We start from the raw sequence: 49279 nt of genomic DNA, 5'->3' as shown, positions 1-49279 counted from the left end.
GCGTTGCGTCGAATTGAACCACATGCTCCACCGCTTGTGCGGGCCCCCGTCAATTCCTTTGAGTTTCAGCCTTGCGACCGTACTCCCCAGGCGGAATGCTTAATGCGTTAGCTTCGGCACAGCAGGGATCGATACCCGCCACACCAAGCATTCATCGTTTAGGGCCAGGACTACCGGGGTATCTAATCCCGTTTGCTACCCTGGCTTTCGCTCCTCAGCGTCAATGCCGGTCCAGGATGCCGCCTTCGCCACCGGTGTTCCTCCAGATATCTACGCATTTCACCGCTACACCTGGAATTCCGCATCCCTCTCCCGGATTCAAGCCTGCCAGTATCGGACGCAGTTCCTCAGTTGAGCCAAGGGATTTCACGTTCGACTAAGCAAGCCGCCTACGAGCTCTTTACGCCCAGTAAATCCGAACAACGCTTGCCCCCCCCGTATTACCGCGGCTGCTGGCACGGAGTTAGCCGGGGCTTCCTTTAGCGGTACCGTCAGCCACCTGAGTTATTAACCCAGGTAGTATTCGTCCCACTCGACAGGAGTTTACGACCCGAAGGTTTTCGTCCTCCACGCGGCGTTGCGTCGTCAGGCTTTCGCCCATTGCGAACAATTCCCCACTGCTGCCTCCCGTAGGAGTCTGGGCCGTGTCTCAGTCCCAGTGTGGCCGTCCGCCCTCTCAGGCCGGCTACCGATTGTCGCCTTGGTGGGCCGTTACCCCGCCAACAAGCTAATCGGACGCGGGCCCCTCATCAAGCGCCAGGTCTTGCGATCCCCGGCTTTGATCACCACCTTTCCAAAGGCGGGATGTTATGCGGTATTAGCGTTCCTTTCGAAACGTTATCCCCCACTCGAAGATAGGTCACCCACGCGTTACTCACCCGTTTGCCACTCTACTTGCAGCCCGAAGGCTACTTTCGCGTTCGACTTGCATGTGTTAGGCACGCCGCCAGCGTTGATTCTGAGCCAGGATCAAACTCTCATGTTTTAAAACGGGTGCTACCTCGCCAGAAAAACTGACGAAGTAAGCAACTGAAAAAACACAAGCGCCTGTTGATATTGGCTCTTGCGTCGTTCATTCAGTCGTGAAGCGATCCACAACCATCGCACACCGGCCGGTAAACCAAACGACATGCGACAGAGGCATCAGCGCTTCAACTGATACTCGACGGGCTGTCTGATCTCGCCCCGCACCAAATGGCACGTGGCTCCATCAAACGTTAGTGCTTGCACGCTCTATCTAGTTTTCAAAGAACCCAGGAGCCGGGATAAACCCGACCGGGGCACAGTGCCCCTCCCCGATCACTGGGGAAACCGGATAAGGTTACTAGAAGGTCTCCGAAAGTGTCAACCTGGCAGGGCCGTAAACACTGGATTCTTGAGCCCTCGTGGACCAGACCAGGCCCTCTCTGCAGAACTCTCTAGGCCACACCTAGACCTACTTAACCACTAACCTCACGAAATGCCGACCGACTTGCAGGACGTAGTCACCAGGAACTGGTTTCCAATGCCGATCAAAAATTTTTTCACCATCAATTAACACCGCTCCACTAGAGATCTTTCGCGTTCCATTGCTGGCTGAGCTCGCAAGGGAGAGATCGACCATCATCCGGTTAAGTGGCTTCCAGTCACTATCGAGGTTGAAACTGAACTCGGGCATATCCGACGGCTGTTCACCGCGGGAGTGCACACGCTCAAATTCCGTGGCCGCCCCCTTCGCTTCAGCCGCTGAGTGAAAATCCGTTACGATTCGCTTGGCTAAATCCACCTTGGCGTCCTTCGGGTGCAAAATGCCGTCGTCTACACGTGCCTTGACCGACCCGATAGCTTCTAGTGAATCATCCGTAAGGAATTTATAGTAGGTCCACATCAATTCATCGGAGATCGACATCACCTTGCCGAACATTTCAACTGGTGGCTCAGTGATGCCGATGTAGTTCCCAGTCGACTTATTCATCTTCTCCGTACCATCGAGTCCTACTAGTAGTGGCACCGTCATCACGATCTGCGCCTCGAGATTGAACGACGGCATGATGTCTCGACCAACGTTGAGGTTGAACAACTGGTCCGTTCCGCCGAGTTCAACATCCGCTTTCAAGAAAATCGAATCGTAGGCCTGTGCGAGGGGGTACAGAAACTCGTGAATCGCGATTGGTTGGCCCTCGTCATAACGCTTCCGGAAATCACGACGTTCGAGCATTTGGGCAACGTTGTAGCGGGCGGTGAGCCGTATCCACTCTTCGCTGGAGAGGGCGCCGAGCCAGCGACTATTGAAATCCACGATCGTCTTTTCTGGATCCAGAAGCTTGAACACTTGGTTCTTATAGGTCTCAGCGTTTTCAGCAATTTGTTCCCGTGTTAGCGGCGGACGAGTCTTGGAACGCCCGGTAGGGTCACCAATAAGAGCAGTGAAGTCCCCAACTACGAAAATCACGCTGTGTCCACAATCCTGGAAATGTTTCATCTTCCGAATGAGTACCGTATGACCCAAATGGAGGTCTGGTGAGGTCGGGTCGAATCCAACTTTCACAACGAGTGGTCGGCTTTGCTGAGAAGCACGTTCAAGCTTGGTGCGCATGTCAGCAGCGCGAACCACATCCACACAGCCCTTCGTCAGGTATTTGATCTGTTCATCAAGCGTCATAAGCCCTGCTAATATACAACCAATCCAATGGCGAAAGAGCCAGAACCTGACCGCCTCAGTCGTCGATCGGTCATGAAGGCCATCATAGCCGCAGGCGTTGGTGGTGTTGCTGCCACAGGCACATATAGCTTCTTTTATGCACGTCGAAATCTTGAGATTACCCGAACGACTCTTCTTTCCTCGGGCCTTCCTGAAGCACTCTCGGGTTTACGCATCGGGCTTCTGACTGACCTACACCGAAGTCTCACTGTACCCCGTGAGGACATCGAGAAAGCTGTCACGGCAATGATGAAGGAACGGCCCGACCTCATTGTCCTTGGCGGTGACTATGTAACCTGGCGTGACCCTCAGTTTGTTGAAGATGTTGCGGACATACTAGCCCCACTGACAGCTCCCCATGGTGTGTTCGCTATTCTCGGCAATCACGATGACGAGCGCGCGATGCCTGCAGCGTTAACCGCTCAAGGGTTTGAGGTCCTCATGGATGCTCGAACTCGAATCACAGTAGCTAGTGAATCGCTAGATTTGGTTGGCTTGAGGTTTTGGACACGTCGGGCGACCGACGTGATCCCCCTATTAAGTTCCGCAACCCGGCCAGCCATTGTCCTCGCGCACGATCCACGTCGGGTTTTCGAGGCAGCTGCCCTTGACTTATCCGTCGTTTTATCCGGGCACACTCATGGTGGCCAGATCGTCATTCCTGGACTCGGAGCTATCGCGGCGAGAAAATTTCCAATCGCGTCAGGTGTATTCCACCAAAGGAACACAACGCTTTTTGTTAGCCGCGGTATCGGTACAGTCTATGTGCCGTTCCGCCTAAACTGTCCGCCTGAGGTGGCGATCCTGACTCTGGCGCGACGGCCTTATTTGTAACCTGACAGAAACTCGGGTTTCCACTCCTGCCGCTGTGCACCTTGGTTACTGACATTACGATTGGCAAGACTTGCTTAGCCGCACGGCTGAATTTGGCGATGAACGCTTCGGAGTGCCGATTCACCCCAAGGAAGGAATCCCAGCACCGTCAAGCACACCGGCAATCGCCTTTGGGTAGACCCGGTGCTCCTCCTCTAGGATGCGCGCAGCCAGCGTATCGAATGTGTCGTCGTCGCGTACAGGGACCGAAACCTGGGAAACGATTGGGCCAGCATCGAGGTCGGCAGTTACGAAGTGCACGGTCGCCCCTGTTACCTTGACCCCATGTTCCCAAGCCTGACGTTGTGCATCCAAGCCGGGGAACGCTGGTAGTAAAGAAGGATGAATGTTGAGAACCGCGTTTGGGAACGCGTCAAGAAAGACCGGAGTGAGTACCCTCATGAACCCCGCTAGGCATACGAGACCCACACCCCGCGCTTGGAGTTCTGACACGAGCATCCGATCGTAGGTCTCGCGGTCCCCATGAGAACGGTGATCAAGGTAGATGGCCTCAATTCCGGCATCGCGAGCGCGCCCGAGACCGTCAGCCTTAGCACGGTTCGAGATTACGACTCCAATTGTGGCATCAAGCTGTCTGTTAGAGATCGCATCGATAATCGCCTGCAGGTTACTCCCACGGCCAGAAATTAGCACGCCGAGACGTCGATTGAGAGCCTTCATCACGTTCGGTACGTCACCAACTGATCGCCCGAAACGATTTCCCCAATGACGCCAGCCTCCTTTTCACCCTGTTCAGCGAGCCGTTCTAGCACTGAGTCAACCTTCGTATGATCCACGATCGCAATAAGGCCGATCCCCATATTGAACGTACGGAACATTTCGTCGTCAGCAATCGCACCTGACTTTTGCAGCCAGCCAAAGAGCGGCGGTACAGCCCAGGTGTTCCTGTCAATAATCGCCGAGGTTCCGGTTGGCAACACGCGCGGAATGTTCTCCGTCATGCCGCCGCCCGTCACATGCGCTAGTCCTTTCAACATTCGGTCATCCAAAAGTGGACGAATCAAGCGTGAGTAGGACCGATGAGGACTCAGCAAAGCGTCACCCACCGTATGACCTAACTCATCGAGGAGTGAGTCCACATCAAGCTTGAGTTCATCAAAGACAATACGACGGGCAAGTGAGTACCCGTTGGTATGTAAACCTGATGACGGGAGGCCGACGAGACAGTCACCCCTTTTGATTGTTCGACCATCAAGTAATTGCTTCCGATCCACAACACCAACGATGAATCCGGCGAGATCGTATTCACCATCGTCGTAGAAGCCGGGCATCTCAGCAGTTTCACCGCCCAACAAGGCACAACCATTCTCGCGACAGGCAATCGCAATTCCTTCAACTACCATCGTTACCATGTCTGGTACGAGACGTCCTGTCGCCAAATAGTCAAGAAAGAATAAGGGTTCAGCCCCTTGCACGATAATGTCATTGACGCAGTGGTTGACCAGATCGATTCCGACCGTGTCATGACGGTCGGCTAGAAAAGCCACTTTAAGCTTCGTTCCAACGCCGTCAACACTAGATACAAGCACCGGCTCGCGCATTCCGGCAATATCCGGCCGAAACAGACCTCCAAACGCTCCAATGTCTGACAAGACATTAGTCGTGTAGGTCCCGCGAGCTAGACCGCGGATGCGCTTGACTGCCTCGTTTCCAGCATCAATGTCGACGCCTGACGCCTTGTAGTCAACCATTAGCTCATATCAGAAGCGCCGGTCGCCCAGTACGATTGAGACGAAGGCCAAATCAAACGGCACCAGGAGGCACTGTGGACGAGGGACACCAGAATGTGAAAACCGGGTCGCAGTGCTGCGAGACTGCAGACCTGAATGGCGCACAGAGTCGTCACGATTTGTTGGGTAACTTGAGCGCGAGTTGGAGATAAGCATCCTCATCTCGTGGAAATTCAACCGGATACTTGCCAGTGAAACAGGATGTGCAGTAATCCCCACGACGAGAACCGACAGCACTCAACAGTCCATCCAAGTCGAGATAGGCCAAACTGTCAGCTCCTAGAAAATCCTGAATTTCTGGCACGGTGTGTGTAGCACCGATTAGCTCAGAGCGGCGAGGAGTGTCTATACCGTAGTAGCAGGGCGAAATCGTGGGGGGACAACTAATGCGCATGTGAACTTCTCGCGCTCCCGCCGCACGAACCATCCCGACAATCTTACGGGCAGTCGTTCCCCGAACAATTGAATCATCGACAAGGACGACCCGTTTATCCGCAAGGATGCTCTTAACTGGATTTAGTTTTACCTTAACCTTGAAATCGCGGATTGCCTGTTGTGGGTGAATGAAGGTTCGACCAACATAATGGTTCCGAATCAAGCCCATCTTGAGAGGTATACCGGACTCCTCCGCAAATCCCAACGCAGCGCAGACGCCCGAGTCAGGGATCGGGACAATCACGTCGGCGTCAACACCAACCTCCCGAGCTAGCCGACGCCCAAGGTTCGTCCTCACCTGATTAACACTTTGGCCAAACACGTCACTGTCTGGCCGTGCGAAGTACACGTGTTCGAAAATGCAGTGCGCGGACTGGGCATCAGCAAAGGGTTTATACGATTGAGCACCATTCGAGTCGACCACTATTACCTCACCAGGCTCAACATCCCGCACATAAGTTGCGCCGATGAGATCCAGCGCACATGTCTCTGAGCAGACTACCGTTGCGCCGTCGAGCTGGCCAATAGCAAACGGGCGGAAACCGTGAGGGTCTCGTACCACAATCATCTTATCTTTCGTCAGCATCACAACGGAGAACGCGCCACGCACCTGAGAAATTGACTCAATGATCGCATCCTCAGCAGTCGGAGCTTGCGAGCGCGCATACAAATGCAGGATGACTTCCGTGTCGCTGTCAGTCTGAAAAATGGAGCCCCGGCGCACGAGGTCGTCTCGAAGCTCTTTCGCGTTAACGAGGTTCCCGTTGTGGCACAGTGAAATTTCGCCATGCGCGCAGTCAATGAGAAGCGGCTGGGCATTAATTAGCCGGCTATCGCCAGCCGTGGAATACCGTACGTGCCCGATTGCTGATGTTCCCTTAAGTGAAAGCAACGTGGACTCGTCGAATGCCTCAGACACATAGCCCATCGACCGCGACAGGAACAGACGGGCGCCATCGGCGGACGCAATCCCAGCACTTTCCTGACCACGATGCTGTAAAGCGTAGAGACCGAGATACGTTAGGTTTGCGGCTTCGGGACTCCCGAAGATGCCGAAGACGCCGCACTCGTCCCTAAACCCATCGCGGGTATTCATTCGGCTCATGTCGGTTGGAAACATCGCAATCTAATCCAAGTAACTGATTGAAAATAGTTAAGCTGCTCGATTAACGAAAAATCGCTCCATGCCTTGCCGCCACGCGGCTTCAGCGTCAGCAACCGGTAAGTCAAGCACCTTTCGACCGGCGAGCGAGATGGTGATCCGGTCACCTCCGGTCTGTCCCTGGGCTGCAATCGGGACATCTGCAGTCTCAACTTTCTTACGGACGATCCCAAAGTCACTTTCGGCGATCGACACAAGCACCCTTGATGGTGCCTCGCCGAACAAGATTGACGCTTCCGCAACATCAGCGCGTTCCTCACTTGCGTCATCAGGCATCATTAGGTCGGCCCCTGCACCGCCCGAATCGAAGCAACACTCGGCGAGCGCCACAGCAAGACCCCCATCCGAGCAATCGTGCGCTGACTGAATAAGACCGGCTGAGGCGAGCTCAACCAGAAGTTGCTGAAGCCTACGCTCGGAGTCTAATGACAGGGGGGCCAGTGAACCCGCAACTTGTCCACAGACCGTCTTGAGATACTCGCTCCCGCCCAATACCCCGGGACCACCTCCTAACAACAGGATCGCCAACTGGGATGACGGAAATACTCGACTGAGAACACTGGAAGCATTCTCGATCACCCCAACAACCCCGAGCACCGGCGTAGGATAGATTGCTTGTCCATCGGTTTCATTGTAGAAGCTTACGTTGCCACCAGTAATCGGCACCTCTAAGGCTCGACAGGCTTCGCCAATCCCCTCCACGGCGCGCGCAAACTGCCACATGATTTCTGGGCGCTCTGGATTTCCAAAGTTCAGGCAGTTGGTAGCTCCAATCGGCAAAGCACCCGCACAGGCAACGTTGCGGGCCGCCTCCGCGACGGCCAGCATTGCCCCTAGATGTGGGTCAAGATAGCAGTGTCGTCCGTTGCCGTCGACCGAGATTGCCAAGGCTCGATCCGTACCTTTCAGCCTTACAACACCCGCGCCCATGCCCGCAGGTGCAATCGTATTAGTGCGAACCATGTGATCGTACTGGCGGTAAACCCAATGCTTACTAGTCACGGCCAGCGAACCTAAAAGTTTCAGTAGCGCTGACTCTGCTGTCGGCAACACCGGCAACGCTTCGAGATCCAAGCGACGCACCTGTTCTAGATACCCCGGGATCTCAGTTGGGCGATTGTAGAGAGGTGCCTCATCGGCGAGCTCACCGTTCGGAATCTCGGCAACTACGGAGTCTCCCTCACGCACACGCAACTGGCCGTCATCTGTCACCACACCAATCGACACGGCATGCAGGTCCCACTTTTTAAAGATGCGCTCTACCTCGGTCTCCCGCCCGCGGCGGACGACCATAAGCATTCGCTCCTGTGACTCCGACAGCATGATTTCGTATGGTGTCATCCCGGATTCACGCTGTGGAACTCGGGTCACATCAATGTCAATACCGACGCCACCACGTGAACCCATTTCCGAAGTCGAACAGGTCAGACCGGCAGCACCCATGTCCTGAATCCCCACGAGCGCGTTGGTTTGCATCAGCTCAAGACATGCCTCGAGCAAAAGTTTTTCCATAAACGGATCACCCACCTGCACGGCGGGCCGCTTCTCCGATGACTGCTCATCAAATTCCGCCGAGGCCATCGTTGCGCCGTGAATGCCATCACGTCCGGTTTTGGCGCCAACGTAATACACCGAATTACCTACACCGGACGCTTCTCCCATGACGAGCTTACCGGCTTGAGCAAGGCCGAGACAGAAGACATTGACCAACGGATTGCCCTTATAGGTATCTTCGAACAAGATTTCGCCGCCCACCGTCGGAATGCCGATACTGTTGCCGTATCCCCCAATGCCAGCGACCACTCCCTCCAAGATGCCACGAGTTTTCACGTCATTGAGCGACCCGAAGCGTAGCGAATTGAGCAGTGCGATCGGGCGCGCTCCCATAGTGAAGATATCTCTGATGATGCCACCGACACCGGTTGCCGCCCCCTGATAGGGCTCGATAAACGAAGGGTGGTTATGAGATTCGATTTTAAAAACGGCGACAAGCCCGTCACCAACGTCCACGGCGCCTGCGTTCTCGCCAGGGCCCTGCACTACACGCGCTCCAGTCGTCGGCAGTGTCCGCAGGTGGATCCGTGAACTCTTATAGCTACAGTGCTCCGACCACATCACTGAAAAGATGCCGATCTCCGTGGGTGAGGGTTCTCGACCAAGGATCTCGAGAATCTTCTGGTACTCCTCACGACTCAAGCCGTGGTGGTCAAGAGTCTTGGATTTAATCGTAACCATGGCCGGTTCGCCTAATCACATTGTTTCATCCGGGCAGCACCATTCCATCACTCTTTAGTTGCGCAATGGCAGATTCGAAGACTACCAAGCCGTCAGCGCTCCCCATCGCCGACTCGCAGGCGCGCTCCGGATGCGGCATTAATGCCACGACATTCCGCTGTTTGTTACAAAGTCCTGCAATGCCGCGCGCCGAACCATTAGGATTTGCCGCATCGGCAACCGCCCCTTCGACATCGCAGTAACGGAAAACCACCTGACGATTAGCTTCGAGCAAGTCGAGTTCATCTGGCGGTGCAAAGTAATTGCCTTCGCCATGCGCGATTGGGATGCGCAACACTTGACCCAGAGTCGCAGTGCAGGTGAACGGCGTATCGAGTGCCTCGACACGGACATAAACTTGCTCACATTGAAACTTAACACTGCGGTTATATAGCATTCCGCCAGGTAGTAAACCGGCCTCGAGCAGTATTTGGAATCCATTACAGATTCCGAGCACGGGGCCGCCAGCCTCCGCGAACGCCAGTACCGATGCCATGACCGGAGAAAATCTGGCAATCGAACCTGTCCGGAGATAATCACCGTAGGAAAAACCGCCAGGCAAAATCACTACATCCGCACCCTGAAGACTAAGTTCCTTGTGCCACACGAACTCAGCGTCGACACCTAGGACGTGTTTTGTGGCGTAATAAGCATCGTGGTCACAATTGGACCCAGGAAAAACGACAATGGCGAATTTCATGATGGCGACCCGAAAGCCCCTACTTCGACACTCCGATCGTCTCGTCTTCTATGTCGATTCTGTAGCTTTCAATGACCGGGTTTGCGAGTAACCTATCAGCTACTTCGTTGGCCAGTGCACGGGCGTCGTCAATTGTTTCAACGTCGAGTTCAAGTTCGAAATACTTTCCTTGTCGAACGTTCCGCACGCGGTCGTAATCCATAGTATGGAGAGCGTCAGCAATCGTCTGACCCTGCGGGTCGAACACTGATTCTTTGAGCGTCACGAACACGCGCGCCTTCACGGCTCCGCTCCCTGATTAGTGTTCGTCCCAAAGACTCTCTCAAAAATCTTATCCACATGCCTCAACTGCACATCTAAATCGAACATTCGCTCAAGCGCTTCTTCGGGCATAACGGCCGTAACCTCAGCATCGGCCATAAGTAGAGCCCTGAAATCCATCGCTTCATCGAAAGATCGCATCGCATTTCGTTGTACCCACTCGTATGCTTGTTCGCGTGACACGCCCCGCTGTGTGAGTGCCAACAATACGCTCCCGGAAAAAACGACGCCTCGCGAACGCTCAAGGTTCTCGCGCATCCGCTCCGGATGCACAACGAGCCCACTGACAATCCGCGTAAAACGGCGCAACATGTGATCGAGGGTGATAAAACTATCTGGCACGATTACCCGCTCGACCGACGAGTGGGAAATGTCGCGCTCATGCCACAGCGCCACATTCTCTAACGCTGCCATAGCATTTGCTCGAAGTAAACGCGCCAAGCCGGTCAATTGTTCGCAGCCAATTGGGTTTCGTTTGTGGGGCATCGCCGATGAACCTTTTTGTCCCTTTCCAAACGGTTCTTCGACTTCGCCGATCTCGGTCTTCTGCAAGCCACGGATCTCAAGCGCAAACTTCTCAATCGAAGCAGCCGCGATCGCCAAAGTGGCTAGTACTTCAGCATGCCGGTCTCGCTGTAATACCTGCGACGACACCGGCGACGGGGAAAGGCCGAGCCGTTCGCACACACTAGTTTCGATAGCTGGATCGAGATGCGCGTAGGTGCCAACCGCACCGGAAACTTTACCAACTCTAATTACCTCACGAGCCCGGTTTAGCCGCAGTTGATTGCGAGCCAACTCGGCGTGCCAGAGCGCCAGCTTTAAACCGAAAGTCATCGGCTCGGCATGCACACCGTGAGTCCGCCCGATCATCGGAGTCATGCGGTGTTCCTCCGCACGGGTCCGAATAACTTCCAAGAGTTTATTCAGGTCCAAAAGAATTAGATCACAGGCCTCCACCATCTGGAGAGCAAGCGCGGTATCGAGCACATCCGAGGAGGTCAAGCCAAAGTGCAGCCATCGTGCCGAGTCGCCAACGCGCTCAGCTACAGCAGTGGTGAAGGCAATAACATCGTGCTGGGTCGTAGCCTCAATTTCCTCAACACGCGCTATGTCCACAGCGCCGCGTTCACGAATGTCACGCGCGGCCTCAGCGGGAATCATCCCAACCTCAGCCATCGCTTCAGCCGCGGTCGTCTCAACGAGCAACCAGGTCTCATAGCGGTGCTGGTCAGTCCAAATGCGGCCCATTTCAGGGTTGGTATAGCGAGGAATCATTTACAGTTCTCTAATTATCAAGCATTAGGCAAACGGTAGATCGGTCTGAGTCAGACCTGATTGCGTTGGCGCCAACCGCGCGGAGTAGCGAGACAGACTAGCTAGGTCAATCGTAGGCGTTGGTCGATCCTGGTCCGCGACCACCACCCGAACATCCTCGCGCCCGACCGCGCAAAGTGCATCCAAGCAGCTCATCTTGGCAATTTCCGGCACGTTGTTGACCCGACTTAGGTGAGCCAAGACGATGCAGCGCACATCAGCGCCCAAATGGTCGCGGACAAAGGCAGCCACATCTTCATTCGACAGATGTCCATCATCCCCAGCAATGCGTGACCGAACACTGGCCGCGTATGGACTTACGCGGAGCAACTCTACCGCATGATTCGATTCCATCACTAGCACACGGCACGTCGCAAAGCGGGAAATCAAATCCTCGGTAATGTTCCCGACATCAGTCGCGAATCCAATCGCGCCGTCTGGAGTGTTAATCCGGAACCCGAGCGTATCGTCAGCATCGTGACAGACACCAAACGGGACAAATTGCATCGCGCCGAAAGCCACCATACGTCCAGGGATCAAGAATTTCCAATTTGCGACCTTCTGGGCGCCCTCACCCCAAGCAGTACGAGTCGCTTCTGTGACATAAATTGGAATTCCGTGCTTTCGCGAGAGCATTCCCGCGCTCCGCACGTGGTCAACATGGGCATGAGTAATGAGCACAGCACGGAGAGTGTCAGCAGCAAGGCCCAAGCTATCTAGCCGCTGCTGTATAGCACGGTAACTCAATCCAGCGTCGATCAACACTCTGTCGTTGTCGCTGGTCACAAGGGTGGCGTTCCCACTACTACCACTTCCGAGGACTGTTAGTTCGACAGAGATAGTCTTACCCTTCCCATGATGGCCGGTGTTTATTCGACGACGGTCGCGACACCGACACCCAAACGCTCAGCCGACAGATCAAGTCCGGTCGACGGCCCTAGTACCGTTACGGCCCGAGGACTATCCACCAACAAGTCACGACTTATGCGCTGTAAGTCCCCTATCGTCACGCGGTCGATGCTCTCAAGGGTCTCGTCCAAGCCGACCTGCTTGCCGAGATAAAGCTCTTGGCCTGCAAGGTGCGACATTCTGGACGAAGTACTCTCCAGGGAGAGCATCAAGCTCCCCTTTAAGTGGTCTTTGGCTCGCTGCAACTCAGCAGCCGGCACCGCTGTGTCAGCCAAAGCGCGCATCTCATCAACAACCAAGTCAAGGACTTGGGCGACCGAGTTCGTCGCACAACCCGCATAAACAACAAGTGCTCCTGTATCGCGATATACGTTGAGACCGCTAGACACAGCATAGGCTAGTCCGCGCTCTTCACGGATATGCTGAAACAATCGGGAACTCATCGAACCACCTAAGATCGTGTTCATCAGATAGCTGGTATAGCGATCTGGGTGGTCCTGGGGGTAGGCAGCAGTGCCAACGCAAATGTGGCTCTGCTCAAGGTCCTTATTGCGCAGATGTATCTGCGGCATCGTGGCGGGTTGAACCCACGACACTGGAGCGCCAGTTGCCGGCAAATCGCCAAACGCGGCTTCGACGAGGCTGCGTAACTGAGGATGCTCAAGATTACCGGCGGCAGAAACAACCACGTTCGGTGCTATGTAGGCCTGTTCGAAAAACCCTCGGAGCTCATCACTTGTGAACGTAGATACGACATTGGGGGCACCGAGAATCGGCCGACCCAGAGCATGGTCTTCCCAAAATTCCTGCATGAACAACTCATGGATTAGGTCATCCGGCGTATCCTCGACCATCTTGATCTCTTCGAGCACCACCTTCTTCTCCCTTTCGATGTCTTTTTCACGAAAGCTAGGATGAAGAATGAGGTCCGACAGGATGTCGAAAGCGGCCGGCAAATGTGTGTCGAGCACCTTTACGTAGTAGCCCGCGTATTCTTTCGCAGTGAAAGCATCGACTTGACCACCTATCGAATCAATGGCTTGCGCAATTTCTTGTGCCGATCGCGATGCGGACCCCTTGAACAGCATGTGTTCAATGAAGTGCGATATTCCTGACTGGCCAGGGTCTTCATGGCGGGAACCACGGGCAATCCAAACACCAAGACTAATCGAGCGAACATGCGGCATCGCCTCGGTGATCAGGCGCAGACCGTTGTCGAACACCTCGCGAACGATCATCGGCGGAGGAAGAAACTCAAGTCGTCTTGCAAGTTTAGTGCAACCTCGCAAGTCACTGATCAAAAAGGGCTTACGTGATAAACCGTAAAGCCAGATCATATCACGCGTGGCTCATCTCATCAACTATGAACCCGCAAATATTCGCGACTTTTCGCACTATTCAGCCCAGAGCAAACCGGCGGCGGCATGGTACGATGGGGGTTCGGCCTCGACAAGGTGAACAGACGTGACTGGTTCGACCTGCGACCTAGCAGAACTTGATCTCAAGGAACTTGAAGGCGCATTGGCTCCGTTGGGTATCGAGCCATATCGGGCTAAACAGATCTATTCCTGGGTACATGGGCGCGCGGTGAACGAGTGGGCACACATGACCGATCTGCCCAAGAAATACCGTAAGTCCTTAGCTGAAGCTTTCACGATTTCAACACCTCGAGTTGTCCAACGCGCGCTATCCGGGGACGGCACGATGAAGTTCCTTCTCGAACTAACTGATTGCCGGCGCATCGAGGCCGTCTACATTCCGGATTCGCCAGCTCACACATTCTGCATTTCAACTCAGGTGGGTTGTGCAATGCAGTGTACGTTTTGCCTGACCGCTAAAATGGGCCTCCAACGGCATCTAACCGCCGGAGAGATCGCTGCGCAAGTCCGCTTATTAAGGTCGGAACTGAAGCTATTAGAACAGCCAGTCAACGTCGTACTGATGGGAATGGGTGAACCACTGCACAACTACGAGGCAACGATGCACGCCCTTCGGATAATGACTTCTGCCCATGGTGCAGCCTTGTCTCCCCGGCGCATCACTCTATCGACCGTCGGAATCCTACCAGCACTCACCCGTCTGGCCAGCGAACCAATCATGCCGAATTTAGCGATTTCTCTTCACGGAACGACCGAGGAGCAACGCTCATCTCTGTTACCGGTTAACCGGCGATATCCATTGGCAGAGCTTCTGGCCACGTGTCGCGCTTTCCCACTGAAACGGCGAAGCCGGATCACATTCGAATACGTGTTGATCCGAAACTTCAACGACTCACCCGCTGACGCACGCCGGTTAGCGAAATTACTTACGGGACTTCGCGCCAAGGTCAACGTGATTCCGCTGAGCAGCGCTCCGGGAATTCCCTACGAACGGCCATCCTCAGGACAGATCGACCGATTCGGTAGGCTGTTGGCCGAACAGCGCGTGACCGTTTCTATCCGAAAGAGTCGCGGCCGGGATATTCGTGCGGCCTGTGGACAACTCGTCCTCGAAGGAACCCGACCGTCACCCAGTCAGCAATTAGCAGGCCTGATGGACACAGGAGTGCACTCAACTCCAACGGCTGAGTTGTAAATTGGGTCGACAATCTCGCCCATCATTTGACCGCCAGTCACCGAATTGATCCTGACGTTGACCATGCTATTGCGTGAGACCGGTTCGCGAAGTTGAACCTTCAGGTAATTGTCCGTCAGCGCCAATCCGCCGCCCTCGAGTATAAGCGCCGGACGCACCGTGCCAATCGCAGAGCGTCGAAAGCGACCCTGAAGCTGTGCCGCTACGGCTCTGAGCTCACTTGCGCGACGCCGTACGACGTTGGTGGCGTTCTTTTTCGGCATCCGACTTGCTAACGTCCCAGGACGGTCAGCGTAGGGAAATACATGCACATAGGTGAGGGGTGAGTCAGCCAGGTATCGAACTGACTCGTCGTGATCGCTTTCAGTCTCGGTTGGAAAGCCAGCCATTACGTCTGAACCGATAGCTGAATCCGGTAATGCTTCGCGTACGGCTTCGACAACGCGTCGATAGTCATCTTTTGAATATGGTCGGCCCATCGATCGCAGGCAGTTATCGCTCCCGTGCTGAAGGGGCAAATGAAAGTGCGGAGTAAAGCGGCCGCTCCTAGCAACAAGCTCGATCAGTGCCGGCTCGCAATCCATTGGTTCGAGCGAACTAATTCGAAAGCGGCAGTCAGTTCGTTGACCATCAAGTGCTTTCGCAAGTTCCAGTAGCGACGCCGACGGACTTAGATCTCGACCATAGGAACCGAGATGCACACCCGACAAAACGATTTCCTTGAAGCCAGCATCAGTTGCCGATTGGACACGCTCAAGCACTTCATCAATCGATCGACTTCGCCCGCGCCCGCGCGTGCTGGGAATGATGCAGTAAGTGCAGGTCTCGTCACACCCGGTTTGTACACACAGCATGTGCACCGTCCGACTTGGAGCAACCGTCTCAAGTGGGACCCCGCACGGCCCATCGCCCGTTCCCTTTGGTAGTAAACGGATGAGAGCTCGCAGATCATCCGTCAGTTGTTCCTTGCGAGCATTTGGCACAACTGCTTCAACGCCCGGTAACGCTGAGATTTCTTCGGCCGCGCGTGTGGCATAGCACCCTGTCACAACGATACGCGCGTCAGGGTTACTCCGTCCGACCCGCCGAATCATCTTACGTGCTGACTGATCGGCCGACGCAGTAACAGAACACGTGTTGACCACAACAAGGTCCGCGTCTTCAAAATGCGACGGCCGTCCTCCGACAGCACGGAGGCCTCCATCGAGGCACATCGAATCGGCCTGATTCACTCGACATCCAAAAGTGACGAGAGCAAATTTCATTGCTGAATCCGTCGCGAGCTAGCCTTCAACCTTGGCGGCTGCCTTCTCGACTTTAGCTACTAGGGATGCTTTGTACTCTGTCAACTTGTCGACCAATGCGGCATCTCCCGTGGCCAGAATCTGAACTGCAAGAACAGCAGCATTGGTCGCACCGGCCTTTCCTATAGCCATAGTCGCTACTGGAACCCCCGGAGGCATCTGGACTGTTGCTAGTAGCGCATCCATCCCTTTCAGCGCGGTTGAATCGATCGGTACACCAACAACTGGAATAGAGGAATGCGCCGCAATAACCCCGGCTAAATGAGCGGCGGCACCAGCTCCTACAATGAACACGCCAACACCGCCGGCGTGCGCCTCATCAATTAACCGTTTGACCCGGTCAGGCGACCGGTGCGCTGACGCCACGGTCATCGTGTAACCAACGCCGAACTTTGTTAGAACATCCGCCGTGGCCTGCATCACAGACGCATCTGAATCCGATCCCATTAGAATTACAACTTGCCACTTATTCATCTTTCAACTCCCGGGGTTTATTGCTATCAGGATGCCAGCGCCAATGCCTTCCGGCCAATATCTGTCCTAGTGTACATCCCGTCAAATCCGATTAACGTTATCGCGCCATAAGCTCGGTCGATGGCCTCGGAGAAAGTGCTGCCCCGCCCGACGACTGTCAATACGCGGCCGGCCGATGTAACAATGCCTGCCTCAGTCCGGTTGGTGCCGGCATGGAAAATCAAAACGTCCTCACATGCGACAGCTGCCTCAAGCCCGGAGATTGGAAAGCCAGTTCGATAAGAATCGGGATAGCCGCCAGAGGCAACGACGACCCCGACGTGAGGTTTGGTATCCACTAAGCAATTTTGTCCGGCCAATGCGCCTTGGGCCGCCGCCATGAGAAGCGAAGTTAGGCCTTCACTGACCAACGGGAGAACGACCTGTGCTTCGGGATCACCAAATCTGACATTAAACTCGATGACCTTCGGCCCTTCCACAGTCAGCATGAGCCCTACATAGAGCACACCAACGTAGGGTTGCCCCTCAGCCACCATGCCGGAAAGCACTGGTTCAACAATCTCATTTATAACGCGCGCTTGAATCTGGTCAGTCATCTGTGGAGTAGGTGCAAAGGCGCCCATACCGCCTGTATTAGGCCCTTCATCACCATTGAACACCCGTTTATGGTCTTGAGCTGATGGAAGCGTGAGTGCTGTTTGACCATCACATATCGCGAAAAAGGATGCTTCCTCCCCCTTAAGGTGCTCCTCGATTACAACGGTGGCGCCCGCCGCTCCAAAGCGCTGTTCCACTAGAATTTCTTGAACGGCCTGCTCAGCGGTTGTCAAATCAGTCGCTATGATGACGCCTTTACCCGCTGCCAGACCATCGGCCTTAATTACAACGGGATAGTCGAACCGACCCGATCGCACGGCGGCCAGTGCGCTGGATATGTCGGTATGAATTTCGTGCGCCGCTGTTGGTATCCGGTGTCTGGCCATGAAGGCCTTAGCGAAGGCTTTGGACGATTCTAGGCGGGCCGCGGCTCGGGTCGGTCCAAATAGGAGACGCCCTCCTGCCGCAAACCGATCAGCGACACCCTTTGCCAAGGGCAACTCGGGACCAATGACCGTGAGGTCCGAATCCTCGTGCTCAGCCAACTGGAAGAGAGCCTCTGGGTCGGCCTGGTCAACCGAAACACATTTCGCGACCGTGGCCATTCCCGGATTACCAGGAGCACAGACCAAGTGCCCCGTTGGCTGCTCGGCAGAAATCTTCCAGGCCAAGGCATGCTCACGGGCACCTCCTCCGATAATCAGGGTCCGCATGAAGCCACTATACTCATGACAATAAGTGTGTTAGTGATAAATATCCAATAGTTTGGATATCATTAGATGCCTTCGCGGAAGCGCTGCGACCTACCAGCCTTTGGGCCTAGAATCAGAGCCCACCTGTGATAGCCTAGCATATTCGGCCAGAGCCATTTAGCCTTATAGGTGCCTATTTGGCCGGTAAGGAGGTGGATTCAGGTTGGCAGAAGTAAAGATCCAGGACGGAGAATCGATTGAAAGTGCGCTCCGTCGCTTCAAACGGAAAGTTCAGCAAGAAGACATAATCAAGGACATCAAGAAGCATTCGTTCTATCTCAAGCCGGGCGACAAACGCCGTGCGAAGCAGGCCCTCGCACGTAAGCGTAGTCGGAAGAAGCTACGCCAAAACTTCGACTGAAGCGGGCGTCAGGCTGGACGACCGGTCGCCGTGCATAATGGCGTACAATCCTCTGCAACCTATTCCCACAGCTGCGGGCGCCGATATTGGTCGCGCGTCAGGCGGTTCGTTCGCTGCTGGCCTCTTCTGGTCCCTCAGGCCTCGCCAGTGGACAAAGAATTTACTGGTTTTCGCAGCCCTCCTATTTGGACAACGGCTTACGGACCCGGACGCAGCCCTGCGTTCGGTAATCACCTTCGTTCTGTTTTGCGGGCTTTCAGGAGCAGTCTATCTCGTCAACGACATAGCCGACCGTGAAGCTGACCGTCGACACGCCCATAAGGTCAAACGTCCGATCGCCTCAGGCCGCGTCTCGGTCCGGGGAGCTCTAGTGACCGCTGTAGCACTTGCTACAGGCTCCCTACTTCTGGCCGCAGCGCTTTCGGGTTCTCTTGCCATTATCGCAGCGACCTACGCCGCGGTTGTGCTGCTGTACACTGCGGTGTTAAAACATGTCGTCATTCTAGACGTGATGACGATCGCTGCGGGTTTCATCCTGCGGGCGATAGCGGGCGGTGTAGCAATCGGTGTGCCGGTCAGCGCCTGGTTGCTGATCTGCACAAGCCTGCTGGCCCTATTTCTGGCATTGAGTAAACGTCGGCATGAGATTCTGTTGATGGCTGAGCGCGCCGCACAGCATCGCCCGAGTCTGGGCGAATACAGCCCTTACCTCCTAGATCAGATGATCTCGGTGGTAACGGCATCCACCTTGATCGCCTATAGCTTTTACACTATCAGTCCGGAAGTGGAGGCGCGTTTCGAAACACCTTGGCTCGGTCTAACGATTCCGTTTCCTTTGTACGGCATTTTTCGGTATTTGTATCTAGTGCACCAAAAGGCGAGCGGGGGGAGTCCCGCCGAGTTACTCTTAGCCGACCGGCCTTTACTGGTCTGCGTCGCGCTGTGGGTTGGGGCGGTGGTCCTCCTCGTGTATCGCCCCTGGTGACTTTACCCGCCGGCGGCGCTCTGCGTCGTCAGGCTAGAAATTGAGACCTTATGGCTGACTTTGCAATTCGATCGGGGTCCATCGACGTCGAAGAAATCATGCGGCACATCAGGAAGCGAATCCGTGACAAGCGTGGCGTCGACTATACCGACCAGGAGATTCGTGAACTCGCCAACGTTAAGCTGCAAAGGATTCTTGACCCCACCGGGGTGCGCTCGGATTTACTGAAGCATTTCCGTGAGCGACCCAAGACTACCTGGCCAGAAAATACAGAAAATTACTCATTGCCAGAACCAGAAAATATAGAAAACTACTCATTCGAGAATCACACGATTTACGAATCAACCCGAGGACTAGTCGCATTCGTCAGGCTTTTGCTCCGACCAGTTCTGAAGCTCTTCTTTAACCCTAATCCTCTAATTCACGCATTACACAAGCAAAGTGACACATTACACAAGCAAAGTGACACATTACACAAGCAAAGCACGATCAACGCTAAACAGAACGCAATCAACTCTCACATCGAGGCTCGTTTCGGTGCGAAGGACGACCACGACGCGTTGAGCTATGAAATTCTTAACAACCTTGTCGTTGAAATCACGCGCCTCAGTATCGAGGTCAACAATCTAAAGATGCAGGTGCAGTCGGTAAATAGCCGCCTCGATTTTGACGAGCGCCGCGCCCGCGCCCTCGAAGGCCTGGTTAATCCACCGGCTGCAGGCACCCCAACAGAGCGCAAGGCTAAGCCCGCTACCGAGGATTCTGGTGACGGCGCGTCGAAGCCGCGCCGACGACGACGGCGACGGCGCGGAGGTCGACGTCGAACCACCCAAGATGGAGAGGTGAATCAGACCGTCGAAGCCGAAACGAAAATCGCGGAAACCGAGAATCAAGACGAGCCCTCACCGATAGCGGAAACCGCAGTAGGTGCAGGGTCCGCTAATAGCGCCGAGTCTTCAACCGAAGAACCGGAGCGTCCCGAGGCGGCCACCCCACGGACACCTGACGACGGGGCTGCCGACACGCCTGAAAAGTGAAACTGGCCGTTGTCGTTCAGCGTTACGGCTCCGACATTAACGGAGGCGCCGAGCTTCACGCCCGGTACATCGCCGAGCATCTCGCCAAACATGCTGAAGTGGAGGTGTTAACCACGTGCGCAAGGGACTATGTCTCGTGGAGAGATGAGTTCGCTCCTGGTGAAGACCGTGTAGGAAATTTACTGGTCCGCCGGTTCCCCGTCAGGCACCCTAGGGACCCATTAATCTTTGGCCGGTGGTCGCACCGAGTGTTTGAGCAGCGGCATTCGGTCGCGCACGAACTAGCATGGCTGGAAAGTGAAGGCCCGACCAGCCCCCGGCTAATACGATATCTTCGAAAAAACGCTAGCGCCTATGATTTCTTTCTGTTTTTTAGCTACCGCTACGCCCATGCCTACCACGGATGCCGCGCAGTTGCTCCTCGTGCGGTCCTAGTGCCAACAGCGGAACGTGATCCCGCAATCGGTTTGTCGATCTTTGGACCAATTTTCCGTGGCGTTCGCGGCATCATGTATAACTCATTCGAAGAACGCGCGATGATTCAAGCGGTCGCAGGAAACTCTAAAGTCCGGCATACCGTGGTCGGTGTCGGCTCGGAAATTCCGAGTGACAGTAACGCCGAACGGTTCCGCCAGAAATTCGATATTCAGCAACCTTTCATCGTCTATATCGGCCGCCTTGACGAAAACAAGGGGTGCCCAGAACTTTTCCAGTTTTTCAGGAATTATGCGTCACGGGTGTCAGAGTCGCTCCAATTAGTACTGATTGGACGCTCGATCCTTCAAATTCCCTCGCATCCGCGAATTCGCCATTTGGGATTCGTGTCGGACCAAGACAAGTTCGATGCCCTAGCAGCTGCGCGCGCGCTCGTAATGCCCTCAAAATTCGAGAGCTTATCAATGGTCACGCTCGAAGCATGGGCGATGGGCCGACCGGTGATAGCCAATGGTTCTTGCGACGTCCTCCAAGGACAATGCATCAGAAGCAAAGCCGGACTCTATTACAAGAACTACGAGGAATTCGCTGAAACGCTACATGCACTTGAGACAAATCGGCCGCTTCATGCTGCGTTGAGCGTGAACGGGTCCGAGTACTTTCAGCGACATTACTCCTGGCCGATCATCGAACGGAAATACCTTGAAGTGCTCAATCATCTCAAACGGGAAGAAGCGCAGCGAATGGAACCACTACCGGGTTGGTTTCACCGATGGCGAAGTAACATTGCACCGACGAGAGAAACTGTCGACGCCTTACCGACCGGGCCAGCTCTGAAATTCAATCGCGGCCCAAGAGCTGCCCGACGAAGGTGAATTGTGACACTGAAGACTACACGACGTGCCGATCGTCCGGCGGCCCACCAGGTGCTCGCAACTCTCAGTTACGGCGATGCTATCGGTCACGAAGTGCTCGGTATTCAACGTGTATTGCGTGAAGCTGGTTTTTCTTCGGACATTTTCGTTGAGACAGCCGATTCGAGGCTAAAGCCTCTCACTAGAAATTTTCGTGGTCTACCTGGTGCAGCAACAGCTGACGACCTCCTAATCCACCACTTCTCGTTGTCGTCTAAGGCCTCTCGGACCGCCTACGCGCTACCGAGCCGCATGGCACTGATCTACCACAACATAACGCCTCCAGAATATTTCATCGACATCCATCCGCTCTTAGCACTCAGATGCTGGGAAGGTCGACGTGAGCTGGGTGCTTACATCCCGAGGTGCGACCTGGCTTTAGGCGACTCCGAGTTCAACCGTCAGGAACTTCAGGCGCTTGGCTTCAGAAAAACAGGTGTCTTGCCGGTGATACCGAACTTCGATCACCTCGCTGGGGAGCCGGATTGGAGCTTGGTCTCACAGTTTAACGATGCGTGGACCAATATTCTTTTTGTCGGGCGGGTCATCCCCAACAAGCGGATCGAGGATCTAATCAAATTTTTTCATGCCTATCGGTCAACGCATAATCTCCGATCACGACTCATCATTGTCGGCTCCTACGTAGGGTTTGAGGACTATTTGATGAGTCTCTACGACTTAACTTCGAGGCTAGGTACGCACGACGTGCATTTTGTCGGTCAGGCCACGAATGCTGAATTGGCCGCTTTCTACAACGTTGCTGACGTTTTTCTCTGCGCTAGTGAACATGAGGGGTTTTGTGTCCCTCTGGTCGAAGCGTTCCATGAACGTGTTCCGGTAATCGCCTATTCTGCAACGGCTGTGCCAGACACTATGGATGGAGGCGGCGTGCTTTACAACGACAAGGACCCGTCTGTCGTCGCAGCTCTGATTGACGCAATTGTGTCAAACCAAGCTCTATGTGAAACGGTTGTCGATGCACAGGACATCGCCTTGGACCGATATTTGAATCATGATTTCTCAGCAACACTGATGCGCTTCGTGAACCAAATCCTCGAAGCCCCCCCCCTTCCACCATGGGAATTAAGAGGGGATTTTTGGCAAAAGTTCGATGATTTTTGGCAAAAGGTCGATGCGGATAGGGACGTCTTGAAACATGATCGTTAATCAGTGGGTTCCGGCCGCGCATCAAGGTGACGCGATCGGTGATAGCGCACGGCGGGTCCGCGACATGCTGCGCACCCTCGGTCATGTCGCCGACATCTTCGCCATCACGATCGACGACTCACTCCGGCATGACATCCGGCCGTTCGATGCCGAGGAGGCAACAGGGGGCGACCTCACAATTTTCCACTACGCGCTACCGTCACCGATGACGGAAGCGTTCGCAGCACTTTCAGGACGCCGCGTGCTGCAATATCACAACATCACGCCGGCTCATTTTTTTGCGCCGTATGAGCCGGAATTATTCCGACTCGCCGAGCTGGGCCGGCGCGACCTGGCGACGCTCGCCGGTCGCGTGGACCTAGCCTTGGGTGACTCCGAATATAACCGTCGCGAATTGGATGAGCTCGGGTTCGGCGACACCGGCGTAATGCCGATCGCGGTTGACACCGGGCGATTGTCGCGACTGAAAAGCCGCCCAGCACTTGAGGGTGTGCTTGACGACGGTCTCACAAATATCCTTTTTGTCGGTCGACTGGCACCAAACAAAAAGATCGAAGACCATATCCTCCTAGCCGAACATTATCGGCGTTACGTCGACTCCAATTATCGATTTATCTTTGTCGGTCGGAATGATGCTGCGCCGCGCTATTTCACAATGATTCGCTCGCTCGTATCCGAGTTCAACTCGACTCACGGTGAAATAGCTAGATTCTGGTTTACTGGAAGCGTGCCGGATGATGACCTGGTGACCTTCTATCGTCACGCCGATGCATACGTTTCCCTAAGCGAGCATGAAGGCTTCTGCGTACCGCTTCTTGAAGCCATGGCCGCTGAGGTACCCGTGATGGCTTACCCAGCCGGAGCCATACCAGAAACGCTGGCAGACGCAGGTGTGCAGTTTGCCCCGAAGAATTTTGAATACGCCGCGGAGCTTCTCGGTCAGCTGGTGTACGATGAGGACCTTCGGTCGGCGGTCCTGGCAGGTCAACGCGCTCGCCTAGAGAACTTTGGCGATGCAAAGATCCGTCAACACTTGGCGCAACTCGTCGAAAGGTTTTCGTGAGAATAGGTTTTGTTGTTCAGCGCTACGGCACAGAAATCCTTGGGGGTTCCGAATATCACTGTCGACTCATTGCCGAAAAGATGGCTTTGCAGCACGATGTTGAGGTTCTCACCACTTGTGCGCAGGATTACCTCACATGGAAAAACGAGTATCCAGAGGGTGCCGACCGTGTCCGAGGAGTGACAGTTCGCCGCTTCGCCAACGCGCAAACCCGCGACATAAAGTCTTTTAACCAATATTCGGACTGGATTTTCAATAATCCCCACACGCAGGCTGACGAAATGGAGTGGCTGCGACGCCAGGGACCCTGGTGCCCAGCATTACTCGAATATCTTGAGCAGCATGCGCTGAAGTACGAAGTATTGATCTTCTTCACATACCTCTATGCTCCCACTGTACTTGGCATTGCTGTTGCGCCTGGTCGGAGCATACTGGTGCCGACAGCCCACGATGAACCAGCCATTCATCTCGATCTTTACCGAGACGTATTCAGCTTGCCAGCTGGCGTGGCCTACAACACTGATGCTGAGCGGGCGTTCCTGAGATCAAATTTCGACATTCGGACTGTCGCGGAAAACACCGTTGGTTGCGGGGTAGAGTTTCTGCCACACCAATTGGACGATCAACCCAAGCGAGGTGGACGAACTCGTCGGAGGGGTGGCGGCCGGTCACGGACGGCGGACTCGGGTAAGCGCACAGACAACGATAACGGGCGTGGTAGTCACCTTCGTAAACGGGGTGCGGCATTCTTACGACGCCATCGGCTCCACGGTCCAGTAGCACTCTACGGTGGGCGGATCGAACCGGGTAAGGGTTGCGAAGAACTGATCGAGTACTTCAGTGCTTACGCGCAGAGCGGCGGGGATGCGACGTTAACGCTAATGGGCATAAAACTGATGCCTTTACCTGAAGAATCGTTTGTGCGCTTCGCTGGCCAGCTGTCTGAACAGGAACGGTTCGACGCGCTGGAGGCGGCGACGGTAGTGATCGTGCCATCCCCGTTAGAGAGTCTATCGCTGTTGACGCTGGAAGCATTCGCTGTCGGCACACCGATTCTGGCGAACGGTCGAAGCGAGGTAGTAGTAGACCACTGCCGCCGAAGTAACGCCGGACTTTACTACGGCGACCAGGACGAATTTGTTGAATGTCTCAAGCTCTTGCTGGTCGATGAGCGGTTGCGCTTAGCTATGGGACGTAAAGGTCAGGACTACGTCCAGAACCACTATCGCTGGGACGTAATCCTTGACAAATACGAGCAGTTAATTTCATCGATTCGCGGGCGTAGCTCGAATACCCGCGGCAGCACTCACCGAAGACAACGTTAGGTATTACGCCGGAGGGTTTGGGGTTTCTGGACCTTGACTTCAGAACACAAACCGAAAGCAGGGTTCATTGTTCAATTGTCTCGAGTGGTATCAACTCCTAGGGGCGCCTGGGCGGTTTCCGTGGATTTGGAGTCAGGACTTTGCAGGCGCTGGCGACTGCCCCTTTCGCTTGCTGACTCTCCGTCGTTGACCCGATTGGACTCCGTAGCGTTTGATCATTTCGTTTAATGTAGTTGGTTTAATCCGCAACAATTCGGCGGCCCGTTTTTGCACACCACCCGCTTCATGCAGTGCTGACTCAATAAGTTGTCGTTCGGAAGCACCTATCACTTCCTTCAACGAGATACCGTCTGGAGGAACCATGATTCTTGGCATCTGGAACTGCTCAGTGGCACGTACATGATCCGGAATCAGTTCGTTACCGATGCGAGGTCCTGAGGACAGCACGACTGCACGTTCGATTACATTTTCGAGTTCACGAACGTTTCCCGGCCAGTCGTATGCCACGAGAACATCGAGCGCCTCGGGAGTTATCTCAAGGTCTGGGCGGTCGTTCTCGCCACCGTACTTACATAGAAAATGCTGCACAAGTAACGGGATGTCTTCCTTTCGCTCCCGCAACGCAGGCAATTGCACAGTGATGACGTGCAGCCGGTAATAAAGGTCCTCCCGAAACCGTCCTTCATCAACCATTCGCTTCAAGTCGACGTTTGTTGCGGCGATGATACGGACGTCAACTTTGATGGTCTCAACGCCCCCCAAACGCATAAACTGCCGCTCCTGTATCACGCCAAGCAGCTTGGCCTGGGTTTCGAACGGCATATTCCCTATTTCATCGAAAAAGATACTTCCAGTGTCGGCTAACTCGAAAAGACCTTTTTTGGCCGATAGCGCACCGGTGAACGCACCCTTAACGTGACCAAATAGGTTCGACTCAAGCAAGTCGTGGGACAGATTTCCCGAACTCACCGTAACGAACGGAAACTCCGTCCTGGCTGAATGGGTGTGGAGCGCACGCGCGACCAGCTCCTTGCCGGTACCGCTCTCCCCTTCAATCAGAATCGTCGTGCGGCTGGGCGCTGCCTGTATGATCAGGTCGAACACCTGACGCAGTCGGGGACTTCGGCCGACTATGTCATCGAAATCATAGCTTTGAGCCTGAAGGTTCTGGCGAAGCGTGCGATTCTCTACTGTCAAACGCCGTTGCTCAACAGCATTCCGTAATACCTTCAACACTTCATCGTGTTTGAACGGTTTGGTGATGTAGTCAAACGCGCCAGCTTTAATCGCAGTTTTTGCACTCTCGACCGACCCGTAGGCTGTGAGCATGATCACTGGAAGTTCTCGGTCGAGCTTCTGTAGAGCGTCAAGAGTGGCCATGCCTCCCTGTCCTGGCATCATCACGTCCACAATGGCCGCATCTAGCGATTCGCCGCGCGCCATTTCAAGACCTTCTTCTCCAGTTGAAGCCGTCCGAACCGCGTAGCCTTCCCGGGTAAGAAGCGTTGTCAAAATTTCGAGCACTACCTCTTCATCGTCCGCGACGAGAACCGTGCGTTCATCCGTCATATAAATGTTTCGCAGCTTATTGGGCTACTTCATCCGAGCGCGTCAAAGCCGAAGCAGCAAGCGGAAAGTCGAGCGTGAATTTCGTTCCTTGTCCTTCGACACTGTCACATTCAATTGAACCACTATGTTCTTGCACAATACCGTAGGTGATCGACAGGCCTAATCCTGTACCACGTCCCAATGATTTGGTCGTAAAGAAGGGGTCGTAGATACGTGAGAGATGTTCGCCAGAAATACCCGACCCAGTGTCAGCAATTTCAATGGTGGCACGGTCACCATCCCGACGCGTCGCGATCCGAAGCCAGCCACCATTTGGCATGGCATCCCGGGCATTCAAAAATAGGTTCAAAAACACTTGCTGGAGCTTGTAATCGAGCCCGAGAGCTATCGGTGCAGGAGTGCCCAATTCTTTACGGACGCTGATATGTGACTCCTTGAGCTGGTGCTCTAGTAACGACAGGACATCGTTTATGACAGCGTTGACATCAACCGGACCAGCTTCCGTGCGCGCTGGGCGTGCTAAATCTAGAAGGCCGTTTACGATCTTCGAAGCGCGAATCGTTTGTCGCTCAATCTTCTGAAGCAGCCGCGTCTTCGGATCGTCGGTCTCCGCTCCCTCCAGTAGCATTTGGGTAAAGCTCGAAATTCCAGTTAATGGCGTGTTGACCTCGTGAGCCACACCAGCTGCGAGAAGTCCGATTGATGCCATCTTCTCCGAGATCTGCAATTGCTCTTCCAGCTGAACACGCGCCGTAATGTTTTCTAGGATTACGATCGTACCAGCACTCTCGCCCTGTGGTGTTCGCAGTGGCGCTGTCGCCAAATTGACTAGCAGTCGTTTCGGCCCGTCAGAATGACGGGACTGGAGTGGGAAGCGATATCTGACAGAACCCGTGTTGCCGCCATCCTGTACTTCCTGAAGCATCTGCACGAATACTGGCTCAAACAAAGAATCCAGTCTCTCGCCAAGGGCCTTATCACGTTCGACACCATAAAGCTGCTCCAGGCTTTGGTTCCAACGGATCACCCGACCATCAAAATCAATGACGGCTAAGCCATCGTTAAGGGACTCGATTACGTTCTCACTGAATTCACGAAGTCGATCGAGCTCGGAAGCCTTCGCACGCAGTTGGCCATAGAGCCGACCGTTCTCGAGCGCTGTCGCCACCTGTGCCGCGACCGCAGCGAGTAACGCAAGGTCTTCACTGCTAAGAGGCTCACCGTTGTCCTTACGCCCAACCGCCAGCACCGCCGTCGTCCCATCCTTCGAGACGCTAGGGATCAGGTAGTGAATTCCAACATCTCGCCAAGCATCAACATCGGAATTATCTGAGCGCCACGTGGCGTCGTCGAGCACGACCGTCCGCGAAGCCCAAAGCCACTCGCCGAGCGGTGACCGACGAGACAACCTCGGTATTTCCTCACCTACACCAGCAGCATGAATAACCCGAAGATTATCGCCTGAACCATCATCGACCGATGCGAGCATAAGAGCCATCCTATCAACGACGAACGTATCCATAACTCGCGTAACGAGGCGCTCGCTCAGACGTGCGAGATTTAAATCTCGGTTCAGATCACGAGCAAATCCAACCAGTGCCCGTCGGTAATCGTAACGATCGCGATAGTAGACTCGGTCCAAACCTGACTGAATCAAATCCTTAACCGGACTCGCTAACAACACAACGACCAACGTCGCAAGTAGCGCGATGATTGAATTATGCTGCGGGGATCCACCGAACAAGATCGCGGTGGCAACGCGGAGCATTACCGCGTAAATTACTACCATGGCTAAAAGCACCGTGGTGTAAGTCACCGACCGCTTGATGATCACCTCAACGTCCATCAGTCGGTAGCTGACCACCGCCGACGCAAACGATAAGGGAATGAGGCCGAGTGGTATCGCGGTTAGCTGCATCTCCGGTGCAGGATTAAAGCCTAGTACAAACGGCAAGAGGTAACCGGCTAGAAACGGCAAGCCGCCCATTACCGTCCCCCACAGAATCCACCGGAGCTGCCGACGCGCAGTCACCGACCGAGCTCGTCGCAGCGCCCAGAACATGATTGCTGCACCACCCATCAGACAGACCGCGAGGTAACCCAACTCAAGACGTTCCAAGCTTTCGATCGTGCTCGTGAGCTCAACCCTCCCGGCGCCGGATCTCGAGAAGGTAACAATGCGCATCAACCCGATGACAAGCGATGGCAGGTAGAGTACGAGATGCGGGAAGGGCCGCAGCTTGTTCTGCGTCCAGTCGGGTGACCGTTCAGGAAAAATTAAGGCGAAGTGTATGAATAGCGGCGGCAGCAGGAGCGTCGCGATAAGGTCCAACCAGTAGAAGACCCAATCCAATCGGTCAAGCCGGCCACTAAAGGAAAATGTGAAGACGCCGAAGAAAGCTACCGTTAACCAAAAAAAGTGGAGGGTAGCCTGCACCGTTGGCCGGCGCAGTCGTACCAACGCACCCATAAGTAATGTGAAAACACCGACGGTCGCTAACACAAAATATAAAACGCGATTACCGGCTGGAATCGGCTGCGGTGTCAATTCGAAAAGTTCTTCCGAACCCGAGCGAAAAACAATGTAGTCGAGTTGATCCCCAACCGCGCTGATGTGCAGTTCGGCCAGCACGGCATCAGGCGAATCGACCGGCTTACCATTAATTGCTAGCAGTAGGTCACCAGGCAAGATGCCCACGGCACCGGCAGCCGACTGAACATCTATTTCCGCTGCAACCACCCCTTCAGGCCGGGACACCCACAACACGCCATCTTCAACTTCACTCCAACTCGAGCGGACCGCAATGTTCGCGAACGCCAACACCAGAAGTGCGGCAACAACCAACATGGCGAGTATTTCCTGTCGTAACTCGCCAAACGGTGGCCAGGCCTTCACGTTACGCTTCAGAGCCGCTCGCATATCATTCAAGCTAGATTTTTAAGAACTGAATTCACAACAGCTAGAAAAAGTGACCTGCAACCCCCAACTAGTTTTACGTCGGGGCCATTAAACGAGTTCGAAACCTTACCTGAGCACACTCCGACGGGTGTGGCGTAACCACCAAGCCAGCTCGCTGTGGCTGTGCCCTGCCCCATTAGCGATCTCGTCAACAGGCTCTCGATCATTCAGTAAGTCGTTTGCAACGATGTCTTGCACAGTCGTATTGGATTGGCCGAACGCCGGCACTATCGCTCCCTCGAATGGACGACTAACAGCGTCGGTAAAGGCCGTTGGATTCACCGGTAAATCCCGACTTTCGGTTGAAATCTGAAAGCACACACTCAATAAACCGCTGGCAACAGCGGCAATAATGACGCGATGGCAATGATTCATCGTCCCTGTCTCCGTAGACTCTTTAGGATCCGACGACGGTGAAAGTCACGTCGCGCGATATTGAGGTAGCTAATTCGTTGTCGGTAATCTTGATCTCTAACCGAAAGATTCCTTCGGGAAATGCGCTTAAGGGAACATTCTGGCCAGCCGACAATTGGTGCCCGGCCGTCATATCCAATTGAGGTGGCAGGGTCTCAGCACTTAGGGTCTGCGGCGTTGTGGAGTTGAACATCTCTTCGCCGCTGACAGTGCGCTGATGAAAAGTGTACTCAACTGTGACGTTCGGCTTACTCTCAACAAGACTTGGGTTGTAAATAAAGAATAGGAACGACAGTGAATCTGTCTTCGCGTATTCGAGTGTGTCTTGTAGTACCAGGCGTGCTGACCCGATCGCATACGGGTCGGAACGCTGCTGTTCGGGTGAGAGTGGCGTAAGAATTGTCTCCACCCGTTCGGTGACGAATATCGTGCTCGTTGTTAACTGACCACTCCACAAATCTGGCACTTCAACGGTTCGCTTGATCACTCCCCAGCGGATCTCCTCAGACTCGGTCTCCACGAGCTCAGAATCTTTAATTCCAATGTAAAGGTCGTAGGAGCCCGCCGACGCAGCAAAAGCACGCTGAGCAACGTAGTCGCCTTCCTCAGCTAGCCGCAAGTCGATGAAGTGCACATCTTCGAAAGAATAGGATGGCGGCTCCACAGGCACCCGTCCCGTGTCCGTCTCAGCCGGCTCCAGGTCAAGCGGTTGGGCAAGCACCATCCCCGCAGGCACCAATCGGACATAGACCGTCACCGATTGGCCGACCGTCGCGGGATTAAGTCTAAGGGTAAAGGGGACGTAGACCTGCCCTTCCTGAGCCCGGAGGAATTCCAAGTTCACATCGGCGCGGATATCGGACGGCACCGACTCACCCGAAAGCGCCGCGTCCATTACCTTGAGAAGCCTTGATGCCTCGGCGCGTTCCTGGTCGGTTAGAATCGGCTCTGGGGTTGTTGTCTGCCCTGTTGCCGTCCCGGGGGAGCCCACTTGGTCGCCGCCTTGGACAGAAGTGGCACCCACCGCGGCACAGCAACTCGCGACGAGCGCCCACAAGCCCAACCTTTTACAGTTCACAAACATTGGACAGGCTCCGACTAACGAGGAATCGTTTCGGCAAAACTCTGGCCAGTGTACAGGCACCTAACCACGATAGGCAACCCTACTAAGACAGACCAAACTCTTGATTCTGGAAGTGTTTTCCCATTTGATGGCCCCGAAGTCGTCCGGGTCGCGTGATATGATCCCGATCGCCACGCTCACGGCTTCAGTTGAAGCCGGCCTGCGGCGCCACCAACACTCCGAGCAGGATCGTGCATATCAGTGAAGTGATCGGCCGGGAAATTCTCGACTCCCGGGGAAATCCGACGGTCGAAGTTGATCTCACTCTCGAGGGCGGCGCAATGGGTCGGGCTGCGGTGCCCTCAGGCGCGTCTACCGGAATTCGGGAAGCAATCGAGCTTCGTGACGGTGACGTACGCCGCTACCACGGGAAGGGCGTGCTACAGGCCGTCAGCCATGTGAACGGTGAGATCGCCAAGGCATTCATCGGCACTGAGTTAGACCAGGCTTCATTCGATCAACGTCTCATCGACTTGGACGGTACGCCTAACAAGGGCCGGTTTGGTGCAAATGCAATCCTAGCCGTCTCTCTGGCGGCGGCGAAGGCGGCTGCCACACACCTTCACCTGCCACTTTACACTCATCTCGCATCACTCAGCCATCGGAAAACCGATACATCTCCACTTCTTCCGGTACCGATGATGAACATCCTCAACGGTGGTGCGCACGCTGATACGAACGTTGACTTTCAAGAATTCATGGTAATGCCGATTGGGGTCCCGACCTTTACAGACGCCCTGAGAGCCGGTAGTGAAATTTTCCAGGCACTCCGAACGAGGCTTAAGCAGCGCGGCCTCTCTACTGGTGTCGGTGATGAGGGAGGCTTTGCCCCCAATCTGCAGTCAAACCGTGAAGCGATCGACCTTGTTCTTGAGGCGATCGCCGAAGCCGGCTTCACCGCAGGTCGGGATGTCTATCTGGCACTCGACATTGCGGCAAGTGAACTATGGGATGACACTTCGCCCGGTCGCTACATATTCAAGAAATCTGATGGCAGTACGAAGACCGCCGAAGACCTCGTGAAAATGTACTGTGACTGGGTCGCCGAGTACCCGATCGCCTCGATCGAAGACGGTCTCGCGGAACAAGATTGGGCGGGGTGGCAACTTTTGACTCGTGAGTTGGGTGGCCAGTTACAACTGGTCGGTGACGATGTCTTCGTAACAAATCCGACAATCCTTCAGCGCGGTATCGCCGAGGGTGTCGGAAATGCACTCCTAGTTAAGCTGAATCAGATCGGCACGCTGACCGAAACGTTACAAGCAATAGCGATAGCAGAGGCTGCGGGCTACGCATCGATCATCTCACATCGCTCTGGGGAAACTGAGGACACGACAATTGCTGACCTTGCGGTTGCGACGGCAGCAGGTCAGATTAAAACGGGTTCGGCAAGTCGCACGGATCGAGTTGCCAAATATAATCAACTGCTCAGAATTGAAGCGACTGTTCGGTCAAGCCGGTACGCTGGCCGCGAGGCACTTAAGCATCAAACCACTTAACTCCACCCAGCTACCCTCTCATGGTCACGAATTTACCGCCGCTCGCTCTAGTCGTGCTCGATGGCTGGGGCCTTCGGCCAGAAAAAAATTATAACGCCGTGGAACTCGCTAGCACGCCGGTGTATGACGAATTACGCGAGCGGTTCCCACACGCATCGCTAGTTGCAAGTGGAGAAGCCGTCGGACTTCCTGCTGAGCAGATGGGCAACTCTGAAGTAGGTCACATGAATCTTGGTGCCGGGCGTGTCGTCTACCAAGATATTAGTCGCATCGACGAGGCGATTCGAGACGGCACATTCGCCGCAAATGAGAATCTGACTGCTGCGATTAGACGATGCAAGGACCACCATTCGCTTCACCTAATCGGTCTCGTCTCCGATGGAGGAGTTCATAGTCATCAGCGTCATCTGGTTGCCCTGATTGAACGAGCCGCCGCGCTGGATGTGAACAAAGTGTTCGTACACGCGCTCACAGATGGACGAGACACGCCACCCAACGCGGGCCTGGAATTCCTAGCAGCGCTCGAACGAACCATGGAGCTCCTAGGCGTTGGACGGATCGCCAGTGTTTGCGGAAGATATTTTGCGATGGACCGGGACCAGCGATGGCCGCGAATAAAACGTGCTTATGACACCATTGTTTTGGGTAAGGCACGAAGCGCTTACTCCGCAACCGACCTGCTCACATCGTCCTATGCTGAGGGTATAGCTGATGAATTCGTGGAACCAGCGTCCATTGTCGATTCTTCCAACCACCAGATTGGCCGGATGGAAGATGGCGATTCTGTGATTTTCTTCAACTTCCGAGCTGATCGTGCACGTCAACTAACACGTGCAGTGGCCTCTGAAGGTTTCAAGGAATTTTCTAGAGGTCGGTACCCCAATCTGCATTGCACTACTTTGACTGAGTACGATGCGACATTTGGCCTGCCCGTAGTGTTTTCACCCCAGAAATTCTCAAACAACTTAGCTGAGGTGTTAGCAAGCCACAACGTTACTAACCTTCGGCTGGCCGAAACAGAAAAATATGCTCACGTGACCTACTTCTTCAACACAGGTGAAGAGCGGCCCTACGCCGGAGAAGACCGGCTCCTCGTCCCATCGCCTCAGGTCCCAACCTACGATCTACAGCCCGAGATGAGCGCGCAAGGTATCACCAACCAGCTTGTGCAGGATATCGAGGCTAGACGACATCGGGTTATCATCTGCAATTTTGCGAACGCTGATATGGTAGGTCACACTGGCAAGCTCGACGCAACGATTGAGGCGGTTAGTACGCTGGACAATTGTCTTGGCCAAATCGTCACCGCCGTACAGGCCGCAAGGGGGACCGTTGTCATGACGGCCGATCACGGTAATGCAGAATTATTATGGAACCAAGAGCGTCAGTGTCCACACACCGCTCATACTACAAATACGGTGCCGCTTCTGCTAGTTGAGGGCGAAGAAAGACGTGGGTGGAAACTGCGTAACGGATCACTATGCGATGTGGCGCCGACGCTTCTTGCCCTATTGGACATCGAGCCATCAGCAGAAATGACTGGAGTGGACTTACGTATCCGGCGCTGACTCGTTACTCAACTTCAGTGTTTTCAGGAGTTTCGTCGACTGCAATCCTGAGCGAACGCAGAAACCGGCGATCGTTAGCGCTGATTTCCATCTCTTGGCTGGACGTCACATTTTGTGTCGTGCCGACCTTAGCAAGCGCTGTCAAATTTGACCGATTCACGAAACCAATAACCGCTTCGAGGGACACACGCATTTCGTAACCTGCTGCGCGGGACTTCTCGCGGCATTCTTCAACCTTTGGATTTTCAGCAACGGCTTCGGCAATGACATCGGCCAGTTCACGAGCCAGCCGATTCACGACATCTTCCATGTCCGATTCTCCTTAGCCCTCCACCCATCCGTACAGGGGGCAACCTGTAATCCACGCCTGCGCTCGCCACGCGAGAGGAAGATGGACATCATCAATCGCTCATTTGTATCTGAGATCACGATAGGACGAGCGCATTCTAAACGGGGGATCTAGGAGTGTCAAGCCAGGTTATTTGAGGGTGGTCGCAAGGCAGCTTAGTTAGGGCAGTAACTGCATTACAATGCGAGGCGGTATGACTGTTTCGGCGTGTCGTCCAGAAGATTTTGTCGATTGGGAGCCTAATCGCGATCTCGGGGTGCCAGGGAAATTTCCGTTTACCCGAGGTATCCACACTGAGATGTACCGGCGGCAGCTTTGGACCATGCGTCAGTACGCCGGCTTCGGCACCGCCGCCGAGTCCAACGCACGCTACCGCTACCTCCTCGAACAAGGTGTTACAGGTCTGAGTGTCGCGTTCGATTTGCCTACACAGGTCGGCTATGACTCTGATCATCCGCTCGCGGCGGGCGAGGTGGGGCGGGTTGGTGTCGCGATCGACTCACTGGAGGACATGCTCGACCTTTTCGACGGAATTCAACTTGATCAAGTGACAACGTCGATGACGATCAATGCGACAGCGTGTATTCTGCTCGCACTGTACATAGCGGTGGCGCGCCGACGGAGCGTACCCATTCACAAACTCGGTGGCACCATCCAAAATGACATCCTTAAGGAGTACGTCGCGCGTGGCACTTACATCTTTCCACCACGGGCATCCCTTCGGATCGTCACCGATATTTTTGCTTATTGCGCGAAAGAACTTCCACGCTGGCACACAATCTCAATCAGTGGCTATCACATCCGTGAGGCTGGCTCGACAGCGCCCCAAGAAGTAGCGTTTACATTCGCACATGCGATCTCGTACGTAGAGGCTGCTGTTGCAGCAGGATTGGACATTAACCAGTTCGGTCAACGGCTTTCGTTCTTCTTCGCCTCACATAACGACGTTCTGGAAGAGGTAGCAAAGTTTCGCGCGGCCCGCCGTCTCTGGGCACGCCTGATGCATAATCGGTTTGGCACCACCAATCCAGATGCAGAAAAACTACGGTTTCATACGCAAACAGCGGGAAGTACGCTAACCGCTCTGCAGCCGGACAATAATTCCGTCCGTGTCGCCCTGCAAGCTCTCGCAGCTGTATTAGGAGGCACCCAGTCACTCCACTGCAATGCCCGTGACGAAGCTCTCGGTCTGCCGACAGAGGAATCGGCGAGACTGGCGCTCCGCACCCAGCAGATTCTCGCGTCAGAAACCGGTATCGCCAGCACGGTGGATCCGGTTGCAGGAGCTTATGCCGTCGAACAACGGACTTCGGAAATCGAAGCCGAGGCTAAAACGATACTCAACAAGATCGATGAACAAGGCGGCACCTTAGCTGCGATCGAAGCGGGTACTGTGCAACGAGAGATTCACGAGTCCGCATACCGAGAGCAACAAGCGATCGAGAGCGGCAAGCAGATCATCGTCGGGGTCAATCGCTTCACCGAGGGCAACGCGCCTACCATCACTGGTCTGCAGGTAGACCCCAGCATTGAGCAAATACAAATAGGGAGGGTGCGTCGTCACCGTGAACGTCGTGACAACGCTCGCCATCGAACCGTTCTCAACGCTGTGGGCGCCACGGCGCGTGGCGAGGCAAACCTCATTCCACCAATCATTACTGCAGTCGAGGCGGGAGCTACGGTCGGTGAAATCGCAGACTCGCTACGCACCGTATTCGGGGAATACCATGAAGTAGGATTCGGGTAACAGAACTAGCAACCTTGTTGCACGCCCCATCTAACAACGGTGCATTCCCGACAGAAATCGATTTCCCAAGCGAAGAACAGAAAATAGTGAACCGCCTAGCCTTGCTCGTCTGCGTAGTCTTTCTGAAGCCTAGCCACAACCGATGGATCAGCAAGCGTCGTAGTATCACCTAACGTCTTTCCGTCCGCGATGTCACGGAGCAGCCGTCGCATGATCTTGCCTGAACGGGTTTTCGGCAGGTCTGAAGCGAACAGAATCACATCAGGTTTTGCAATTGCACCGATCTTTTTCACGACGTGGCTCTTTAGATTTTCGATGAGTTCATCCGAGGAGGAAAAACCCTCGCGTATGGTGACGAAGGCAGCTATCGCCTGTCCCTTGATTTCGTGGGTGCGCCCAACAACGGCCGCCTCGGCAACGGCCGAGTGGTCGACCAACGCACTCTCGACCTCCATCGTACCAATCCGGTGACCCGCGACGTTTAGTACGTCGTCCACTCGGCCGAGCAACCAAAAGTAGCCATCAGCATCTAACTTGGCACCATCGCCCGTGAAGTACATACCGTCAGACCACTGGCTCCAGTACTGCTGGATAAACCGATCTGGGTCTCCGTAGATTCCTCGAAGCATTGACGGCCATGGCTTGGTGATGGCGAGCAGTCCTCCCCCTTCAGTCACCACCTGGCCATCCGCAGTTCGAATCTCCGCAGTAATACCAGGGAAAGGATGTGAGGCCGACCCGGGTTTGAGCGTCGTCAGTCCTGGAAGTGGCGTGATAAGGATGGCACCAGTTTCTGTCTGCCACCAGGTATCCACAACTGGGCAAAGCTGCCGGCCGATATGCTCGTAGTACCACATCCAAGCTTCGGGGTTGATTGGCTCGCCGACGGACCCTAGTAAACGCAAGCTCGACAGGTCCCGCTTAGCCGGCCACTTGGTCCCCCATCGCATAAACGCCCTAATCGCTGTAGGTGCGGTGTAAAAAATTGTGACACCGTAGCGTTCAACAATCTCCCAGAGACGGTCTTGTGCGGGCCAGTCCGGCGCGCCCTCATACATGACGGCGGTCGCACCGTTGGCGAGCGGGCCATAGACGAGATAACTGTGACCGGTCACCCAGCCAATATCAGCGGTGCACCAATACACATCGTCTTCTTTCAAATCAAACACCCACTTTGTCGTGGCATAGGTCCCAACTAAATAGCCGCCAGTCGTATGAACGATCCCTTTTGGTTTCCCGGTGGTACCAGACGTATAAAGAATGTAAAGCAGGTCTTCGGAGTCCATCTCTTCAGGCTCGCAGGCCGATGGCGCCTTCATCATCAGTTCGTGATACCAGTGATCACGGTCCGGCTGCATTGTTACCGGTAATGGGTCGTGTTGCTGACGCCGCACGACTACGACATGGTTAATCGACGGCGTCTCGCGTAGAGCATCATCGGCCATCTGTTTCAGAGGCACGACCTGGCCGCGGCGATAGCCACCATCGGCTGTCACAAGCACGCAGGCTTCTGCATCGTTAATCCGGTCACGCAATGACTCCGCACTGAAACCGCCAAAAACAACACTGTGTACGGCGCCAATCCGAGCACAAGCGAGCATGGCGATCGCCAGCTCAGGCACTAGGGGCATGTAAAGCGCTACTCGGTCACCGCGTCGTACACCAAGTGACTTCAGCACGCCACCGAAAGCATTGACCTCACGGTATAAATCGAAGTAGGTCAGTGTCCGACGGTCGCCGGGCTCGCCTTCCCAGATGAGCGCTGCCTTATTACGGCGAGCGGTGCGAACATGACGATCAATACAATTGACGCTTGCGTTAATTTTTCCACCGACAAACCATTTCGCGTTCGGTGGGTTCCAGTCGAGCACCTGACTCCAGGGCTCAATCCATTCAAGCTCGTGGGCAAAGCTTTCCCAAAACGCCTCTGGGTCGGCCCCGGCGCGGTCGTAGATCGTGGGGTCTGACACATTAGCCACCTCACTAAAGTTGCCAGGCGGGTCAAATGTTCGTCGCTCATCGAGTAAAGCATCGATTTCCTTCCGGGGATCGTTTGGGGTCTTAGCCATGAAATCCTTTCCGGCCAGTTCTGTCAGCGGTGCCAGAGGTCAGGTCAGAATCATATTCGAGAAGTCAAAACGCCGACATCCAGCCCTAGCGCCACTACCTCCCCTTAAATAACAACCCTGAGAGAGCAATAGAGATTAGAACCGGAGGTAGTCAACGAAGCGAACCAATCACCAGGGAACACACCGCAAAAACCGCTCGAGGCGCATCCATCATCGTCAACTGAATCCCGGTTTGGGGTACGAACTGGTAATCGCGCTCAGTCGTAGTACTCACGACCAAGATGCGTAATCAGGCTCTCATCGCAGAGATGACGAAGGGTGTTTTTTAACTTCATCAACTGAATGAACAGGTCGTGCTCTGGGTAAACATTTGCGGCATGCATTGGGCTCTTAAAGTAAAACGAGAGCCACTCTTGGATGCCGCTCATGCCCGCCCGCTGCGCTAGGTCGAGGAATAGTGCCACATCCAGCACAATCGGCGCCGCCAATACACTATCTCGACAAAGAAAATTTATCTTGAGTTGCATCGGATAGCCAAGCCAACCAACTAGATCGATATTGTCCCAACCTTCCTTGTTGTCGCCACGCGGTGGATAGTAGTTAATACGCACAACATGACACAGGTTCTCGTAGAGCAACGGATACAGGTCGGGTTGTAAAATGTAGTCAAGAACCGATTTTTTACTCTCTTCCTTTGTCTTAAAGGATTCCGGATCGTCCAGCACCTCGCCGTCACGATTTCCAAGAATATTCGTGGAATACCAACCCGACACACCGAGTAATCTAGCTTTCAAGCCAGGCGCAACGATCGTCTTCATCAACGTCTGGCCGGTCTTCAGGTCCTTCCCAGCAAGAGGTGACCCGGTCTCTGCAGCCAATTCAAGCATTGCCGATGTATCAACTGTCAGGTTAGGCGCAGCATTTGCGAACGGAATGCCTTCCTTCAACGCAGCATGGGCGTAAACCATGCTAGACGGCACAGACGGATCGTTGTCGTCAAGTGCGCGCTCAAAGGCCGCTAGAGATGAATGAGCATCGCCCTCGGTCATAAAGATTTCAGTACTGCCACACCAAATCATAACGAGCCGATCGATTTGGTTCGCTTCCTTGAATTGCTGGATGTCAGCGCGCACGGCGGTGGATAGATCGCGCTTGGTCGCTCCCTTCTTGACGTTCGGACCGTCGAGCCGTTTGACATAATGGCGGTCAAAAACCGCCGGCCAAGGTTTAATCTCCGATAAGTCGTCTTTCAACTGGTTCAATAAATCCGGTGCGATAACGCCGGCTGTGCGAGCAGCCTCGTAGCAATCGTCTTCGAAAATGTCCCAGACACCAAAGACAATGTCGTCAAGCGATGCGAGTGGCACAAAATCCTTGATAAGCGGGGAGCGGCCATCGGTTCGCTTGCCCAAGCGAATCGTACCCATCTGTGTTAGTGAGCCAATTGGAGCAGCTAGTCCTTTGCGAACGGCGTGTACACCAGCGATCAATGTGGTACTAACAGCACCAAGGCCAACAAGCAAAACTCCCAGCTTCCCTTTTGCGGGCGCTATATCCTTCAGGATTTTCACGGCGGGAAACTATATCATGAGGCTATCGATGAGGTTATTTCGCGAGGGTTTGGGTCCACACGCCCTTGAAGTGTCGATGGCTGGCGTGAAGATGGGCGATCGACTCCTGCAGTTGCGCTGCGGCAATGGAAAAATGTTCGCCGCCATAGCGGCGAAAGTCGGATTCACAGGGAGGGCCTGCGCAATCGACGACAACTCGGAAATGTGTGTTCGTGGCAGGAAAGCGGCTGCCAAGGCGGGCGTGCTGGTAGAAATTGACCATGCGCAATATGACACCCTTCCCTATGAAGAGACTTCGTTCGACGTTGTGGTGCTCTGGGACCTCCTTGGTGTCCTTACACCAGAACAACGAGTCAGATGTCTACAACAAACGCTGAGAGTGCTCCGCCGAGGCGGGAGGTGTGTGATTATTGAGAGGGTCCCTCGAAGCGGCCTCGGGGCGTTACTCCGTAGACCCGTTCTCGATACAACCTACCTTAAGTCTGGCGGCGCCGAACGCGCACTCGATGCCGAGGGGTTTAAGGCCGTGCGCCAACTCGCCGAACGAGAGGGACTAGCTTTTACCGAAGGCGTCAAGCCGACCACCTAACACACGCGAGCTGGACCCCACCAGTCGAACCAAATGGTAATTTCCGGTCGGCATTGAGACATCTCTTGGAAGTTAGGTGAAGGGAAAGAGACCCACTGTTCGGGTCTACTTTATGTCGGATCCGTTAGAGGCAAACGGCCGATACAGTGCCTCGAACCGTTTCAGCGCCCAGCGTGCTTCGACTCTCACGTAGACACTGAGCTATCATCTTGGGTAGGTGTCGTTACTTCTGACAGCCGTGGGACTCAGCTTGGTTGGGAGCATGGGGGGGTTACTCATCGCCTCAGCGCTACTTCCCCTCTCTTCCGCATTCCGCAATCGGATCGTTCCCTGGCTGCTGAGCTACGCGGTAGGAACACTTCTCGGTGTGGCACTGTTGGCCCTAGTGCCTGAGGCGCTGAACCAACTCGCGCCGGCGCCGGTCTTTGGCGCGCTCCTAGCAGGAATTCTGGGACTCTTCATAGTTGAGAAGTTCGTGCTGTGGCGCCACTGCCATACCGAGGACTGTGATGTGCACGATGCGAGTGCGACACTCATCCTCATCGGAGGTGCTCTACACAATCTTGCCGATGGCGCGATCATCGCCGCAGCGGTATTGGTTTCAGTTCCGCTCGGCATCAGTACCGCCCTAGCCGTTGCTGCCCATCAGATCCCACAAGAGGTTGGTGACTTCGCGATCCTGCTGAATGCTGGTTTCTCCCGCCAACGAGCACTTTGGCTCAACGCCTTTTCAGCATCGAGCGCTGTTGTAGGTGCAGTCGCGGTCTATGCTGCGACCGAAACCCTACCGCATACGCTGCCCTATCTTTTGGCGCTGGCCGCTGGCAGCTTTCTTTACGTCGCGATGTCGGACCTGATTCCTGGGCTCCATAAAGGTGAAACCCTCGGAACCGGCGCTATCAGACAAATTCTGCTGATCGTCGCGGGCGTTGGGACAATTCTGGCGCTGTGATCGCTCAACGAACGCGGTTGATGTTAATTGACGGTAGCTCGCAGATGTACCGAGCCTACCACGCCATCCGTGGGCTTACTGGCCCCGACGGCAAATCCACGAATGCGGTTTATGGCTTCGTTACGATGCTGCGTAAACTGCTCGACGATCAGAAGCCCGAGTACATTGTCGCCGCGTTTGATGTAGCTGGTCCGACTTTCCGGGAAGAACTTGACGCCGATTACAAGGCTAACCGTGCTCCAATGCCCGATGACCTCGTTGAACAGGTGCCCTGGGTGCACGAGGCGTGCGAAGCGCTCGGTGTACCTGTGATCACATTGCAGGGCTACGAAGCCGACGACGTAATCGGTACCCTAGCCAACCAGGCGGCGGACAAAAGTATCGACGTCGTCATCGTCACGGGCGATAAGGATTTCTTTCAGCTTGTCCGTAATGGGGTCACCGTTTTCAATCCACGCGATGAGGGCACGTGGTATGACTCCGACCACGTCCTCGCCAAATTCGGAGTGCGGCCCGATCAGGTCATCGACGTGCTGGCACTTATGGGTGATGCCGTTGACAACGTGAAAGGCGTACCGGGAATCGGGGCAAAGGGGGCCCGAGCGCTGATTGGTGAACACGACACGCTCGATAAACTCCTAGCCAAAGCCCAACAGCTTCCACAGCGTAAATACCGCACCGCGCTCACTGAACACGCCGAGTTGGCGCACCAGAGCCGGGACTTGGTTCGGATCGAGATCAATGCACCGATCCAACTTGACCTCGACCAGACTCGGTTCAGCGGCCCTCAACCGGAGCGTTGCTTCGAATTGTTCTCCAAGCTCGGGTTTCGCACGCTGCTCGCCAATTACGCACCAAGCGTTAACACGACTAAAACTGACTACCGCCTTGTCTCTACCTCTGCGGACCTTGACTCACTAGTCACCTCGCTTCGAAACGCAGGTCGTTACGCACTGCACCTGGTAACAGACCTCCTGGACGCCATGCGGGCCACACCGGTTGGCGTGGCGTTCTCTGTTGCACCGCGGTCCGCCTGTTACATTCCACTAGGACATACGGCACTCGATATCCCAACGGAATTTAGCCCAGCCGACGCTTTGAAGATTTTGAAACCCGTCCTTGAGGACCAGGAAGTTGCCACAGTCGGTCACGATCTGAAGTTTGCTGCAATTGTGCTGGAGCGTCGCGGCATCAAGCTAAGTGGCATAACTGACGACTCGATGCTCGCTAGTTATGTGCTCGATGCCACAAAGTCAGCACACCGGCTCGAAGATGCCGCCCTTGATGAGACTGGCTACCAAGCAATGACGGAGGAATCGCTCCGGGGTAAAGGTGCGAAAGCAACTCCGTTCAGCGAGCTCCCGATCGATACAGTGATGCCGTTCGCTGCCGAACGTGCGGACCTTGCATTGCAGGTCTGCGATCGCCTTCAGGAGACGTTACAGCGCGAAGATTTATTGGCGGTGTATCGTGAACTTGAGCTTCCACTGGTGGAGAACCTCGTCAGCATTGAGCAGGCGGGGGTTCGTCTCGACACCGCGGTACTCGTTGAGCAGTCTGCTCAACTGGAAGTCGAGTTGGAGGGCTATCGTAAAAGGATTTTTCGTCTGGCCGACGAAGAATTCAACATCAACTCACCGAAACAGCTCGCTAGAATCTTGTTCGAAAAACTGGAACTGCCCACATTGAAGCGCACCGGTAAGACGCGGGCAGCTTCAACCGCGGTGGAGGTACTCGAGGAACTCGCACTCACACGCGAGTTGCCGCGGTTGGTGTTGGACTGGCGATCGTTGCAAAAACTCAAGAGTACTTACGTCGATGCACTTCCGCAACTCGTGAATCCCGACACGGGGCGTGTCCATACCTCGTTTAACCAGGCTGTGGCTGCGACTGGGCGGCTAAGTAGCAGCAACCCGAACTTGCAGAACATCCCAATCCGTACCGAGGTCGGCAGACGGATCCGCGAAGCCTTTACCGCAGAGCCGGGCTGCCTTTTAATTTCAGCCGACTATTCACAGATCGAACTGCGTGTCCTCGCTCACCTCTCGACGGATGACACGCTGATCGCGGCGTTCCAACGTGGTGATGATATTCACACCCAAACCGCGTTGAAACTATTTGGGACCGACAGTGGTCTCGACCCACACGAACTCCGCCGAAGGGCGAAGATCGTTAATTATGCTCTGCTTTATGGGAAGACAGCCTTTACGCTCGCCAAAGACATCGGCGTGAACCCGCAAGCCGCTCAGGAATTCATCGATGCCTATTTTGACGGCTTTCCAGCAGTTCGCCAGTTCATTGACAACATGGTCACGACAGCGAGACAGTCCGGGTCCGTTAAGACGATGTTCGGCCGCCGTCGCCTCGTGCCAGAACTCAACAGTCGCAATCATCAGGTCCGATCAGCGGCCGAGCGCGTAACCGTCAACATGCCTATCCAAGGCTCGGCGGCAGACATTCTCAAGCGCGCCATGCTTGCGCTGCATGCCGACCTCATGGGGCGTGACGATGCCAAGATGATTTTGACCGTCCATGATGAGCTGGTGCTTGAGGTTAAGGAAGCGTCGGCCGATACCCTCTCGGAGTTGGTGAAGAACCGCATGGAACACGCCGCTGATCTCAGGGTGCCGTTGACAGTGGATATCGGCGTTGGCCGTACCTGGAAGGACGCAAAGCCCTAATCCCCTAGGCTCGCCCATTTGTCCTCTTTGCTATGATCGCCCCAACGGATGGCTAACCCTCTCGTCGTTCCCCGCGCGGAACACTCGCTCTCCAAGAGTCACATCGACCCGGATGCGCTTAAGGTTTTATACCGCCTCCAGAAATTCGACCACATTGCCTATTTGGTGGGCGGGAGCGTGCGCGACCTACTCATCGGACGACGACCAAAAGACTTCGACATCGGTACCTCGGCGCATCCGAATCAGGTTAAGCGATTGTTTCGCAATTGCTGGATTATTGGTCGTCGTTTTCGGCTGGCACATGTGAAATTTGGTCTCAAGACAATTGAGGTAGCCACCTTCCGTCGACTTGTAACACCTGGCTCAGAAGGAGATCCCGACCCTCACCCATCCGATCGTGAAGGTCAGAAGCATGCAGCGCCACCGCACCAGCCCGGAAGTCGAGTCATTCGGCGCGACAACACCTTTGGCAGTCCCGAGGAAGATGCGTTTCGACGCGATTTCACCGTGAATGCGCTGTTCTACGACATTGCATCCGCTTCGATTATCGATTACGTCGGTGGCCTCAAAGACCTTGAGGCTGGACTGATTCGCTGCATCGGTAACCCTGAAGAACGCTTCCTAGAAGACCCTGTGCGGATGCTGCGGGCAATCGCTTTGTCCGCAAGGCTTGATTTCAGGATAGAGCAGCCGATTACTGACGCAATCGCCAAGCACCGTGGTGAAATTCGACAGGCTGCGCCGCCACGAATGTTGGAGGAGCTCTATAAGATCCTTCGCAGTGGCTCAGCCGAACGCACGTTTCGAGCTCTCAGTGAAGCGCGTGTGCTCGGTCAGATCAGTCCTGAGCTATATCGGCGCCGCTCCGACCGGCTGTGGCAGTCCCTTCACGCACTCGACAACTATCGGGCCCGTTTCGATTCTGCGCCGGCAACGTTAACGAATCCGATTCTGCTCGGCTCGCTCGTTGTTCCAACCGGGCTTTTGTCCGGACAGCAAGACGCCCCACTCACTCTCGGTGCGCTACCGGTCGCCAAAGGACAAGTTGCGAGTCTTCGCCAGATCATCAGCCTCCAACGGCGGTTGGGCGATTCCAAGCTCCCAGAACGCACCACACGACGATTGACCCATCGCAGTGTGTTCGCTGAAGCGTTAACTTGGCTAGAAATCCACGGTGACGCACCTGAAACGGTCAAGCGCTGGCGGAGCTTTGTGGCCAACCTCGGCGAACCACCGGTCACCACGCCAGTTCGGCGGCGCAGGCGCCGACGGCGGCGGCGCAAACCTCGTTCGGCCACGGAGTAACTTCGTCTCTAGCCAGCCAGCACAATGCCGGTGACTTTCGTGAAGGATAGAATGATTCCGATCGCCGTGACGGCGACAAAGGCAAGTGCAAGCAATACCATCGCGGAGCTCTCGCGCTGTTCGTCAATGAATCCCATCAGGTAAGCACAGACCCACCCACCGGCGAATCCACCGGCGTGAGCCCAGTTGTTGATGCCTGGCATGAGGAAGCCAAACACAAACAGTACAATCGCCCACAGCCAAAGCTGCTGCGACATCATCGAACTGCCACGTCGACGGCCGTAGACGATTAGCGCCGCAAGAAGGCCAAAAACGCCTCCGGACGCACCCATCGTTGGCACGCCGGTCATCATATTCGAAACAAGAAATCCGAACGCCCCGGCCACGTTAAAAAGCACGAACGCGCGTGCCGGACCGAAAACCTCAGTTGCCTCAGGTCCGAGGTTTCTAATCCACATCACATTGAACACAATGTGGAGGAGGCTTCCATGTAGATAAATGGCGGTGAACAGCGTCCAAAACCAACCGTCTTGCAAAGCAGGACCACTTGTCATGCCAAGCTGATAGAGTGCTCTCCCGCCCGGTGAAAGAATCGACAGTATGCTTCGGAACGGCTTAATCACCTCCTCGGGTTGGAGGAGTAACGCAATCGCGTACAGGGTGATGCACGTTGCGACGATCAGTGAGAAGAGATCAAGGTTGTGTCCGACGAGACGTTGGAGGACGGGTGCCCACCCATAGAGACCTGGCCGCCACGCCCCACAAAACGGACAAGTCGGCTCATTGATACCAACCAGCTTCTCGCAGTGAGAACAGACGAGCGACCCTTGCGTCTGCCGCATGGGAACAATTCAGACAACAACGCGGTCATCAACCGGGGAAATCGAGAACCCCACCACGCCGGCTACTGGAGTCCTCCCCCGATTCTCAAGCCCACGTATACTTCCCGACCCGGAGCTGGTTCGTAGTAGCGACTCCCAAAGGCATTTGGGATGGTGGAGGCGTTGTATCGTTTATCGAACAGGTTATCAATGCCGAAGAACGGCTGGAGCGCCACATTGTTCCACTCGCCATCCCAACCAAACCGGAGGTCCACCACCTCATACGACCAGTTCGACGCTGTGTTGGCATTGTTGACTGGAAACGCATCGACCCAGCGAAATTGCCCGACCGAACGAAGGCCAAACGAAGTTTCGTAACTGCCACCCAAAAACAACTGATGCGGCGGGGCGCCGGGTTCAATGTTGCCTGAAAAATTCTTATCGTCTGTTTGAAAGCGAACAAACTCAAAATCTTGATAGGTATACGAGGCATACGCGTTCATGCGAGGGATAGGTGCCCAGTCAACACGTGCCTCAAGCCCATTGCGCGATGATTCCCCAGCATTTTGAAAGTAGGTCTGCTCGTCGAGCCGTTGCAATTCAACAAACGCATTGTTCAAAGTGGAAAAGTAAGCGGCAACTTCGTATCGCACACGCCCTTCTCCACCCGTGCCACGCGCACCAACCTCAAAACTCCGAAGGTCTTCGGGGTTGAGGTTCTCGTTGAACCCTCCCTCCCCGGTTGGCTTGTTCGACAATTCGACGGTCGTCGGCGTCTGATAGGCTGTTGAGAAGTTGGTGTAGAGGTTCAGTTCGTCAGAGGCCGCGAAGGTCACCCCCGCCATCGGGCTCACAGCGTCCAGCGTCCGCCCTCCTGACTGGTTGCCGTCGGTCAGGAAACTGTCGGTAGCATTGAAATCGTAGTAGTCATACCGGACACCCGCGGTGGCGAGCCAGCGCGGATGAAGCGTTAGGGTCACCTGGGCGAACGGCGCGAGGGAACGCACCTCTTCCAACTGCTTGACTCGAAGGCTACCTCGCTCGGCGGATGAACCACCGGTCGGTACCCCTGCATTACCGAATTCGGATCGATTGTCACGCTGATACGATATGTCGAAACCTGTTGTCCAGTGGATCGGTACCGAGCCAGCCTGACGGCCGCCCGTTATTTCCGAGCGAAAGCCCCCAGCGTTACGACTGAGGTCAATGATCCTAAATGGAATGGGGTTATAGAGGTCACGCCAAGCGGCCCAGCCGGTAGCACGTAACACCTGTCCCCCACTGAACGCGTGCTCGAGCGTGACGCCACCCTGACCCTGGGTCGCGGCTTCACCCCACCCCTGAGTAATGGCTAATCCCCGAACACTCTTCGGCTTATTGCGAGCGTCCGACTCATTAAGCGTGCTGGCACTCTCTCCAAACGGCATGTCGAAAAGGTTGAACATGCCACGCAGCTCGGTGTTCGACGATACTGCTCTCCGCACAACCAAGTTAGCCCGCCGAACCTCAGCCTTGCTGTGCTGGCGAAAGCCATCGGTCTCAAACCGGTTAGCATTGACCAAGTAACTCGTCTGCCCGGACGTCCCGTGAACCTTAACCTGCTGTCTTTGGTATCCGTTGCTACCAAACTGGATGTCGGGTTGAATCTCGAAGCGCCTGGATGAGGGAAATGCCGTCCACAGACTGAGTACCCCGCCAGCAGCATTGCCGTAGAGCACAGAATTGGGTCCCCGAATGACCTCCAAACGACCGGCGGAGCCAAGATCGAGGTTTGTCGGTTGCGTGGTACCGTCCGCGGTCGTGAGCGGGATACCATCCTGAAACACCTGGATGCCTCGCATCCCAAATCCGACCATCGGTGCCCGAATCGTGGCCTGCACCCCCCCTGCGAGACTAAAGTTTCTCCGGTTTTCAGCAAACAGACCGGGAATCCCGCGCAGCGTCTCGGCCAGAGCCTCTTGGCGTTGAGCGAACTGGATTTCGTCGCCCGCGATAACGGTAACTGCGGCAGGAACGGCGCTCCGGTCCTGGAGGATACGGGTTACCGTCACAGATTCGGCGAGTGGTAAAATTTCTAGAGTGATGTCTAACGTTGGTGTGCCACCCGCAACGACCGTGACAATCACTGTTTCGGTTCTAAAGCCCGGCATCAGTGCAGCAACCTCGTAGGTACCAGCCACCACAGCAAGGAATTCAAAGCGGCCTTGCTGGTCACTTACAGCACTGGTGGACACATCCGTGACCGAATTCGTTACCGTCACGGTTGCACCGGGGATAACCGCTCCGGTTTCGTCAAGAATTGCTCCTCGAATGGTGCCCTGACCGACCTGGTCTTCAGTAATCGGCACGGTTATGCCAACGATGAGCGACAGCAACAGGGACACTGCGAACATACGGTTACCTCATACGCGTAGCTAGACGTCGCCATAGTTTAAGCGGCGGCCAGTCGTCCAAGGGTACGACGTACGACCCGACTTGAATTTCAGGATTCCTGAGGCTGTGCCAGCGCCTCAGTAATGGTCTTGTATGGCTGCGCCAACCGGAGTTTCGTCAGCACCCAGATCACCGACCAAGCCGGGTCGAATTCGCTAGCACGATAACTGAACTTCGGACTTCTCTGGAACGCGTGATGATTATTATGGAGGCCTTCACC

The 49279-nt window shown here is 54.9% G+C and carries 38 protein-coding genes and 1 rRNA gene; 16 read left to right on the top strand and 23 right to left on the bottom strand.

Annotated features, from left to right (window positions below; all coding sequences use genetic code 11):
- Together QGH09_06680 and tyrS are read right to left on the bottom strand one after the other, a co-directional pair.
- Nucleotides 1-985 (bottom strand): 16S ribosomal RNA (locus tag QGH09_06680); the annotation flags it as partial.
- A 450-nt stretch (nucleotides 986-1435) separates the two neighbouring features.
- The gene (gene tyrS, locus QGH09_06675; protein HJO17864.1) at nucleotides 1436-2641 is read right to left on the bottom strand and encodes a tyrosine--tRNA ligase; all 1206 of its coding nucleotides are present in this window, start codon (nucleotides 2639-2641) and stop codon (nucleotides 1436-1438) included.
- Nucleotides 2642-2668: 27 nt separating this feature from the next.
- On the opposite strand from tyrS, the gene QGH09_06670 reads away from it, so the two are divergent.
- Entirely contained in the window at nucleotides 2669-3514 is an 846-nt protein-coding gene (locus QGH09_06670; protein HJO17863.1) for a metallophosphoesterase, read from the top strand.
- Between the two features lie 120 nt (nucleotides 3515-3634).
- On the opposite strand, the gene purN is transcribed toward QGH09_06670, so the two are convergent.
- From purN to QGH09_06625, 9 genes are all read right to left on the bottom strand, one after another.
- Nucleotides 3635-4234, bottom strand: coding sequence for a phosphoribosylglycinamide formyltransferase (gene purN / locus QGH09_06665; protein HJO17862.1), 600 nt, complete (start codon nucleotides 4232-4234; stop codon nucleotides 3635-3637).
- A complete protein-coding gene (purM, locus tag QGH09_06660) occupies nucleotides 4234-5265 on the bottom strand; it encodes a phosphoribosylformylglycinamidine cyclo-ligase (protein HJO17861.1) in 1032 nt (343 codons plus the stop codon). Before purM ends, purN begins: the two co-directional genes overlap by 1 nt.
- Before the next feature lie 151 nt (nucleotides 5266-5416).
- Entirely contained in the window at nucleotides 5417-6859 is a 1443-nt protein-coding gene (purF, locus tag QGH09_06655; protein HJO17860.1) for an amidophosphoribosyltransferase, read from the bottom strand.
- Between the two features lie 33 nt (nucleotides 6860-6892).
- A complete protein-coding gene (gene purL / locus QGH09_06650) occupies nucleotides 6893-9136 on the bottom strand; it encodes a phosphoribosylformylglycinamidine synthase subunit PurL (protein HJO17859.1) in 2244 nt (747 codons plus the stop codon).
- 25 nt (nucleotides 9137-9161) lie between these two features.
- Nucleotides 9162-9875 (bottom strand): phosphoribosylformylglycinamidine synthase subunit PurQ, encoded by a 714-nt coding sequence (gene purQ, locus QGH09_06645; protein HJO17858.1) that lies wholly within the window; start codon nucleotides 9873-9875, stop codon nucleotides 9162-9164.
- A 19-nt stretch (nucleotides 9876-9894) separates the two neighbouring features.
- On the bottom strand, nucleotides 9895-10158 hold the full coding sequence (gene purS / locus QGH09_06640; GenBank protein ID HJO17857.1) for a phosphoribosylformylglycinamidine synthase subunit PurS: 264 nt from the start codon (nucleotides 10156-10158) through the stop codon (nucleotides 9895-9897).
- Nucleotides 10155-11474 carry an adenylosuccinate lyase gene (gene purB / locus QGH09_06635; protein HJO17856.1) on the bottom strand — a complete coding sequence of 440 codons (1320 nt, stop codon included), beginning with the start codon at nucleotides 11472-11474 and terminating at the stop codon, nucleotides 10155-10157. Before purB ends, purS begins: the two co-directional genes overlap by 4 nt.
- Before the next feature lie 24 nt (nucleotides 11475-11498).
- Nucleotides 11499-12353 (bottom strand): MBL fold metallo-hydrolase, encoded by an 855-nt coding sequence (locus QGH09_06630; GenBank protein ID HJO17855.1) that lies wholly within the window; start codon nucleotides 12351-12353, stop codon nucleotides 11499-11501.
- A 29-nt stretch (nucleotides 12354-12382) separates the two neighbouring features.
- On the bottom strand, nucleotides 12383-13759 hold the full coding sequence (locus QGH09_06625) for a pitrilysin family protein (GenBank protein HJO17854.1): 1377 nt from the start codon (nucleotides 13757-13759) through the stop codon (nucleotides 12383-12385).
- 127 nt (nucleotides 13760-13886) lie between these two features.
- Between QGH09_06625 and rlmN the strand changes: the two genes are divergently transcribed.
- Nucleotides 13887-14996: a 23S rRNA (adenine(2503)-C(2))-methyltransferase RlmN gene (gene rlmN, locus QGH09_06620; protein HJO17853.1), complete on the top strand. Its 1110-nt coding sequence runs from the start codon at nucleotides 13887-13889 to the stop codon at nucleotides 14994-14996.
- Here the strand turns inward: rlmN and mtaB are convergent.
- The 3 genes from mtaB to purD are packed head-to-tail and all read right to left on the bottom strand — an operon-like array spanning nucleotide 14936 to nucleotide 18084.
- Nucleotides 14936-16261: a tRNA (N(6)-L-threonylcarbamoyladenosine(37)-C(2))-methylthiotransferase MtaB gene (gene mtaB, locus QGH09_06615; GenBank protein HJO17852.1), complete on the bottom strand. Its 1326-nt coding sequence runs from the start codon at nucleotides 16259-16261 to the stop codon at nucleotides 14936-14938. The two genes, rlmN and mtaB, sit on opposite strands and share 61 nt — an antisense overlap.
- Nucleotides 16262-16279: 18 nt before the next feature.
- Nucleotides 16280-16774 carry a 5-(carboxyamino)imidazole ribonucleotide mutase gene (gene purE, locus QGH09_06610; protein HJO17851.1) on the bottom strand — a complete coding sequence of 165 codons (495 nt, stop codon included), beginning with the start codon at nucleotides 16772-16774 and terminating at the stop codon, nucleotides 16280-16282.
- A gap of 26 nt (nucleotides 16775-16800) precedes the next feature.
- Nucleotides 16801-18084 carry a phosphoribosylamine--glycine ligase gene (purD, locus tag QGH09_06605; GenBank protein HJO17850.1) on the bottom strand — a complete coding sequence of 428 codons (1284 nt, stop codon included), beginning with the start codon at nucleotides 18082-18084 and terminating at the stop codon, nucleotides 16801-16803.
- Between the two features lie 202 nt (nucleotides 18085-18286).
- Here purD and rpsU point away from each other — a divergent pair, with 202 nt between their 5' ends.
- From rpsU to QGH09_06570, 7 genes are read left to right on the top strand one after another with little or no spacing between them, the layout of a single operon-like run.
- Nucleotides 18287-18484, top strand: a complete 198-nt coding sequence (gene rpsU / locus QGH09_06600; GenBank protein HJO17849.1) for a 30S ribosomal protein S21 — start codon at nucleotides 18287-18289, stop codon at nucleotides 18482-18484.
- Nucleotides 18485-18521: 37 nt separating this feature from the next.
- Nucleotides 18522-19469 carry a decaprenyl-phosphate phosphoribosyltransferase gene (locus tag QGH09_06595; protein ID HJO17848.1) on the top strand — a complete coding sequence of 316 codons (948 nt, stop codon included), beginning with the start codon at nucleotides 18522-18524 and terminating at the stop codon, nucleotides 19467-19469.
- A 50-nt stretch (nucleotides 19470-19519) separates the two neighbouring features.
- A complete protein-coding gene (locus QGH09_06590) occupies nucleotides 19520-20506 on the top strand; it encodes a hypothetical protein (protein HJO17847.1) in 987 nt (328 codons plus the stop codon).
- Entirely contained in the window at nucleotides 20503-21816 is a 1314-nt protein-coding gene (locus QGH09_06585) for a glycosyltransferase family 4 protein (GenBank protein HJO17846.1), read from the top strand. Before QGH09_06590 ends, QGH09_06585 begins: the two co-directional genes overlap by 4 nt.
- Before the next feature lie 3 nt (nucleotides 21817-21819).
- On the top strand, nucleotides 21820-23022 hold the full coding sequence (locus QGH09_06580; GenBank protein ID HJO17845.1) for a glycosyltransferase family 4 protein: 1203 nt from the start codon (nucleotides 21820-21822) through the stop codon (nucleotides 23020-23022).
- Nucleotides 23012-24085: a glycosyltransferase family 4 protein gene (locus QGH09_06575; GenBank protein HJO17844.1), complete on the top strand. Its 1074-nt coding sequence runs from the start codon at nucleotides 23012-23014 to the stop codon at nucleotides 24083-24085. Before QGH09_06580 ends, QGH09_06575 begins: the two co-directional genes overlap by 11 nt.
- Nucleotides 24082-25410: a glycosyltransferase gene (locus QGH09_06570; protein HJO17843.1), complete on the top strand. Its 1329-nt coding sequence runs from the start codon at nucleotides 24082-24084 to the stop codon at nucleotides 25408-25410. Before QGH09_06575 ends, QGH09_06570 begins: the two co-directional genes overlap by 4 nt.
- Before the next feature lie 132 nt (nucleotides 25411-25542).
- Here QGH09_06570 and QGH09_06565 read toward each other — a convergent pair whose 3' ends face one another.
- From QGH09_06565 to QGH09_06550, 4 genes are all read right to left on the bottom strand, one after another.
- Nucleotides 25543-26979, bottom strand: a complete 1437-nt coding sequence (locus QGH09_06565; protein HJO17842.1) for a sigma-54 dependent transcriptional regulator — start codon at nucleotides 26977-26979, stop codon at nucleotides 25543-25545.
- Between the two features lie 16 nt (nucleotides 26980-26995).
- Nucleotides 26996-29899, bottom strand: a complete 2904-nt coding sequence (locus QGH09_06560) for an ATP-binding protein (GenBank protein HJO17841.1) — start codon at nucleotides 29897-29899, stop codon at nucleotides 26996-26998.
- A 105-nt stretch (nucleotides 29900-30004) separates the two neighbouring features.
- Complete coding sequence (locus tag QGH09_06555) at nucleotides 30005-30313, bottom strand: hypothetical protein (GenBank protein HJO17840.1); 309 nt, start codon at nucleotides 30311-30313, stop codon at nucleotides 30005-30007.
- Between the two features lie 22 nt (nucleotides 30314-30335).
- A complete protein-coding gene (locus QGH09_06550; GenBank protein ID HJO17839.1) occupies nucleotides 30336-31436 on the bottom strand; it encodes a hypothetical protein in 1101 nt (366 codons plus the stop codon).
- Nucleotides 31437-31663: 227 nt separating this feature from the next.
- On the opposite strand from QGH09_06550, the gene eno reads away from it, so the two are divergent.
- Nucleotides 31664-32974, top strand: a complete 1311-nt coding sequence (gene eno / locus QGH09_06545; protein ID HJO17838.1) for a phosphopyruvate hydratase — start codon at nucleotides 31664-31666, stop codon at nucleotides 32972-32974.
- A 20-nt stretch (nucleotides 32975-32994) separates the two neighbouring features.
- Nucleotides 32995-34542 carry a 2,3-bisphosphoglycerate-independent phosphoglycerate mutase gene (gene gpmI / locus QGH09_06540; protein ID HJO17837.1) on the top strand — a complete coding sequence of 516 codons (1548 nt, stop codon included), beginning with the start codon at nucleotides 32995-32997 and terminating at the stop codon, nucleotides 34540-34542.
- A 4-nt stretch (nucleotides 34543-34546) separates the two neighbouring features.
- Here gpmI and QGH09_06535 read toward each other — a convergent pair whose 3' ends face one another.
- Nucleotides 34547-34852, bottom strand: coding sequence for a hypothetical protein (locus QGH09_06535; GenBank protein ID HJO17836.1), 306 nt, complete (start codon nucleotides 34850-34852; stop codon nucleotides 34547-34549).
- Nucleotides 34853-35084: 232 nt separating this feature from the next.
- Between QGH09_06535 and QGH09_06530 the strand changes: the two genes are divergently transcribed.
- Nucleotides 35085-36638, top strand: coding sequence for a methylmalonyl-CoA mutase family protein (locus tag QGH09_06530; GenBank protein HJO17835.1), 1554 nt, complete (start codon nucleotides 35085-35087; stop codon nucleotides 36636-36638).
- A 95-nt stretch (nucleotides 36639-36733) separates the two neighbouring features.
- Here the strand turns inward: QGH09_06530 and acs are convergent, their stop codons facing one another.
- Both acs and QGH09_06520 read right to left on the bottom strand, forming a co-directional pair.
- The gene (gene acs, locus QGH09_06525; GenBank protein HJO17834.1) at nucleotides 36734-38707 is read right to left on the bottom strand and encodes an acetate--CoA ligase; all 1974 of its coding nucleotides are present in this window, start codon (nucleotides 38705-38707) and stop codon (nucleotides 36734-36736) included.
- A 257-nt stretch (nucleotides 38708-38964) separates the two neighbouring features.
- Nucleotides 38965-40278 carry an inositol-3-phosphate synthase gene (locus QGH09_06520; GenBank protein ID HJO17833.1) on the bottom strand — a complete coding sequence of 438 codons (1314 nt, stop codon included), beginning with the start codon at nucleotides 40276-40278 and terminating at the stop codon, nucleotides 38965-38967.
- Nucleotides 40279-40306: 28 nt separating this feature from the next.
- On the opposite strand from QGH09_06520, the gene QGH09_06515 reads away from it, so the two are divergent.
- From QGH09_06515 to pcnB, 4 genes are all read left to right on the top strand, one after another.
- Nucleotides 40307-40867 carry a class I SAM-dependent methyltransferase gene (locus QGH09_06515; protein HJO17832.1) on the top strand — a complete coding sequence of 187 codons (561 nt, stop codon included), beginning with the start codon at nucleotides 40307-40309 and terminating at the stop codon, nucleotides 40865-40867.
- A gap of 217 nt (nucleotides 40868-41084) precedes the next feature.
- Nucleotides 41085-41819: a ZIP family metal transporter gene (locus QGH09_06510; protein HJO17831.1), complete on the top strand. Its 735-nt coding sequence runs from the start codon at nucleotides 41085-41087 to the stop codon at nucleotides 41817-41819.
- 20 nt (nucleotides 41820-41839) lie between these two features.
- The gene (gene polA, locus QGH09_06505) at nucleotides 41840-44500 is read left to right on the top strand and encodes a DNA polymerase I (protein ID HJO17830.1); all 2661 of its coding nucleotides are present in this window, start codon (nucleotides 41840-41842) and stop codon (nucleotides 44498-44500) included.
- A gap of 48 nt (nucleotides 44501-44548) precedes the next feature.
- Nucleotides 44549-45805: a polynucleotide adenylyltransferase PcnB gene (gene pcnB / locus QGH09_06500; protein HJO17829.1), complete on the top strand. Its 1257-nt coding sequence runs from the start codon at nucleotides 44549-44551 to the stop codon at nucleotides 45803-45805.
- 8 nt (nucleotides 45806-45813) lie between these two features.
- On the opposite strand, the gene QGH09_06495 is transcribed toward pcnB, so the two are convergent.
- Nucleotides 45814-46647, bottom strand: coding sequence for a rhomboid family intramembrane serine protease (locus QGH09_06495; GenBank protein HJO17828.1), 834 nt, complete (start codon nucleotides 46645-46647; stop codon nucleotides 45814-45816).
- Between the two features lie 62 nt (nucleotides 46648-46709).
- Nucleotides 46710-49019, bottom strand: coding sequence for a TonB-dependent receptor (locus tag QGH09_06490; protein ID HJO17827.1), 2310 nt, complete (start codon nucleotides 49017-49019; stop codon nucleotides 46710-46712).
- Nucleotides 49020-49279 lie beyond the last annotated feature (260 nt).

The organism is Vicinamibacterales bacterium (assembly GCA_036012125.1).
In the GTDB taxonomy this organism is placed as follows: Bacteria; Acidobacteriota; Vicinamibacteria; order Vicinamibacterales; family UBA823; genus UBA11600.
This window is presented reverse-complemented; position numbering and strand designations above follow the sequence as displayed.

Bases quoted from the DNA above. Each gene is read 5' to 3' on its own strand.
- QGH09_06555 (HJO17840.1), bottom strand. From the start codon at position 30,313: ATGAATCATTGCCATCGCGTCATTATTGCCGCTGTTGCCAGCGGTTTA.
- QGH09_06495 (HJO17828.1), bottom strand. From the start codon at position 46,647: ATGCGGCAGACGCAAGGGTCGCTCGTCTGTTCTCACTGCGAGAAGCTG.
- QGH09_06560 (HJO17841.1), bottom strand. From the start codon at position 29,899: ATGCGAGCGGCTCTGAAGCGTAACGTGAAGGCCTGGCCACCGTTTGGC.
- QGH09_06535 (HJO17836.1), bottom strand. From the start codon at position 34,852: ATGGAAGATGTCGTGAATCGGCTGGCTCGTGAACTGGCCGATGTCATT.
- QGH09_06490 (HJO17827.1), bottom strand. From the start codon at position 49,019: ATGTTCGCAGTGTCCCTGTTGCTGTCGCTCATCGTTGGCATAACCGTG.
- purF (HJO17860.1), bottom strand. From the start codon at position 6,859: ATGTTTCCAACCGACATGAGCCGAATGAATACCCGCGATGGGTTTAGG.
- purE (HJO17851.1), bottom strand. From the start codon at position 16,774: ATGAATAAGTGGCAAGTTGTAATTCTAATGGGATCGGATTCAGATGCG.
- tyrS (HJO17864.1), bottom strand. From the start codon at position 2,641: ATGACGCTTGATGAACAGATCAAATACCTGACGAAGGGCTGTGTGGAT.
- QGH09_06595 (HJO17848.1), top strand. From the start codon at position 18,522: ATGGCGTACAATCCTCTGCAACCTATTCCCACAGCTGCGGGCGCCGAT.
- QGH09_06670 (HJO17863.1), top strand. From the start codon at position 2,669: ATGGCGAAAGAGCCAGAACCTGACCGCCTCAGTCGTCGATCGGTCATG.
- purQ (HJO17858.1), bottom strand. From the start codon at position 9,875: ATGAAATTCGCCATTGTCGTTTTTCCTGGGTCCAATTGTGACCACGAT.
- acs (HJO17834.1), bottom strand. From the start codon at position 38,707: ATGGCTAAGACCCCAAACGATCCCCGGAAGGAAATCGATGCTTTACTC.
- QGH09_06575 (HJO17844.1), top strand. From the start codon at position 23,012: ATGATCGTTAATCAGTGGGTTCCGGCCGCGCATCAAGGTGACGCGATC.
- QGH09_06550 (HJO17839.1), bottom strand. From the start codon at position 31,436: ATGTTTGTGAACTGTAAAAGGTTGGGCTTGTGGGCGCTCGTCGCGAGT.
- QGH09_06590 (HJO17847.1), top strand. From the start codon at position 19,520: ATGGCTGACTTTGCAATTCGATCGGGGTCCATCGACGTCGAAGAAATC.
- purL (HJO17859.1), bottom strand. From the start codon at position 9,136: ATGGTTACGATTAAATCCAAGACTCTTGACCACCACGGCTTGAGTCGT.
- purN (HJO17862.1), bottom strand. From the start codon at position 4,234: ATGAAGGCTCTCAATCGACGTCTCGGCGTGCTAATTTCTGGCCGTGGG.
- purB (HJO17856.1), bottom strand. From the start codon at position 11,474: ATGATTCCTCGCTATACCAACCCTGAAATGGGCCGCATTTGGACTGAC.
- purD (HJO17850.1), bottom strand. From the start codon at position 18,084: ATGCGGACCCTGATTATCGGAGGAGGTGCCCGTGAGCATGCCTTGGCC.
- QGH09_06515 (HJO17832.1), top strand. From the start codon at position 40,307: ATGAGGTTATTTCGCGAGGGTTTGGGTCCACACGCCCTTGAAGTGTCG.
- polA (HJO17830.1), top strand. From the start codon at position 41,840: ATGTTAATTGACGGTAGCTCGCAGATGTACCGAGCCTACCACGCCATC.
- mtaB (HJO17852.1), bottom strand. From the start codon at position 16,261: ATGAAATTTGCTCTCGTCACTTTTGGATGTCGAGTGAATCAGGCCGAT.
- gpmI (HJO17837.1), top strand. From the start codon at position 32,995: ATGGTCACGAATTTACCGCCGCTCGCTCTAGTCGTGCTCGATGGCTGG.
- QGH09_06530 (HJO17835.1), top strand. From the start codon at position 35,085: ATGACTGTTTCGGCGTGTCGTCCAGAAGATTTTGTCGATTGGGAGCCT.
- QGH09_06565 (HJO17842.1), bottom strand. From the start codon at position 26,979: ATGACGGATGAACGCACGGTTCTCGTCGCGGACGATGAAGAGGTAGTG.
- QGH09_06625 (HJO17854.1), bottom strand. From the start codon at position 13,759: ATGATCTGGCTTTACGGTTTATCACGTAAGCCCTTTTTGATCAGTGAC.
- purM (HJO17861.1), bottom strand. From the start codon at position 5,265: ATGGTTGACTACAAGGCGTCAGGCGTCGACATTGATGCTGGAAACGAG.
- pcnB (HJO17829.1), top strand. From the start codon at position 44,549: ATGGCTAACCCTCTCGTCGTTCCCCGCGCGGAACACTCGCTCTCCAAG.